We start from the raw sequence: 57671 nt of genomic DNA, 5'->3' as shown, positions 1-57671 counted from the left end.
GTCCTGGAGCGCAATGCGGCGCGCTCCGGCAACCGGCGGCTCTCCGACGAGGAGGTCGCGCGGATCCACGGGCGGATGGCGGGCTGGTACGGCTCCGGCCTGCCGATCATCGACAACTCGCACCTGGACGTGGAGGGCACCGCCCGCGCCCTCGACGAAGCCTTGGCGCGGGCGCTGGCCTAAGCCGTACGGGTGCGGCGCCGCTGCTGGGGCTCCGCCCCGGACCCCGCGCCTCAAACGCCGGCGAGGCTGAAATTGCCCTGCGGGCAATCCAGCCGCACCGAGCATGCGGCCGCAGCAAAATCCAGCCCCGCCGGCGATCGAGGCGCGGGTCCGGGGCAGGCCCCCCCAGCGGCGGGGCCGCGCATACGGACGCGCTCACCAGGCCGGAGGCGGGCGGCGCTCGTAGGCTCGGAGACATGTCAGACGTGTACGCCGCCCGCCGCGGCACGCTTCGCGAACGCTGCGCCGCCGCGGGGAACGCCGCCGCGCTGGTCACGCGTCCGGCGAACGTCCGCTACCTCTCCGGGGCGTCCCCACGGGGCGCAGTCCTGTTCGTCGGGCCCTCCGAGGACGTGCTGTTCTGCGCGGCCCCGCCCACCGGCGAGGCCGACGAGGGCCGACTCGACGAGCGGCTCAGACTCTCCGTCCTGGCGAGCCCCGGCGGGGACCCCGCCGTCGCCGCCGCCGACATGGCGGCCGCCGTCCACGCCGACTCGCTCGCGGTGGAGGAGCACCACCTCACCGTCGGCCGCCACCGCGCCCTGCGCTCCGTGGCACCCAAACTGCGTCTCGCCGACCTCGGGACCGCCGTGGAGCAGCAGCGCCTTGTCAAGGACGAGGAGGAGATCGCCTGCCTGCGCATCGCCGCGGAGATCGCCGACCAGGCCCTCGGCGAGCTGCTGGAGTCCATCCTGGTCGGCCGTACCGAACGCCACCTCGCCCTGGAGCTGGAACGGCGGCTCGTCGACCACGGCGCCGACGGCCCCGCCTTCCCCACCTCCGTCGGCACCGGCCCGCACTCGGGCCGCTCCCGGCACCGGCCCTCCGACCGCAGGGTGGAGGAGGGGGACTTCCTGTCCGTCTGCCTCGGCGCGAACTACCGCGGCTACCGGTGCGAGATCGGCCGCACCTTCGTGATCGGCACCACCCCCGCCGACTGGCAGATCGAGCTGTACGACCTCGTCTTCAGCGCCCAGCGGGCCGGGCGGGAGGCCCTGCTGCCCGGGGCCGCGTACCGCGACGTGGACCACGCGGCGCGCTCCGTACTGGACTCCGCGGGCTACGGGGAAGCCCTCGCTCCGTGGACCGGGCACGGCGTCGGCCTCGAAATCGACGAGGACCCGCAGCTTGCACCTACGGCAATGGGTAAACTGGACGCTTGCGTGCCGGTCACCGTCGAACCGGGGGTTCACCTCCCGGGCCGGGGAGGTGTCCGGATCGATGACACGCTCGTCGTACGCCCCGAGGCGGACGGCGGTCCCGAGCTACTCACCATTACGACCAAGGAGCTGCTCGCGCTCTAGCCCGCACCGCCGGGCCGTGCGCGCCTCCCTGGTCTTCCAGTGCAGGAGATTCCGCAACCGTGGCTTCCACGAACGACCTCAAGAACGGCATGGTGCTCAAGCTCGACGGTGACCAGCTCTGGTCCGTCGTCGAGTTCCAGCACGTCAAGCCCGGCAAGGGCCCGGCCTTCGTGCGCACCAAGCTCAAGCACGTGCTCTCCGGCAAGGTCGTCGACAAGACGTTCAACGCCGGCACGAAGGTCGAGACGGCCACCATCGACCGCCGCGACATGCAGTTCTCGTACATGGACGGCGACTACTTCGTCTTCATGGACATGGACACCTACGACCAGCTGATGGTCGACAAGAAGGCCGTCGGCGACGCCGCCAACTTCCTCATCGAGGGCTTCACCGCCTCCGTGGCGCAGCACGAGGGCGAGGTGCTCTACGTCGAGCTCCCGGCCGCCGTCGAGCTGACCATCCAGCACACCGACCCGGGCGTCCAGGGCGACCGCTCCACCGGTGGCACCAAGCCGGCGACGCTGGAGACCGGTCACGAGATCCAGGTCCCGCTCTTCGTCACCACGGGCGAGAAGATCAAGGTCGACACCCGCAACAGCTCCTACCTCGGCCGGGTGAACAGCTAACCGTGGCTGCCCGGAGCAACGCGCGCAAGCGTGCTTTCCAGATCCTGTTCGAGGCCGACCAGCGCGGGGTACCCGTGCGCGAGGTCCTCGCGGACTGGATCCGCCACGCGCGGTCGGACGACCGGCAGCCGCCGGTCAGCGCCTTCACGATGGATCTCGTCGAGGGTTACGCCGACAAGGTGAACCGCATCGACGACCTGATCGTCACCTACGCCGTGGACTGGGAGCTCGACCGCATGCCGGTCGCTGACCGGAACATCCTGCGGCTCGGTGCGTACGAGCTGATCTGGGTGGACGACACCCCGGACGCCGTGGCCATCGACGAGGCCGTCCAGCTGGCCAAGGAGTTCTCGACGGACGAGTCCCCCTCGTTCGTGAACGGGCTGCTGGCCCGTTTCAAGGACCTGAAGCCGAGCCTGCGCCGAGGCGAGTAGCCTCCGGCGGGCCGGTAGTCGAGCGGAGGGGCCGCAGCGCATGCTGCGGCCCCTCCGCTGTGCTGCTTTGGCCATGGGTTGGGCGGTGCAGACGCAAAACGGCGGGTGCCGGGAGTCCGATGGGACTCCCGGCACCCGCCGGTAAACGTTTCTGCTGGGACTGGCCGGGACTAGATGTCCTCGTGGGCCACCGCACGACGCGCGTCCGCGTCCAGGACGCCCCAGCTGATCAGCTGCTCGGTCAGGACCGAGGGGGACTGGTCGTAGATGACGGCCAGCGTGCGCAGGTCGTCCTGGCGGATCGACAGCACCTTGCCGTTGTAGTCGCCGCGCTGGCTCTGGATGGTCGCCGCGTAACGCTGGAGCGGGCCTGCCTTCTCGGCGGGCACGCCCGCCAGGCGCTCCAGGTCCAGACGCAGCTTCGGCGGCGGCTCGGCAGCCCCGCCGGGAGTGGTGCCGGGCAGCAGCTCCTGCACCGGAACCCCGTAGAAGTCCGCCAGCTCGGCCAGGCGCTGGACGGTCACGGCGCGGTCCCCGCGCTCGTAGGAACCGACCACCACGGCCTTCCACCGGCCCTGGGACTTCTCCTCGACACCGTGGAGGGAGAGGCCCTGCTGGGTGCGGATGGCGCGGAGCTTGGCCCCGAGCTGTTTGGCGTATTCGCTGGACATAACGCTCCCGGACGCTGTGACGCTGTGACGATATGGACAACGTGACCACGTGCGGCTCCGCAACGCGGCTGGTAACTCACTGTGAGGTTACGCAGCGTTACTTGGGTGCGTCAAGCCGAATGGTCTCCATCGCCCCCTTAAGAGGAGCCCCACGCGCCCCGTGCGCGCCCTCGCGCACCAGCCCCGTGCGGGTATCACCACCACGCTCCTGGTACCGTGTGAGACGTACATCAGACGTCCTTTAAGGTCCGTCCCGTGAGGCGGAGAAGGAGGTCCTTTTCATGGACGCTCAGAACACGCAGGCGCAGCCCGATCACAGCGCCGATGTGGTGCGCCCCGTGCTGGAGGCGCAGGACATCGCCCGGGTGCTGACCCGCATCGCCCACGAGATCGTCGAACGCGCCAAGGGCGCCGACGACGTGGTGCTCCTCGGCATCCCCACCCGCGGTGTCTTCCTCGCCCGCCGGCTGGCCGCCAAGCTCGAAGAGATCACCGGTACGAAGATCCCGGTCGGCTCCCTCGACATCACCATGTACCGCGACGACCTGCGGATGAAGCCCGCCCGCGCGATCGGCCGCACCGAGATCCCCGGCGACGACCTCGACGGCCGCCTCGTCGTCCTCGTCGACGACGTGCTCTTCTCCGGCCGCACCATCCGCGCCGCCCTCGACGCCCTCGGCGACCTCGGCCGCCCCCGCGCCGTACAGCTCGCCGTCCTCGTCGACCGCGGCCACCGCGAACTGCCGATCCGCGCCGACTACGTCGGCAAGAACCTCCCCACGTCGCTGCGGGAGATCGTCAAGGTCCAGCTCCAGGAGGAGGACGGCCGTGACGCCGTGCTGCTCGGCCAGCGGACCGCCCAGGCAGCCGGGCAGTAGCCCGTACGAACTGACGGACGAGCCCGGGTCGGCCCGGGCCCGCGGCCGCGGCCTGCCCTGCCCGAACCCAGCCTGCCCTCCCGACCTACGGAGCCATCCAAGATGAAGCGCCACCTCATCTCGGCCGCCGATCTCACGCGCGACGACGCCGTCCTGATCCTCGACACCGCCGAGGAGATGGCCCGCGTCGCGGACCGGCCGATCAAGAAGCTGCCCACCCTGCGCGGCCTCACCGTCGTCAACCTCTTCTTCGAGGACTCGACCCGCACCCGGATCTCCTTCGAGGCGGCCGCCAAGCGGCTCTCCGCCGACGTCATCAACTTCTCCGCCAAGGGTTCCTCGGTTTCCAAGGGCGAATCCCTGAAGGACACCGCGCTGACCCTGGAGGCCATGGGCGCCGACGCGGTCGTCATCCGCCACCACGCCTCCGGCGCCCCCTACCGGCTCGCGACCTCCGGCTGGATCGACTCCGCCGTGGTCAACGCCGGCGACGGCACCCACGAGCACCCCACCCAGGCCCTGCTGGACGCCTTCACCATGCGCCGCCGCCTCGTAGGCCGCGACGCCGGCCTCGGCAAGGACCTTAACGGCCGCCGCATCACCATCGTCGGCGACGTCCTGCACAGCCGGGTGGCCCGCTCCAACGTCCAGCTGCTGCACACCCTCGGCGCCGAGGTCACCGTCGTGGCCCCGCCGACCCTGGTCCCGATCGGCGTCGAGAGCTGGCCGTGCGAGGTCTCGTACAACCTCGACGAGGTGCTGCCGAAGTCCGACGCTGTGATGATGCTGCGTGTGCAGCGCGAACGCATGAACGCCGCCTTCTTCCCGACCGAGCGCGAGTACTCCCGCCGGTACGGGCTCGACGGTGACCGCATGGCGAAGATGCCCGAGCACGCCATCGTCATGCACCCCGGCCCGATGAACCGCGGCATGGAGATCACCGCCGAGGTCGCCGACTCCGACCGCTGCACGGCCGTAGAGCAGGTCGCCAACGGCGTGTCCACCCGGATGGCCGTCCTGTACCTGCTGCTCGGAGGCTCCGAGCCCGCCGTCACCACCAGCACCAACGCCGCCCGTACCGAGGAGACCAAGTAACCATGAGCAAGATCCTTATCCGTGGCGCGAAGGTACTCGGTGGCGAGGCGCAGGACGTCCTGATCGACGGCGAGACCATCGCCGAGGTCGGCACCGGCCTGTCCGCCGAGGGCGCGACCGTCATCGAGGCCGAGGGCCAGGTCCTCCTCCCCGGCCTCGTCGACCTGCACACCCACCTGCGCGAGCCCGGCCGCGAGGACTCCGAGACCGTCCTGACCGGCACCCGCGCCGCCGCCTCCGGCGGCTACACCGCCGTCTTCGCCATGGCGAACACCTTCCCGGTCGCCGACACCGCCGGTGTCGTCGAGCAGGTCTGGCGCCTGGGCAAGGAGTCCGGCTACTGCGACGTGCAGCCCATCGGCGCCGTCACCGTCGGCCTGGAGGGCAAGCAGCTCTCCGAGCTGGGCGCCATGCACGACTCCGCCGCCCGCGTCACAGTCTTCTCCGACGACGGCAAGTGCGTCGACGACGCCGTGATCATGCGCCGCGCCCTGGAGTACGTGAAGGCCTTCGGCGGCGTCGTCGCCCAGCACGCCCAGGAGCCCCGCCTGACCGAGGGCGCCCAGATGAACGAGGGCGTCGTCTCCGCCGAGCTGGGCCTGGGCGGCTGGCCGGCCGTCGCCGAGGAGTCGATCATCGCCCGCGACGTGCTGCTCGCCGAGCACGTCGGCTCCCGCGTCCACATCTGCCACCTCTCCACGGCCGGCTCCGTCGAGATCGTCCGCTGGGCCAAGTCCCGCGGCATCGACGTCACCGCCGAGGTCACCCCGCACCACCTCCTCCTCACCGACGAGCTCGTCCGCTCGTACAACGCGGTCTACAAGGTCAACCCGCCGCTGCGCACCGAGAAGGACGTGCTGGCCCTGCGCGAGGCGCTCGCCGACGGCACGATCGACATCGTCGCCACCGACCACGCCCCGCACCCGCACGAGGACAAGGACTGCGAGTGGGCCGCCGCCGCCATGGGCATGGTGGGCCTGGAGACCGCGCTCTCCGTCGTCCAGCAGACGATGGTGGAGACCGGACTGCTCGACTGGGCGGGCGTCGCCGAGCGGATGTCGTTCGCTCCGGCGCGGATCGGCGGCCTGGGGAACCACGGCCGTCCCGTCTCGGCAGGTGAACCCGCGAACCTGACCTTGGTCGATACCTCGTACCGTGGTGTCGTGGACCCCGCACACTTCGCCTCCCGCAGCCGCAACACGCCTTACGAGGGCCGTGAGCTGCCGGGGCGCGTCACTCACACCTTCCTGCGGGGCCGGGCAACGGTCGTGGACGGGACGCTGGCGTGACACCTGCAGTAATCCAACTGGCCGCCGAGGCCGCCGAACGACAGTCGGCGGAGGTGACCAGCTTCGGCGCCCGCATGGCGTGGGTCGTCGGCCTGGCCGTCTTCGTCGCGTTCGTGTACTGGCTGATGCGGCAAGGCTGGAAGTGGCGAGGCGCTCTGCAGAACGATCTGCCGGAGCTGCCCGCCACCCCCGACGGTCTCCCCGCACACCGGCTGGCCCTGACCGGCCGCTACCACGGGTCCACCACCGCCGGACAGTGGCTCGACCGGATCGTCGCCCACGGCCTGGGCGTCCGCAGCCGGGTGGAGCTCACGCTCACCGACGCGGGCCTCGACGTGGTCCGACCGGGTGCCACCGATTTCTTCGTACCGGCCGCGCAGCTGCGCGGCGCCCGCCTCGACAAGGGAATCGCGGGCAAGGTACTCACCGAGGGCGGTCTGCTCGTCGTCACATGGGCGCACGGCGACAAGCTGATCGACTCCGGATTCCGCTCCGACCGCGCGGCCGAACACGCCGCCTGGGTCGAAGCCCTCAATCACATGAACCAATCCATCACGACGGAAGGCGCCGAACGATGACGACCTCCACCAGGGGAGCAGACAAAACTCCCGCCGTACTCGTCCTGGAGGACGGTCGGATCTTCCGCGGCCGCGCCTACGGCGCCCACGGGGAGACCTTCGGTGAGGCCGTGTTCTCCACCGGCATGACCGGCTACCAGGAGACCCTCACCGACCCGTCGTACCACCGGCAGGTCGTCGTGATGACCGCCCCGCACGTGGGCAACACCGGCGTCAACGACGAGGACCCCGAGTCCTCCCGCATCTGGGTGTCCGGCTACGTCGTGCGCGACCCCGCGCGCGTCCCCTCCAACTGGCGCTCCCGGCGCTCGCTGGACGAGGAGCTGGTCCACCAGGGCGTCGTCGGCATCAGCGGCGTCGACACCCGGGCGCTGACCCGCCACCTGCGCGAGCGCGGCGCCATGCGCGTCGGCATCTTCTCCGGCAACGCGGTCGCCGACGACGGCACGCTCCTCGCGAAGGTCCGCCAGGCCCCCGAGATGGAGGGCGCGAACCTCTCCGCCGAGGTCGCCACCAAGGAGACCTACGTGGTCCCCGCCATCGGTGAGAAGAAGTTCACCGTGGCCGCCGTCGACCTGGGCATCAAGGGCATGACCCCGCACCGGATGGCCGAGCGCGGCATCGAGGTGCACGTGCTGCCCGCCACCGCCACCGTCGAGGACGTGTACGCGGTCAACCCGGACGGCGTCTTCTTCTCCAACGGCCCGGGCGACCCGGCCACCGCCGACCACGCGGTCTCCGTCATGCAGGGCGTCCTCGCCCGCAAGACGCCGCTCTTCGGCATCTGCTTCGGCAACCAGATCCTCGGGCGCGCCCTCGGCTTCGGCACCTACAAGCTGAAGTACGGCCACCGCGGCATCAACCAGCCCGTCCAGGACCGGACCACCGGCAAGGTCGAGATCACCGCGCACAACCACGGCTTCGCCGTCGACGCGCCCCTCGACAAGGTCTCCGAGACCCCCTACGGCCGCGCCGAGGTCTCTCACGTCTGCCTGAACGACAACGTCGTGGAAGGCCTCCAGCTGCTCGACCAGCCGGCCTTCTCCGTCCAGTACCACCCCGAGGCGGCTGCCGGCCCGCACGACGCCGCGTACCTCTTCGACCGTTTCACGTCTTTGATGAGCACCGCCCAGATGGAGGCCGATCGTGCCTAAGCGCTCCGATATCCAGTCCGTCCTGGTCATCGGCTCCGGCCCGATCGTCATCGGCCAGGCCGCCGAGTTCGACTACTCCGGCACCCAGGCCTGCCGCGTCCTCAAGGCCGAGGGCCTGCGCGTCATCCTGGTGAACTCCAACCCGGCGACGATCATGACCGACCCGGAGATCGCCGACGCCACGTACGTCGAGCCGATCACCCCCGAGTTCGTCGAGAAGATCATCGCGAAGGAGCGCCCCGACGCGCTGCTCCCGACCCTCGGCGGCCAGACCGCGCTCAACACCGCGATCTCCATGCACGAGCAGGGCGTGCTGGAGAAGTACGGCGTCGAGCTCATCGGCGCCAACGTCGAGGCCATCAACAAGGGCGAGGACCGCGACCTCTTCAAGGGCGTCGTCGAGGCCGTCAAGGCCAAGATCGGGTACGGCGAGTCCGCCCGCTCGGTCATCTGCCACTCCATGGACGACGTCATCGCGGGCGTGGACACGCTCGGCGGCTACCCCGTCGTCGTGCGCCCCTCCTTCACCATGGGCGGCGCCGGCTCCGGCTTCGCGCACGACGAGGAAGAACTGCGCCGCATCGCCGGCCAGGGCCTCACGCTCTCCCCGACCACCGAGGTGCTCCTGGAGGAGTCCATCCTCGGCTGGAAGGAGTACGAGCTGGAGCTGATGCGCGACACCAAGGACAACGTGGTCGTCGTCTGCTCCATCGAGAACTTCGACCCGATGGGCGTCCACACCGGTGACTCGATCACCGTCGCCCCGGCGATGACGCTGACCGACCGCGAGTACCAGCGGCTGCGCGACATCGGCATCGCGATCATCCGCGAGGTCGGCGTCGACACCGGCGGCTGCAACATCCAGTTCGCGATCGACCCGACCGACGGCCGCGTCATCGTCATCGAGATGAACCCGCGCGTCTCCCGCTCCTCGGCGCTCGCCTCGAAGGCCACCGGCTTCCCGATCGCCAAGATCGCCGCCAAGCTGGCCATCGGCTACACGCTCGACGAGGTCCCCAACGACATCACCGAGAAGACCCCGGCCTCCTTCGAGCCGACCCTCGACTACGTCGTCGTCAAGGCCCCGCGCTTCGCCTTCGAGAAGTTCCCGCTCGCCGACGCCACCCTCACCACCACCATGAAGTCGGTGGGCGAGGCCATGGCCATCGGCCGCAACTTCACCGAGGCCCTCCAGAAGGCCCTGCGCTCCCTGGAGAAGAAGGGCTCGCAGTTCACCTTCGTCGGCCCCGTCGGCGACAAGGCGGAGCTGCTCGCCACCGCGGTCCGCCCGACCGACGGCCGCATCAACACCGTCATGCAGGCCATCCGCGCCGGCGCTACCCAGGAAGAGGTCTTCGAGTCCACGAAGATCGACCCCTGGTTCGTCGACCAGCTCTTCCTCATCAAGGAGATCGCCGACGAGCTGGCCGCCGCCGAGAAGCTCGACCCCGAGCTGCTCGCCGAGGCCAAGCGCCACGGCTTCTCCGACGCCCAGATCGCCGAGATCCGCGGCCTGCGCGAGGACGTCGTCCGCGAGGTCCGCCACGCCCTCGGCGTCCGCCCGGTCTACAAGACGGTCGACACCTGCGCAGCCGAGTTCGCCGCGAAGACCCCGTACTTCTACTCGTCCTACGACGAGGAGTCCGAGGTCGCCCCGCGCGAGAAGCCCGCGGTCATCATCCTGGGCTCCGGCCCGAACCGCATCGGCCAGGGCATCGAGTTCGACTACTCCTGCGTCCACGCCTCCTTCGCGCTCAGCGACGCGGGCTACGAGACCGTGATGGTCAACTGCAACCCGGAGACCGTCTCCACGGACTACGACACCTCCGACCGCCTGTACTTCGAGCCGCTGACGCTCGAGGACGTGCTGGAGATCGTCCACGCGGAGTCCCTCGCGGGCCCGATCGCCGGTGTCATCGTCCAGCTCGGCGGCCAGACCCCCCTCGGTCTCGCCCAGGCGCTCAAGGACAACGGCGTCCCCGTCGTCGGCACCTCCCCGGAGGCCATCCACGCCGCCGAGGACCGCGGCGCCTTCGGCCAGGTCCTCGCCGACGCCGGCCTGCCCGCCCCCAAGCACGGCACCGCCACCACCTTCCCCGGCGCCAAGGCGATCGCCGACGAGATCGGCTACCCGGTCCTCGTCCGCCCGTCCTACGTGCTCGGCGGCCGTGGCATGGAGATCGTCTACGACGAGGCCCGCCTCGAGTCGTACATCGCCGAGTCCACCGAGATCAGCCCCACCCGGCCGGTCCTGGTCGACCGCTTCCTCGACGACGCCATCGAGATCGACGTCGACGCCCTCTACGACGGCCACGAGCTCTACCTCGGCGGCGTCATGGAGCACATCGAGGAAGCCGGCATCCACTCCGGCGACTCGGCCTGCGCCCTGCCCCCGATCACCCTCGGCGGCTACGACATCAAGCGCCTGCGCGCCTCCACCGAGGCCATCGCCAAGGGCGTCGGCGTGCGCGGCCTGATCAACATCCAGTTCGCGATGGCGGGTGACATCCTCTACGTCCTGGAGGCCAACCCGCGCGCCTCCCGGACCGTCCCCTTCACCTCGAAGGCGACCGCCGTCCCGCTCGCGAAGGCCGCCGCGCGCATCTCGCTCGGCACCACCATCGCCGAGCTGCGCGCCGAGGGCCTGCTGCCCAAGACCGGCGACGGCGGCACCCTGCCGATCGACGCGCCGATCTCCGTCAAGGAGGCCGTCATGCCGTGGTCGCGCTTCCGCGACATCCACGGCCGCGGCGTGGACACCGTCCTCGGCCCGGAGATGCGCTCCACCGGCGAGGTCATGGGCATCGACGCCGTCTTCGGCACGGCGTACGCGAAGTCGCAGGCGGGCGCCTACGGCCCGCTGCCCACCAAGGGCCGCGCCTTCATCTCCGTCGCCAACCGCGACAAGCGCTCGATGATCTTCCCGGCGCGCGAGCTCGTCGCCCACGGCTTCGAGCTGCTCGCCACCTCGGGCACCGCCGAGGTGCTGCGCCGCAACGGCATCAACGCCACCGTGGTGCGCAAGCTCAGCGAGGGTGAGGGCCCGAACGGCGAGAAGACCATCGTCCAGCTCATCCACGACGGCCAGGTCGACCTGATCGTCAACACCCCGTACGGCACCGGCGGCCGCCTCGACGGCTACGAGATCCGCACGGCGGCCGTGGCGCGCAGCGTCCCGTGCCTGACCACGGTCCAGGCGCTCGCCGCGGCCGTCCAGGGCATCGACGCGCTGAACCACGGCGACGTGGGCGTCCGCTCCCTCCAGGAGCACGCGGAGCACCTGACCGCGGCCCGCGACTAGCAGCCCGTACGAAAGGGGGGCACCGGCGACAACGCCCGGTGTCCCCCCTTTCTTGAGCGCACAAGGGATATTTCGGACGATGTACAAGCTGTTCTTCAACCTGGTCTTCAAGCGGATGGACCCCGAGCAGGCCCACTACATGGCCTTCCGCTGGATCCGCCTCGCCGCCCGCACCCCCGTGCTGCGCACCTTCGTCGCGGCCGCGCTCGCGCCCCGCTACAAGGAACTGCGCACCGAGGCCCTCGGCCTGCGGATGCACGGCCCCTTCGGTCTCGCGGCCGGCTTCGACAAGAACGCCGTCGCCATCGACGGCATGTCGATGCTCGGCTTCGACCACATCGAGATCGGCACCGTCACGGCCGAGGCGCAGCCGGGCAACCCCAAGAAGCGCCTCTTCCGCCTGGTCCCCGACCGCGCGCTGATCAACCGGATGGGCTTCAACAACGAGGGCTCGGCGGCCGTCGCGGAGCGCCTGGCGACCCGCAACCCCGTCTTCAACACCGTCGTCGGCGTCAACATCGGCAAGACCAAGGTCGTCCCCGAGGAGGAGGCCGTCGGCGACTACGTCACCTCCACCGAGCGCCTGGCCCGCCACGCCGACTACCTCGTCGTCAACGTCTCCTCGCCCAACACGCCCGGCCTGCGCAACCTCCAGGCCACGGAGTCGCTGCGCCCGCTGCTGACCGCCGTACGGGAAGCAGCGGACCGCGTGGTCACCGACCGGCGGGTGCCGCTCCTGGTCAAGATCGCCCCGGACCTCGCGGACGAGGACGTCGACGCCGTCGCCGACCTCGCCCTGGAGCTCGGCCTGGACGGCATCATCGCGACGAACACCACCATCGCGCGCGAGGGCCTGGGCCTGCGCTCCGACCCCTCCCTGGTCAAGGAGACCGGCGGCCTGTCCGGCGCCCCCGTCAAGGAGCGCTCCCTGGAGGTTCTGCGCCGCCTGTACGCCCGTGTGGGCGACCGGATCGTGCTGGTGGGCGTCGGGGGCATCGAGAACGCCGAGGACGCCTGGCAGCGGATCCTGGCCGGCGCCACCCTCATCCAGGGCTACAGCGCCTTCATCTACGAGGGCCCGTTCTACGCCCGCGCCATCCACAAGGGCCTGGCCGCGCGCCTGGCCACCAGCCCGTACGCGACGCTCGCCGAAGCGGTGGGCGCCGAGACCAAGGCCCGAAAGGCAGCGAAGTGAGCCCTGTCATCACCCCGTTCGGCACCCGCCTCCGCGAGGCGATGGACACCCGCGGCCCGCTCTGCGTGGGCATCGACCCGCACGCCGCGCTGCTCGCACAGTGGGGCCTGGCCGACGACATCGCGGGCCTGGAGCGCTTCTCCCGCACGGTCGTGGAGGCGCTGGCCGAAACGGTGGCGGTCTTCAAGCCGCAGGCCGCCTTCTTCGAGCGGTTCGGCTCCAAGGGCGTCGCGGTGCTGGAGCAGACCGTGGCCGACGCGCGCGCGGCGGGCGCCCTCGTGGTGATGGACGCCAAGCGGGGCGACATCGGCTCGACCATGGCGGCCTACGCCTCGGCCTTCCTGGACCCGGCCTCGCCGCTCTTCTCCGACGCGCTGACGGTCTCCCCGTACCTCGGCTACGGCTCCCTCGCCCCGGCCGTGGAGCTGGCGCGGGAGTCCGGGGCCGGCCTCTTCGTCCTGGCCCTGACCTCCAACCCGGAGGGTGCGGAGGTCCAGCGGGCGGTACGCGAGGACGGCCGCTCCATCGGCGCGACGATGCTGGCGCACCTGGCGGCGGAGAACGCGGGCGCGGTACCGATGGGCTCCTTCGGAGCGGTCGTGGGGGCCACGCTGGGGGACCTGTCCTCCTTCGACCTGGACATCAACGGGCCGCTGCTGGCGCCCGGCATCGGCGCGCAGGGCGCGACCGCGGCGGACCTTCCGGCCGTGTTCGGCAAGGCCGTGCGCAACGTCGTTCCGAACGTGTCCCGGGGCGTGCTGAAGCACGGGCCGGACGTTGCCGCGCTCCGCGCGAGCGCGGCCGCCTTTGCGGACGAGATCCGCGAGGCCGTGGCGGCGTAGCGCCTACCCCGCCGGGCGGTCCGGGTGCGGCGCCGTTGCCGGGGGCGCTGCCCCCGGACCCCCGCGCCTCAAACGCCGGCGGGGCTGGATTTCGCTCCCGTCGTTTGCCCGGCGGGCTGGGTTGCCGCGCAGCGGCCCCGCCCGGCCTGCCCGGGGGGCCACGGGGCCGGGGGATTGGGGGCGGACGGCCCCGGTGGAGGGGGCTTACGGCGGCCCGCGGACGGCGCGGCCGGCGGGAGCATGGGGGCGGAACCCAGCCCGAGCGGAGCGAAACCGTGCCCCCTGTGCAGACCACCGCCACCATCCGGCGGATCGAACCCGTCGGGGCCTACCACCGCCTCGTCCTCGACGCCCCCGGCGTGACAGGGGTGCGCCCCGGCCACTTCGGCGCGCTGGCCATCGGGGGACCGCACTCCGCGATGCTCCTGCGCCGGGCCTTCTCCATCCACCGCACCGACCCCACTGCCGGCACCGTCGAGTTCGTCTTCGCCGAAGCCGGCCGCGGCACCCGCGCCCTGGCCCGGCACCGGGCCGGGGACACCGTCGACCTGATCGCCCCCCTCGGCACCCCCTTCCCGCTCCCGGACGCACCCGTCGCCGCGGTCCTCGTCGCCGGCGGCTACGGCAGCGCGCCGCTCTTCTCCCTCGCCGAGGCGATCACCGCCCGCGGCGGCCGGGTCGCCTTCGTGCTCGGTGCCGCCACCGCGGACCGGCTGTTCGGCGTGACCCGGGCCCGCGCCCTGACCTCCCACGTGCACGTGGTCACCGACGACGGCTCCGCCGGGGAGCCCGGGCGGGTCACCGATCCGCTCCCCGCCGCCATCGCGGCCGTCGGCGCCGCCGAGGTGTACTCCTGCGGGCCGATGCCCATGCTGCGGGCCGTCACCGGCATCGCCACCGCAGCCGGAGCGGCCAGCCACACAGCCGTCGAGGAGGCCATGGCCTGCGGCATCGGGATCTGCATGACATGCGTGCTCCCCGTGACAGGCCCGGACGGGGCCACCCGGCTCCTGCGCTTCTGCACCTCCGGGCCCGTCTTCGACGGAACGACCGTCCGCTGGGACGAGACGGAAGGCAGTCACGCCGCATGAACCCGGTGAATCCCCGCGATGTCGACATGTCGGCACCCCTGGGCGCCCACGTCACCCTCCCCACCCCCCTCTCCACCGCCTCCGGCTGTGCCGGCTACGGCCGGGAGCTCGACCGGTTCACCCCGCTCGACCGGCTCGGCACCGTCACCACCAAGACGGTGATGCCGCACCCGCGCTCCGGCCGGCCCACGCCCCGCATGGCGGAGACCCCCAGCGGCATGCTGAACTCCATCGGCCTCCAGGGCTGCGGCATCGACCGCTTCGTCGAGGAGGAGCTGCCCTGGCTGGCGGAGCGGGGCGCGCGGGTCCTCGTATCGATCGCGGGGGAGCGGACGGAGGAGTTCGCCGAGGCCGCGGCCCGGCTCACCGGGCGGCCCGGCGTGGTCGGCATCGAGGCCAACATCTCCTGTCCCAACGTGGAGGACCGCGGCCTCGTCTTCGCCTGCGACCCGGACGCCTCCCACGCCGCGGTCAAGGCGGTCAAGGCCGCCGCCGACCCCGCGCTGCCCGTCTACGCCAAGCTCACCCCCGACGTGACGCGCATCACCGACAACGCGGCCGCCTGCACCGACGCCGGGGCCGACGGCCTCTCGGTGATCAACACCCTGCTGGGGATGGCCATCGACACCGAGACCATGCGCCCGGCCCTCGCGGGGGTCACCGGCGGGCTCTCGGGCCCCGCCGTCCGGCCCGTCGCCGTGCGCTGTGTGTTCCAGGTGTACGGAGCCATGCTCGGCGGCGCCGTCCGGCCGGTCCCGATCCTCGGGATGGGCGGGATCGCCTCCGGCCGGGACGCCCTGGAGTTCGTCCTCGCGGGTGCCTCCGGCATCGCCGTCGGGACCGCCCTGTTCAACGACCCCTCCGTGCCGCTGCGCATCCACGACGAGCTCCGCGCGGCCCTCGCGGAACGCGGATTCGGCGCCTTCGGAGATGCCGTCGGGCACGCCCATCGCACTTCTTGACGAAAATCGAACGGCTTTCATCGGACAAAACCGGGGTGTTATGTCCGTGATGTACGGTTCAGTGGAGGCTGACCAGGACTTTTCGTCCGTTCTCGCTGACTGGAGCGGCCTTGGCCGCTAGTCTCCGAGCAGAGTGAACGTGCAGCGAACGAGTAATACCGCTGTTCGGGAGCTCGCCTGGTGTGGTGCCCTCGGGTAGCCCACTGGTCCGTATCCGACAGTTCGACATCCGAGGTGACGTAGGCGTGGCTCTTCCGCCCCTTACCCCTGAACAGCGCGCAGCCGCGCTCGAAAAGGCCGCCGCGGCTCGCCGGGAGCGGGCCGAGGTCAAGAATCGACTCAAGCACTCCGGCGCCTCCCTCCAGGAGGTCATCAAGACGGGCCAGGAGAACGACGTCATCGGCAAGATGAAGGTCTCCGCCCTGCTGGAGTCCCTGCCTGGCGTGGGCAAGGTGCGCGCCAAGCAGATCATGGAGCGCCTCGGCATCTCCGAGTCCCGGCGTGTCCGAGGTCTCGGCTCCAACCAGATCGCTTCTCTGGAGCGTGAGTTCGGCACTCCCGCCGGCTGACGCGTCGCCTGAAGTTCTTCCGGCGTTCTCAGGCAGTCCTGGGAACCTGGATAATCGCTCTATGGCAGCAGAGGTTCGTCCGCGGCTGACCGTGCTCTCCGGCCCTTCGGGGGTCGGCAAGAGCACGGTCGTCGCGCATATGCGCAAGGTCCACCCCGAGGTCTGGCTCTCGGTGTCGGCCACCACCCGCAAGCCGCGGCCCGGTGAGCGACACGGAGTCCAGTACTTCTTCGTCAACGACGACGAGTTCGACAAGCTGATCGCCAACGGCGAGCTGCTGGAGTGGGCCGAGTTCGCGGGCAACCGCTACGGCACACCGCGCGGCGCGGTGCTGGAACGCCTCGACAACGGCGAGCCGGTACTGCTGGAGATCGACCTCCAGGGCGCCCGGCTCGTCCGCGAGTCGATGCCCGAAGCCCAACTCGTTTTCCTGGCCCCGCCGAGCTGGGACGAGCTGGTCCGCCGACTGACCGGACGGGGCACCGAATCCCCGGCGGTCATCGAGCGCCGGCTCGACACCGCCAAGATCGAACTGGCTGCCGAATCCGAGTTCGACACCACCCTGGTCAACACCTCCGTCGAGGACGTGGCGCGCGAGCTGCTAGCCTTGATGGAAGTTGTCTGATCGTTGGTCGATTATTCAAAATCGGCTAATGTTTGATCTTTCACCCATTCTTCGGAAGGTAGAGCGTGTCCTCTTCCATCACCGCGCCCGAGGGCATCATCAACCCGCCGATCGACGAGCTGCTCGAGGCCACTGACTCGAAGTACAGCCTCGTGATCTACGCGGCCAAGCGCGCGCGTCAGATCAACGCGTACTACTCGCAGCTCGGCGAGGGCCTGCTGGAGTACGTCGGCCCGCTGGTGGACACCCACGTCCACGAGAAGCCGCTGTCGATCGCGCTGCGCGAGATCAACGCGGGTCTGCTGACCTCCGAGGCCATCGAGGCCCCGGCCCAGTAAGGCACGAGAATTCCTTTCACCACAGGCCCGGCAGAACATCTGCCGGGCCTGTGGTGTGTCATGGGTGGATACGACGGTCGAAGAGGAGAGTGCGGTGGCTAAGCCGAAGGTCGTGCTGGGAGTCAGCGGCGGGATCGCCGCCTACAAGGCGTGCGAACTGCTCCGCCGGCTGACCGAGTCCGGGCACGACGTGCGCGTGGTGCCGACGGCGGCGTCCCTGAACTTCGTCGGCGAGGCCACCTGGGCCGCGCTGTCCGGGAACCCGGCCTCCAGCGAGGTGTGGGAGACCGTCCACGAGGTGCCCCACGTGCGCATCGGGCAGACCGCCGACCTCGTGGTCGTCGCCCCGGCCACCGCCGACATGCTGGCCAAGGCCGCGCACGGGCTCGCCGACGACCTGCTCACGAACACGCTGCTCACCGCCCGCTGCCCGGTGGTCTTCGCCCCCGCCATGCACACCGAGATGTGGGAGCACCCCGCCACCCAGGAGAACGTGGCCACGCTGCGGCGGCGAGGAGCCGTCGTCATCGAGCCCGCCGTCGGCCGGCTCACCGGCAAGGACACCGGCAAGGGCCGGCTGCCCGACCCCGAGGAGATCTTCGAGGTCTGCCTCAGGGTCCTGGCGCGCGGGGTCGTCGAGCCGGACCTCGTCGGACGCCACGTGCTGATCAGCGCCGGCGGCACGCGGGAGCCCCTCGACCCCGTGCGCTTCCTCGGCAACCGCTCCTCCGGCAAGCAGGGCTACGCCCTCGCCCGCACCGCCGTCGCCCGCGGGGCCCGGGTCACCCTCGTCGCCGCGAACACCGCGCTCGCCGACCCCGCCGGGGTGGACGTCGTACGCGTGGGGACGGCCGTCCAGCTGCGGGAAGCGGTGCTCAAGGCGGCCGCGGACGCCGACGCGGTGGTGATGGCCGCGGCCGTGGCCGACTTCCGGCCCGCCGAATACGCCGGCGGAAAGATCAAGAAGAAGGACGGGCAGGACCCCGCGCCCGTCGCCCTCGTCCGCAACCCCGACGTACTCGCGGAGATCTCGGCCGACCGTGCCCGGGACGGACAGGTCGTGGTGGGCTTCGCCGCCGAGACCGACGACGTCCTCGCCAACGGACGGGCCAAGCTCCGGCGCAAGGGGTGCGACCTTCTCGTCGTCAACGAGGTCGGAGAGGCCAAGACCTTCGGTTCGGAGGAGAACGAGGCGGTCGTCCTGGCCTCCGATGGCTCTGAGCTCCAGGTTCCCTATGGCCCCAAGGAGGCTTTGGCCGATGTGATTTGGGACCAGGTCGCTCGCAGACTTCCCGCCCGACGCGCTTGAGTCATTCGCTTCTCCTCGACCCGCCGGTAGGCAAGAATGGAGTGCCGCAGGTCACACGGCTCCCATAGGGCGAGACGGGTGCCCAGCCGGAGGATGACAACCGATAAACTGCATTCGGAACGTGATCGGGCGCAGCCCCTGGTGTGGTTCCGCCAAATGATCAGCCAGCAGCCGCTGCAACCCCAGGGAGCGTTGTGTCCCGTCGTCTGTTCACCTCGGAGTCTGTGACCGAGGGCCACCCCGACAAGATCGCTGACCAGATCAGCGACACGATCCTCGACGCGCTCCTCACCGAGGACCCGACCTCGCGCGTCGCCGTGGAAACCCTCATCACCACCGGTCTCGTGCACATCGCGGGCGAGGTGACGACGAAGGCCTACGCGCCGATCGCGCAGCTCGTCCGGGACAAGATCCTCGAGATCGGCTACGACTCCTCGAAGAAGGGCTTCGACGGCGCCTCCTGCGGCGTGTCGGTGTCCATCGGTGCGCAGTCCCCGGACATCGCGCAGGGTGTCGACACGGCGTACGAGACGCGTGTCGAGGGTGATGAGGACGAGCTCGACAAGCAGGGCGCCGGCGACCAGGGCCTGATGTTCGGCTACGCCTGCGACGAGACCCCCGAGCTGATGCCGCTCCCGATCCACCTGGCGCACCGGCTCTCCCGCCGGCTGTCCGAGGTCCGCAAGAACGGGACCATCCCGTACCTGCGTCCCGACGGCAAGACCCAGGTCACCATCGAGTACGACGGCGACAAGGCCGTGCGCCTGGACACCGTGGTGGTCTCCTCGCAGCACGCCTCCGACATCGACCTGGACTCGCTGCTCGCTCCCGACATCCGCGAGTTCGTCGTCGAGCACGTCCTGGCGCAGCTCATCGAGGACGGCATCAAGCTCGACACCGAGGGCTACCGCCTCCTGGTGAACCCGACCGGCCGCTTCGAGATCGGCGGCCCGATGGGCGACGCCGGCCTCACCGGCCGCAAGATCATCATCGACACGTACGGCGGCATGGCCCGCCACGGCGGCGGCGCCTTCTCCGGCAAGGACCCGTCGAAGGTCGACCGCTCGGCCGCCTACGCGATGCGCTGGGTCGCGAAGAACGTGGTCGCCGCCGGCCTCGCCTCGCGCTGCGAGGTCCAGGTCGCGTACGCGATCGGCAAGGCCGAGCCGGTGGGTCTGTTCGTGGAGACCTTCGGCACCGCCAAGGTCGACGTCCAGAAGATCGAGGACGCGATCGGCGAGGTCTTCGACCTGCGTCCGGCCGCGATCATCCGCGACCTGGACCTGCTCCGCCCGATCTACGCCCAGACCGCCGCCTACGGCCACTTCGGCCGCGAGCTGCCGGACTTCACCTGGGAGCGCACCGACCGCGTGGACGCGCTGCGCGCGGCCGCCGGCCTGTAAGCACCACCGAACGCGACGAACGGCCCCGGACCTTGAGGTCCGGGGCCGTTCGTCCATGCTGGTGCCGCTTCCCGGTGCGAAGGCTACGGATACATCTGGAGCGGGTGAGTCGTCCCCGTGTCGAAGGAAACCCCACCGTCGCCGATGGTGATCTCGGGAGCACCACCGAACCCCACCGCTGTCAGTGGGGTTTGGTAAGAATGCAGGTGTGAGCAGCTCGAACGATTCCCCGCCGGAGCAGCTCGCGCTGATCCGGGAGATGGTCGCCGAGGCGAAGGCCAAGGCGCCCAAGGCGAAACCGCGTACCTGGCGCGGCGCCGCCGTGGCCGAGGAACTGCCCGTCGCCCGGGTCCTCGTGAACAAGGGAGTGCTCCACCTCGACCGGCTCTTCGACTACGCCGTCCCCGCCGAGCTGGCCGAGGCCGCCCAGCCCGGCGTCCGCGTCCGGGTCCGTTTCGGGGCCGGCGGCCACCGCGTGCACGGCGGCCGCCGCGAGGGCGGCGGGCTCATCGACGGCTTCATCGTGGAACGGCGCGCCGAGTCCGAATACGACGGCGCCCTGGCCGCGCTCGCCCAAGTGGTCTCGCCGGAGGTCGTGCTCAGCCCGCGCATGCTCGCCCTCGCCCGGGCCGTCGCCGACCGGTACGCGGGCAGCCTGGCCGACGTACTCCAGCTCGCCCTGCCCCCGCGCAGTGCCCGCGCCGAGGCCAAGCCCTCCCCGGAACCGCTGCCCCCGCCCGCCGCGCCGGAGCCCGGGGGCTGGGCGCGCTACGGCGCCGGCCCCGGCTTCCTGCGGGCCCTGGCCGCCGGAGGCACCCCCCGCGCGGTGTGGACCGCGCTGCCCGGCCCCGGCTGGGCCGACGAGCTGGCCCGCGCCATGGCCGCCACCCTGGCCTCCGGCCGGGGGGCACTCGCGGTGGTGCCCGACGGCCGCACCGCCGCCCGGGTCGACGCGGCCCTCACCGCCCTGCTGGGCGAGGGGCGGCACGCGCTGCTGACCGCCGAGTCCGGCCCCGAGAAGCGCTACCGGCAGTGGCTCGCGGTGAGCCGGGGCTCCGTACGCGCCGTCGTCGGCACCCGGGCGGCGATGTTCGCCCCCGTACGGGACCTCGGGCTGGTGGTGATCTGGGACGACGGGGACTCCAGCCACAGCGACGACCGCGCCCCCTTCCCGCACGTGCGCGAGGTGCTGGAGCTGCGAGCGGTCACCGACGGCTGCGGGTTCCTCGCCGGGAGCACCAGCTGCACCGTGGAGGCCGCCCAGCTGGTCGAGTCCGGGTGGGCCCGGCCGCTGGTCGCGGACCGCGAGACCGTACGGGCCACCGCCCCCCGGATCCGGACCGTCGGCGACGAGCTGCTGGCCCGCGACGAGGCCGCCCGGGCCGCGCGGCTGCCGAGCCTGGCGTGGGAGACCGTGCGGGAGGGGCTCAAGACCGGGCCCGTACTCGTCCAGGTGCCCCGGCGCGGCTACGTGCCCCGGCTGGCCTGCGAGCGGTGCCGGACGCCCGCCCGCTGCACGGTCTGCGCCGGGCCGCTGGAGGCCCCCGACGAGCGGGACCTGCAGTGCGGGTGGTGCGGGCGGGCCGAGCCCTCCTGGCACTGCGAGGAGTGCGGCTCCTTCCGGCTGCGGGCCCAGGTGGTCGGTGCGCGGCGCACGGCCGAGGAGCTGGGTCGGGCGTTTCCGGCGGTTCCCGTACGGACTTCCGGGCGCGACCACGTCCTGGACGAGGTGCCGGAGCGGCCCGCGCTGGTGGTGTGCACCCCCGGGGCCGAGCCCGTCGCGGAGGGCGCCGGGTACGCGGCGGCCCTGCTGCTGGACGGCTGGGCGATGCTGACCCGGCCCGACCTGCGGGCGGGGGAGGACGCGCTGCGGCGCTGGATCGCCGCGGCCTCGCTGGTGCGGGGGGACGGGCAGGTCGTCGTGGTCGCGGAGCCGACGCTGCGGCCCGTGCAGGCGCTCGTGCGGTGGGACCCGGTGGGCCATGCGGTGCGGGAGCTCGCGGAGCGGGCGCAGCTCGGGTTCCCGCCGGTGTCCCGGATGGCGGCGGTCGCCGGGCGGGGGGAGTCGGTGGAGGCCTTCCTGGCCGGGGCCGGGCTGCCGCCGGACGCGGAGATCCTGGGTCCGGTGCCGATGCCGGGGCGGCGGGGGGAGCGGTCGCCCGGGGAGCGGGCGCTGGTCCGAGTGCCGCCGGGCAGTGGGGCGGCCCTTGCCGCCGCGTTGAAGTCGGCGCAGGCGGCGCGGATGGCTCGGGGGGTGCCGGCTGCGGATGCGGTGCGGGTGCGGATCGATCCGCCGGACATCGGCTGACGCTGCGCGGGGCCTTCCCCCACCCCGCCCCTTCCCGTAACTGGGGGCTCCGCCCCCAGACCCCCGCGCCTCAAACGCCGGCGAGGCTGGATAGTGCCGCTGCGCGGCACCTCCAGCCCGCCCGGCGTTTGAAACGGAGAAAGGGCGGGGCGGGGAGAGAGCCGCCCGCAGGGCCCCGGTGGTGGCCGTCGGGGGTCGGCGTCCCGGCGGCGGGGGTCAGCCGTTGCGGGGGCCCGGGAAGGCCGGGGAGTTTTCGCGGAGGGGCTGCGGGGGGACCGAGCGGGCGGCCGGGATCGTGGGGAGCGGGCCCATGGTCCGGGTGGTCGCGCCCTCGGCCAGCGGCTCCGCGGACTCCGCGCTCTGCGCGCGCCTGGCACCGTAGCGGCGGTGCACGGCCTGCTTGGTGACGCCGAGCGCCGAGCCGACCGCGTCCCACGAGAAACCGAGCGAGCGGTCGAAGTCCACCGCGGCGGTGACCAGCGTCTCGACGCTGTCCCGCAGCTCCTGCGCGAGGCGGACGGTGGGCGCGGGCGCCCGGCCGTAGACGACGAATCCCGTGGAGGGGCCGGAGCGGCGCGGGCGGTACACGTTGCCGAGCTGGGCGGTGAGCGTACGCAGGGCATCCACCTGCCGGCGAACCCGCTCGATGTCCCGCACCAGCAGGTGCAGGCTGGCCCGGGCTTGGGCGTCGTGGGTGGCGTGGTCGGCCATGAAGAAGCCTCTCGAACCGGTGCTGAAGGGCGGATCGGGCCGCAGACACCGTTCACGAAGCGGCCCGTTGTGGTCAATCTCCTTTGACCAACGCGCCAGCAGGCGCCCAGGTCACGCATTGGGGGCGTGTCGGCATATGCGAGAGGCGCGCGTGTGTGCGTACGCCCCCTCGACGGCACAGGTGGGCCGTGGGACCCGGGCCCCATAGACTGGTGCGCTGCTGACAGCCGAGATAGCGAGGTAGGACCCCAGTGAAGCTCGTCTTCGCAGGCACCCCCGAGGTCGCCGTGCCCGCCCTGGACGCCCTGATCGCCTCCGGGCGCCACGAGGTCGCCGCCGTCGTCACCCGGCCCGACGCCCCCGCCGGGCGCGGGCGGCGGCTCGTCGCCAGCCCGGTCGCCGAGCGCGCGGAGGAGGCCGGCATCGAGGTCCTCAAGCCCGCCCGGCCGCGCGACCCCGACTTCCAGGCCCGGCTGCGCGAGATCGCCCCGGACTGCTGTCCGGTCGTCGCCTACGGGGCCCTGATCCCCAAGAGCGCGCTGGACATCCCCAAGCACGGGTGGGTCAACCTGCACTTCTCGCTGCTGCCCGCCTGGCGCGGAGCCGCGCCCGTGCAGCACTCGATCATGGGTGGGGACCAGGTCACCGGCGCCTCCACCTTCCTGATCGAGGAGGGCCTCGACTCCGGGCCGGTCTACGGGATCCTCACCGAGGAGATCCGCCCGACCGACACCAGCGGCGACCTCCTGACCCGCCTCGCCTTCGCCGGCTCCGGGCTGCTGGCCGCCACGATGGACGGCATCGAGGACGGCACCCTGCGCGCCGTCGCCCAGCCCGCCGACGGGATCTCGCTCGCGCCGAAGATCACCGTGGAGGACGCCCGGATCGACTGGACGGCCCCCGCGATGCGCGCCGACCGCGTGGTGCGCGGCTGCACCCCGGCGCCGGGCGCGTGGACCGTTTTCCGCGGGGAGCGGCTCAAGCTGATCTCGGTCGGCCTGGTCGCCGACCGCACCGACCTGGAGCCCGGCGTGCTGGCCCCGGCCAAGAACAACGTCTACGTCGGCACCGGCTCGCACGCCGTGGAGCTGCTCTGGGTGCAGCCGCAGGGCAAGAAGCCGATGCGCGGCGCCGACTGGGCGCGCGGGGTGCGGATCGCGCCCGGCGAGCGGCTCGGCGGGGCCGACGTAGGCTGAGTTCAGCCGAAGCACGGCACGCACCGATCCACCCCGTACCGCCAGCACCTCGTAAATCCGGAGCACTTTTCACGTGAGCGAACAGCCCCGTCGTCGTCCCGCCGCAGGCGCGGGCGGCAAGCCGAACAAGCAGGCCAAGCCCTACCGGCGGCCCCAGAAGGACCCCGTGCGGATGCTGGCCTTCGAGGTGCTGCGGGCGGTGGACGAGCGGGACGCGTACGCGAACCTCGTGCTGCCGCCGCTGCTGCGCAAGGCCCGCCAGGACGAGAACTTCCAGGCGCGTGACGCGGCGCTGGCCACCGAGCTGGTGTACGGGACGCTGCGCCGGCAGGGCACCTACGACGCCGTCATCAAGGCGTGCATCGACCGACCGCTGCGCGAGGTGGACCCGCCGGTGCTGGACGTGCTGTCGCTCGGCGCGCACCAGCTGCTCGGCACCCGCATCCCCACGCACGCGGCCGTCTCGGCGAGCGTCGAGCTGGCCCGGGTGGTGCTCGGCGACGGCCGGGCGAAGTTCGTCAACGCCGTGCTGCGCAAGATCGCCGCGCACGACCTGGAGGGGTGGCTGGAGATCGTCGCCCCTCCGTACGAGGAGGATGCGGAGGAACACCTCGCGGTGTACCACTCGCACCCGCGGTGGGTCGTCAGCGCGCTGTGGGACGCGCTGGGCGGCGGGCGTGCCGGGATCGAGGACCTGCTGGAGGCCGACAACGAGCGGCCCGAGGTCACGCTGGTCGCGCGTCCTGGGCGGTCCACGCCCGAGGAGCTGCTGGAGGCGGTCGGCGAGGACTCCGCGCTGCCGGGCCGCTGGTCCCCGTACGCGGTCCGGATGGCCGAGGGCGGCGAACCGGGCGCGCTGGAGGCGGTGCGCGAGGGACGCGCGGGCGTGCAGGACGAGGGCAGCCAGCTCGTGGCGATGGCCCTCGCGGCGGTGCCGGTCGAGGGCCGCGACGAGCGCTGGCTGGACGGCTGCGCGGGCCCCGGCGGCAAGGCGGCGCTGCTGGCCGCGCTGGCGGCGCAGCGCGGGGCGTTCCTGCTGGCCTCCGAGAAGCAGCCGCACCGCGCCCGGCTGGTGGAGCGCGCGCTGGCGGGCAACCCGGGGCCGTACCAGGTGATCGCCGCCGACGGGACGCGGCCGGCGTGGCTGCCGGGCTCCTTCGACCGGGTGCTGATGGACGTGCCCTGCTCGGGCCTGGGCGCGCTGCGCCGCCGCCCGGAGGCCCGCTGGCGCCGGCGCCCGGAGGACCTGGAGGGCTTCGCGCCGCTCCAGCGTGCGCTGCTGCGGGAGGCGCTGTCGGCCGTGCGCGTCGGCGGTGTCGTGGGCTACGCGACGTGCTCCCCGCACCTGGCGGAGACCCGGATCGTCGTGGACGACGTACTGAAGGGCCGCGGCGCGGGCGCCTCGCCGGTCGCCGCCGAATTCATCGACGCGCGCCCGTTCATGGCGGGCGTCCCGGGGCTGGGCGACGGCCCGGACGTCCAGCTGTGGCCGCACCTGCACGGCACGGACGCGATGTACTTGGCGCTGCTGAGGCGGACTGCGTAGGGGCGGCGTGATGGCCGGTCGGTCTCAGTGAGGGTCGGGGGTTTCCCGTCAGTCTCATCGTCCTTCCGCGTCGGGCCGGTCCCTCAAGGGCGCTCACTTCGTTCGCGTCGCTTCGCGACGGCCTTCGGCCGCCCTTGACCGACCGTCCCGCCACGGAAAAACGAAGACTGCCGGGAACCCCCCGAAGGAACGGGCCGGTCAGAGGGAAACGGACGGGCCAGTCAGGGATGGGCATCAGCACACGTCAGACGGCCCCGCGCGGCAGATCGCTACGCGCTTCGCCCGTCGCGGCGTCCGACGCCGGTCTGTGGCTGATGGTCAGGTCGCGCTGGGGATGTAGCGCGCCGCCACGAGCTTGGCCATCGTGCGCAGCCCTGCGAAATAGGAGGCGCAGTACTCCTCGTTGATCAGTGGCACGGCCTTGTCGAGGCCGGCGATGCACGCCCAGAGGACGGCGATGTGGTGGCTGTCCAGTCCGCCTTTCAGCTCACGCTGGACGAGGCCGGCGATGTCGGCGTCCACGAGGATCAGCTCCACGCCCTCAACGTCCACGCCCCGGAAGCTTGCGGGGAACAGGGCGCGCAGATGTTCGTCCCACAGCCGCACGAGTGGGTCTTCACGCTCGGCGGCAGCCGGTGGGTGGAGGAGCAGGGAAACCGCATCGAAGACGGCGCGCACCATGCCGATCGCCAGTTCCGGTCCGACGGTGGCGCTCGTCACGGCGCCCTGCACGAGCTTGTCGCGCACCAGGCGGCTGCGGTCGAGTTCGGCCGCGAGTTCGGCCGTGATGAGTCCTGCGCCGGTGGCCCGCTCGATCAGCTCCCGGAGCGGCTCGTCGAGGGCCAGTCGCTCGACCAGGACGAGCTCCAGGGCGAACAGCGAATGTGTGACCGCGACGGTGGCGAACTCGTACCGGAAGTAGGAGTGCCGGATGAGTTCGCGGGAGGTTTCCATGGCACTCATGACGTGCATCGACGCGCCGTGGGGCAGGACCAGGTCGGCGACGAGGTCGTGCATGCCCGCGTAGTCGAGGACGAGGTGGCGGCCGCGGGGGTCCGGCAGTGGAAGCGGGGCGGGCGGCACGGTGTTCACCAGCGCAGTCTCGTCTTCCGAGCGCCGTGGATGCCAGCGGATTTGCCTGGCCGACCGCCTGGTGTGGTCGTGCCCGGCCAGGACGGGCTGATCGCCGCCGGATCGCCTCAGCTGTGTAGCGATCGTGGGCGGCCTATGTCCAGCCCCGAACCGCCCGCAGACGCCGTCTTCGAGGAGCGCGTAGCGATGTGACGCGCCTGTCGGCGGCTGGAACCGGCTTCGGGGGCCCGAGGCGGGGCCTGCCCTCTACCGGGCGGGCTCGGACATCACTGACATGCCCGTCCGTTTCCCTCTGACCGGCCCGTTCCTTCGGGGGGTTCCCGGCAGTCTTCGTTTTTCCGTGGCGGGACGGTCGGTCAAGGGCGGCCGAAGGCCGTCGCGCAGCGACGCGAACGAAGTGAGCGCCCTTGAGGGACCGGCCCGACGCGGAAGGACGATGAGACTGACGGGAAACCCCCGACCCTCACTGAGGCCGACCGACCGACCGACCGGCCGCCACGCCGCCCCGGCCCGGCCGGGCTCCATGATCACCTGGGCTCCCGCCGGAGGGCCGCTGACTTCCGGGGTCGTGGCCGGAACCGCTTGGTGGCATGGCACGCTTGGGTCATGGCCGCTCAGATTTTTCCCAGCATCCTGTCCGCCGACTTCGCCAGACTCGCCGAGGAGGCGAAGGCCGTCGAGGGGGCCGACTGGCTGCATGTCGACGTCATGGACAACCACTTCGTCCCGAACCTCACCCTCGGCGTCCCCGTCGTGGAATCCCTGAGCCGGGCCACGGACACCCCGCTCGACCTCCACCTGATGATCCAGAACCCCGACCGCTGGGCCCCGCAGTACGTGGAGGCCGGCGCGGGTTCGGTGACCTTCCACGCCGAGGCCGCGGCCGCCCCGGTGCGGCTCGCGCGGGAGATCCGCGCCAAGGGGGCCCGGGCGTCCATGGCGCTCAAGCCGGCGACGCCGATCGAGCAGTACGAGGACATCCTCCCCGAGCTCGACATGCTGCTGATCATGACGGTCGAGCCGGGCTTCGGCGGCCAGCCCTTTCTGGACATCATGCTGCCCAAGATCCGCCGCACCCGTGAGCTGATCTCCAAGCACGGCCTGGAGATCTGGCTCCAGGTGGACGGCGGGGTCTCGGCCTCCACCATCGAACGCTGCGCCGAGGCCGGCGCCGACGTCTTCGTCGCCGGCAGCGCGGTCTACGGAGCGGTCGACCCGGGCGCTGCCGTGCGCACGCTGCGTGAGCAGGCGGGTGCGGCCATCGCGGCGGCGCCGTGGGCTTGCGACCACTGAACAAAAGGGTTGGAGGACGGCTCGGTGAACGGGAGCTGTCCAGGCTGATCAGCGGCCGTCGGATCTGACAGGATGAACGGCGAGTCGAGAGTGTGAACAGCAGTGAGGAGAACGCGGTGTCTGCAATGTCGGCGGGACGGTCAGCCCTGCGGATGGGACCCGCGGAGCTGGTGCAGGCTGCGGCCATGGCGCGCCGCTTCTACCTGGAGGGCAAGTCCAAGATCCAGATCGCCGAGGAGTTCGGCGTGAGCCGCTTCAAGGTGGCCCGGGTCCTGGAGACCGCCCTCGAACGTGATCTCGTACGCATCGAGATCCGGGTGCCCGCCGAACTGGACGCGGAGCGCTCCGACGCGCTCCGCGCCCGGTACGGGCTGCGGCACGCGGTTGTCGTGGAGTCCCCGGCCGACGCGACCGAGGACGCGCCCGACCCGGAGAACCTGGGCGCCGTCGCCGCCGACCTGCTCGGCGAGCTCGTCAACGAGGGCGACGTGCTCGGCCTGGCCTGGGGGCGCTCGACCATCCACATGGCCGCCTCCCTGCACCGGCTGCCCCCGTGCACCGTGGTGCAGCTGACCGGCGTGTACGACGCGGGGACCGCCGAGCGCGGCTCCGTGGAGGCCGTGCGGCGGGCCGCGCAGGTCTCCGGCGGGGACGCGCACCCGATCTACGCGCCGATGCTGCTGCCCGACCCGGCGACCGCGGCGGCGCTGCGCAGCCAGACCGGGATCGCACGCGCCTTCGAGTACTTCGACAAGGTGACGGTCGCGGCCGTCTCCATCGGTTCGTGGGAACCGGGCATCTCGACCGTCCACGACATGCTCACCGACGAGGAGCGGGCCCACTACGCCTCGCTCGGCGTCGCGGCCGAGATGTCGGCGCACCTGTTCGACTCCGAGGGGCGGCGGGTCGGCCGGGACCTCGGCGAGCGGTGCATCACGGTGGAGGCCGACCGGCTGCGGCGGATCCCCGAGGTCGTGGCGATCGCGGGCGGACTGCGCAAGGCCTCCGCGATCGGGGCGGTGCTGAGGTCAGGGCTGGTGACCAGCCTCGTTACGGACACTGCTGTCGCGGATTACCTGCTGACCGAATCGCAGCCGGGGCTGCGGCCGGCGCTGGAGCGGGCCGACCCGGACGACTGACAGGGCCTCGGGCGGGGCTGCTGGTGCGGGCCGTGGTGCGGATGGTGCCGCAATTGAGATCCGAACGGCGGACCGCGGGGCGGGTTACTGGGCGCATACTGGTCCCGATGACTAAGTCAGCAGTACCTCGCCGCCATTTGCCGTCCAGCCCGTTCAAGGCCCCCGTGGAGCAGCCGATCCGGCAGTTCTCCGTCGGCGACCGGGTCTCTCACGACGAGCACGGCCTCGGCCGTGTCGTCGGAATCGAGGAGGGGATCGCTGTTCTCGTCGACTTCGGTTCGGTCCAGAAGCGGGTTCTGAGCCCGTACACGAAGATGTCCGCTCTCTGACGCCACCGGGCGATTCGCGAGCGAATCGGATATTTGGCACGATCGGTGCATGATCTTTCGGAACGTGCCCCGATCATTGCTGCGCGTGCTGGGGGCCGTGTTTCTCTGCGTCGCGCTGGTCGGCGGTGCGGTGGGCTGTGGCGGGCAGAAGGCCGCGCCCACCGCCGCCAGCGGCAGTGCCGGGGCGAGCATTCCGGCCACCGCACCCGTGCCCGCGCCCTCTTGGGCGAAGGGGATGGCCACCGTACGGGCCGACGGGCTGCCGCAGCAGGCCCGTGAGGTCCTTGCGCTCATCGACAAGGGCGGGCCGTACCCCTACCGGCAGGACGGCACGGTCTTCGGGAACTTCGAGAAGGCCCTGCCGAAGCAGAAGCGCGGCTATTACCACGAATTCACGGTGAAGACACCGGGGGAGCGGGACCGCGGCGCCCGGCGGATCGTGACGGGTGAGGGTGGGGAGTTCTTCTACACGGACGACCACTACGACACCTTCAAGGCGGTTCTCCGATGAGCGTCTCTGATCGGCTTAGCGATCCTGTGTCAGACGTGGTGTCTGGGATCGTTGCCCACCGTGGTGGGGTGGCGTGGGCGTGGAGGTGGAATCCGGCGCCCAGTGCTGCCCCTTGTGGCCTGTGTCGGCTGGTGGTGGGTGTGCTGATCGTGTGCGCGCCCTGGTGTCGGTGGGCTGCGCGGGGCAGCCGGGGCCGGTCCGTGTGAGCGTGTCCCTCCGGACGCTTGCCGGCACGCCTGGTGGGCCGTGCCGGGGAGGGTGCCCTGCGTCGCCTGGGCGCGGGGCGTGCGGTGTGTCGCCGGGTGGGTCCGGTCTTGGACCGGTCCCGGCTGGCCTTGGGCGTGGTCGGTGTGATGACCGCGCGGGCTTTGAGCTGGTCGATGGTTGCGCGGATGACCAAGGCGGCGGTGGTGCGGTCGGCCACGGTCTTGGCCTGGTGGGTCAGTCCGCGTGCGGCGATGCGCTTCCACGCGCCCTGGTCGCGGTCGCCCTGCCGGCCGCAGCCGGGGCACAGGGCCCATTTCCAGCCGGGGGTGGTGGGTTGGTTGGGGGTTTTGCGGTGCCTGAGCGGGGTGAGGCAGTTCGGGCATTGCTTCGAGGTGCCTCGGGCTGGGACGGTGACCACGGCGATACCGGTCTCGGCGGCGAGGTGCCGCAACCGTTCGGCGATCTGTCCGCGCACGGCCTGAGAGAGACGGGTGTTCATTGTGCGGCCCATGCCGCGGGCTTCCATCGACCGCAGGTCTTCGAGGTAGATGACGCTCGCCCCGGCGGCGATGGCCTGATCGGCGGCCCAGCGGGCGGCAGCCCAGGCGAGGGCGTCGTTGAGGTTGCTGCGGCGCTCGGACATGTGGTTGATCTCGTCGCGAACGAGCGTCTGCCTGTCCTCCAGCGGGACGCTCGGGGCCAGGCCTTTTCGTGCGCGGCCGTCGGTGAGCCGCTGGTGCTGGTCGGCTTTGGCGTGCAGGCGTTCGCCGTGACGGCGGAGCCGGTGCTGCTTGGCCATGACGCCGGCGGCCCGGAACTGGGCACCCGAGCCGAGGGCGGTGATCCGCCCGTCCTCGTGGAGTCGGACGGCTCCGGCGGACAACAGTGTGTTCAGGCCCCAGTCCACGCCGAGCGCGACCTTGTGCCCGGTACGGGAGGCCTTCGGGACGCCGTGACTGTAGGCGAGATCAGCGCGCACCCTGCCCCGGTGGACACGCAGGGTGGGCAAATGCACCACTGCCCCGGCCGGGACAGTCGGCGGCAGGGTGATGGGGCAGGCCACCCAGGTCCAGTCCCGGTAGGAGGCGGGATCGGGACGGATGGGCAGTTGCAGCCGCAGCACCACCCGGTCCGGCTCGTCCACACAGCGCTCGATGGTGGCCTGCTGCCCGTCACACGCGGCAAGCAGCAGCATCCGCGCTACAGCCGGGGCGCTCTCCAGCTCGAACACATCGGCAGGCATACGGCCGTTGGCCTTGTCGAACGAGACGATCTGCCGGGTGCGCCCCCTGATGACACTGGACGGAAGATGCTGCCCGCCGGGCACAGCGGCACGTACCTGATCCCACTCGGCCTCGGTGCGCCTGGCAGGGTCAGCAGGCCAAGACGCGAGCACACCGACAGTGAGTTCGGCCCGCCACCCCGCAGATCGAAGAGCTCGCCCGGCGTGTTCCTGCGCCATACGCACGATCCGGTCATTGACCTTGACACCCTCGAGCGCGGCGGCAGACCAGCCCAGACGCCGCAATGCCATCCACGCGTTCGACGGCAACGTACGACCACCGCAGTCCTTGCCCGAGGCCGGCATCGACACATCGGCAGCATTCCAGTGCGCGGCCGGCAACCCCGAGGCCAATGCGGACACCAGATCAGCACACCAGCTGACCCGTTCCGTCAGCACAGCCGGAGACGCCATCTCGCCGGACTTCTCATCCACACCGCCGCGCAGCACGCCACGGGCACACGCGGTGCGGGACATCTCGCCCTCGGTGAGCAGCAGCTTCCGGCTCAACGCTCATCCTCCCTGCCACCGATGCTGTCATCCGATCAACGACACCCCACGCGAAAGGTCACCCATTCGATCCGCGAACTCATATCTGGCACCCAAACAGGACGAACACCACCACCCGAACACAACAGACTCGCCACGGATATCTAAGGAACGACATGAGCCTGGACCCACAGCCGCTCGCCCCCGCCCTCGAAGCCGCGAAGGCCTCCGGCTGGACGGCCGTACTGCTGGACTTGGACGGCGTACAGACCAAGGCGGAGCTGATGCGGCGCGTGGACGCTGCGCTGCGGTTGCCGGAGTGGTTCGGGGGGAACTGGGACGCGCTCGCGGATTGCCTGCGTGACCTGTCGTGGTTGCCGGATGCGGGGCGGCTGGTCGCCGTGACCTCTTGGCGCGGCTATGCCGATGCTCGGCCCGCGGATTGGGAGACCTTCAGCGAGATCCTCGAGGAGGCCGTCGAGTTCTGGCGGGCCGAGGAGGATGCGCCGCCGTTTGCGGTGTTGCTCGCCGAGTCCGGGCCCGGCCCGGCAGCCGGGGCGCCGCCCCAGCCCCCGCGCCTCAAACGCCGGCGGGGCTGAAGTGCCCCGGCGGGGGTGAAAGACCCTGGGGCTCCGCCCCAGACCCCGCTCCTCAAACGCCGGAGGGGCTGGATCTTGCCGGCGTTGGCTGGATTGTGCGGCGATCAGGGGCGGAACCCGGGTCAGTTCGTCGGGGTCTTGGGGATCCACGGCGGGGTCTGGCCCCAGGACCAGACCGGGATCTTGGCCGCGTCCACCGGGGGTGGGTTGGGGCCCGAGTAGATCAGGGCCATGCGGGTGCCCCACTCGATGTAGTACGCGAACACCCCGCGGAACTCCGGGTCCGTCGGGAGGCCGACCTCGTCGGCCGTGTCCATCAGCAGGTCCACCCAGCGGCGGCGCTGCTTCTCGGTGATGGCGCGGCCCAGGTGCTTGGTGGCCATGTGCTGGTGGCCGCCGTGGCGGTCGGTGTACTCCGACGGGCCGCCGAAGACCTCCGACAGCCAGACCGCGACGTGCCGGGGGTGCTCGGAGTCCATGCCCTCGAAGACCGGGGCCAGGATCTCGTCCCGCAGGGCGTGTGCGTAGAAGGCGTCCGTGAGGCGGTTCATCGCCTCCGCTCCGCCCATCCACTCGTAGATGGTGGGGGTCGGGGGTGTGGTGCTCATGAGTCTTCGGCGGCCTTTCCGGTGCCCGCGACATCGGTCACCGTGTAGTGCTGCATCTCCTCGATCGCCGTCACGTACGGCCGGATCGCGCTGAAGAAGGCCGGGAAGTGCTCGCCCTTGCGGAAGCCGTTCAGGTGGGCGTCGACCGAGGTCCAGCGGATGCGGAGGATGTAGCGCTCCTTCTCCTCCTCGCAGCGGGCCAGTTCGTAGTCGATGCACTCGGGCGAGGCGGACAGGGCTTCGGCCGCCCGCGCGTACGACGCCTCGAAGGCTTGCTGGTCGTCCAATGCGATCCGGTAGCGGATGTATTCGACGGTCGTGGTCATGGTGCGGTGCCTTCCCCTCGATGTTGGTCCCGGCCAGCCTTACGCGATCATGTGCGGTTGTGGGGTGATTTCGTCATTCGGAGTCGGACTTCCTGGAGTCCGTGTCGCCGGACCCGGCGACGTCCGGGCCCTGCGCGCGGACCTGCTGGACCTTGTCGAGGGATTCGCGCAGGTCGGTGAGCCACTCGTCGGTGTTGCGCCCGACCAGGCGGACGCACCAGGCCAGGGCGTCCGCCCGGCTGCGGGCCACGCCGCCGGCGACCAGGGTGTCGAGGACCTGGCGCTCGGACTGGCGCAGCCGGGTCATGACGGGGACGGCCAGGTGCGTGAAGAGGGCCGTCTCCTCGCCCGACCGCACGCCCCAGGCCACCTTGCGGCGGTAGAGCTCCTCGGCCTCGCGCGCCACCTCGATGCGCTGCTCGCGGGTGCGCTCGCGGAACTCCCTGACCGATTCGTTCGCCGGGACGGTGCCGACGACCGTGATCTCCTCGCGGTCGACCGTGACCGACACGAGGGACTCGTACACGTCCACCGGCAGGCGCTCGGCGAACCACGTGCGGAGCTGTTCGCTCTGTTCGGCTGTAATCATGTAATCAACGTTGCGCCGGGTCCCTGCTTGATCGCAAGGGCTTAGGCGTTCGCTCTCAGCCCATCGAGCGGTAGCGGTGGATGAGGGAGACCGCCATCGCGCCCTCGCCGACGCCCGAGGCGACCCGTTTCACCGAGTGGGCGCGGACGTCGCCGGCCGCGAAGACGCCGGGGACGCTGGTTTCGAGGGGGTAGGGGGCCCGTTCCAGGCTCCACTCGGCCGGGAGCTCGCCGCCGTTCGCGATCAGGTCCGAGCCGGTGAGGACGAAGCCGTACTCGTCCCGTTCGACGACGCCCGAGAGCCACTCGGTGTGCGGGCGGGCGCCGATGAAGGTGAACATGAAGCGGGCCGGGACCTCGGTGTCCGTGCCCGACTCCCCGTCGTGGAGGGTGATGCGCTCCAGGTGTTCCTCGCCGGACAGGGAGACGACCGTGGTGCGGACCTTGACCTCGATGTTCGGGGTGCGGTCGATCTCGTCGATGAGGTAGCGGGACATGCTCGCGTCCAGCGAGCCCGCGCGTACGAGGATCGTCACGCGCGCCGCGTACTTGGCGAAGTGGACCGCGGCCTGGCCCGCCGAGTTGGCGCCGCCCACGATGAACACGTGCTGCGAGATGCACGCCGAGCTCTCGGTGGTGGCCGCGCCGTAGTAGAGCCCGGCGCCCTCGAAGCGGTCCGCGCCCGGGGCTTCCAGCCGGTTGTACGAGACCCCGGTCGCGAGCAGGACCGTCTCCGCGCTGATCTCCGTGCCGTCGGCCAGGGTGAGGATCTTCGCCGGGTCGTCGCGGGTCAGCGAGACCACCTCCACCGGGTGCAGGATCTCGGCGCCGAAGCGGGAGGCCTGGATGGTGGCGCGGCGGGTCAGGTCGCCGCCGGAGAGGCCCGAGGGGAAGCCGAGGTAGTTCTCGATCAGGCTGGAGGTGCCGGCCTGGCCGCCCGGTGCGCGGGAGTCCAGCATCAGCGTGGAGAGGCCCTCCGAGGCCGAGTAGACCCCGGCCGCCAGGCCCGCGGGTCCGGCGCCGACGATGACGCATTCGTAGTGCGGCCGGGAGGCGGTGGTCGCGAGGCCCAGGCGCTGGGCGAGCTCGGTGTCGGTGGGGGCGGAGAGCACCGATCCGTCCGGGAAGCGGACCAGGGGGAGGGCGCCGTCGGGCTGGGCGGCGATCAGGGTCAGGGCCTCGGGGTCCCGTTCGACGTTGAGGAAGCGGAACGGCTGGCCGTTGCGGGTGAAGAAGTCCCGGACGGCGTGGGTGCCCGGGGAGACCAGGTGGCCGGCGACGATGATGCCGTCGTACGCCGGGCGGTAGGTGGCCAGCCAGTCCGACAGCAGGTCGTCCAGGACCGGGAAGAGCCGCTCGTGGGGCGGGTCCCACGGCTTGAGCAGGTAGTAGTCCAGCCGGACCCGGTTGATGGCGGTGATCGCCGCGTCGGTCTCCGCGTAGGCGGTCAGCAGGACCCGGCGGGCGTCCGGGAACCGGCTGACGGCTTCTAGGAGGAACTCCACCCCGGTCACGTCGGGCATCCGCTGGTCGACGAGGAACAGGGCCGGGTCGTGGCCGCGTTCGTCGAGGGAGTCCAGGATCTTCAGGGCGTCGGCGGCCGAGGAGGCGCCGAGCACCCGGTAGCGGTCTCCGTAGGCGCTGCGCAGGTCGCGGCGGACGGCGCGGAGCACCTGCGGATCGTCGTCCACGGCCAGGATGACCGGCTTCCTGTTCTCGACGCGCTCGGCCGCGGCGGCGCCGGACGCGACGGCGCCGGACATGGCGGCGTCGGACGTGACGGCGGCCGCGCTCTCCGGGGCCGCGCTCACGCCGGGTCCAGCATGAGCTTGTCGGCGTAGCACCAGGCCCAGTCCTCGCCGGGCTCGTGCGAGGCGGCGATGGGGTGGGCGGTCGCCCGGTAGTGGCGGGTGGCGTGACGGTTCTTCGAGGAGTCGCAGCACCCGACGTGCCCGCAGCTCAGGCACATCCGCAGGTGCACCCAGGTGTCGCCGGAGACGAGGCACTCCTCGCAGCCACCGGTGCCTGGTTTCACCGGACGTATCTGATCGATGTGTGTGCACAACAGGTCCATCGTCATCGTCCCCGTCCCTCTCGTCGCGTCCTCGCGCCCGTCAATCACCGCGCGTCCAGACCATAGGGCGCGGTGCTCGCAATGGTTCAGGGATTCGGCCGAAGTCAGGTAGTCCTGAAGCTACTTCATGATGTCCGGAGGCGACTTCCTGAGGTGCCGCCACGACCTGTGCGGCTACCTCACCAAGTCGCACGCCGACGCTTTGACGCAGGCCCCGGGCGCGGCCAGTGTGGTGGACGCCAACGACAACAGGCGGCGCCTGGAGGAATACGTGAGCAGAAAGATTCTGGTCATTGTCTCCGAACACGGTTACTGGGCCGAGGAACTGATAGGCCCCGTATCGAAGTTCGACGAGCGGGGCTACGAGGTCATATTCGCCACGCCGACCGGAAAGCGTGCGCACGCTCTTCCGCCGAGCCTCGACGCGAACTACATCGACCCCCCGCTGGGACGCTCGGTCACCACCGAGGAGAACGCCCGGCTGGGCCGGGAGTTCGAGCAGTCCAGCCGGCTGGACTCCCCGCTCGACATCGAGGCATGGGTCCCCGAGCGCCCGTACACGAGCGACGAGGGCTACCTGCGGAAGCTGGAGCAGTACCACCGCGATCTGGACAAACTCGACGCCGACATCGCCGGGTACGACGCGATCCTCATCGTCGGCGGCAGCGGCCCCATCGCCGACCTCGCCAACAACGAGCGCGTGCACGCCCTGATCCTGGCCTTCGAGAAGGCCGGCAAAGTCGTCGCCGCCGAGTGCTACGGCGTCGCCTGCCTCGCCTTCGCCCGGGACTGGAGCGACCGCAAGAGCATCATCTGGGGCAAGCACGTGACCGGCCACTGCAAGGAGTACGACTACAAGGACGGCACCGGATTCCTCGGCACCGACTTCAACATGGGGCCGCCGCCGTATCCGCTGGAGTACATCCTGCGCGATGCCACCGGCCCGCGCGGCGCGTACCACGGCAATTTCGGAAAGCCGGTCTCGGTGATCGTCGACTTCCCGTTCGTCACCGGCCGCTCGACCCCCGACTCGTACCTCACGGGGCAGAAGATCGTGGAAGTCCTGGAGGACGGTCTCATCCGGTACGGCTGGTAATTTCAGGGGGAGTTCGATGAATGGCGAGGCGACTCCGGCACGTCCGGGCCGGGAAAGGCTGATCGAGCAGTTCAAGGCCGACGGCCTGAATGTGATGTTCGGAAATCCGGGGACGGTGGAACAAGGATTCCTCGACGCGGTGGACGCGGCCGAGGACTTCACCTACGTCCTCGCCCTCCAGGAGACCGTGGCCGCCGGCATCGCCGACGGGTACGCCCGGGCGACCGGCGGCGCGGCACTGCTCCAGCTGCACTCCGGGGTCGGGCTGGGCAACGGCATCGGCATGCTCTACCAGTCGCTGCGCGGCCACACCCCGCTCGTCGTGGTCGCCGGCGACGCCGGAGTCCGCTACGACGCCATGGACGCGCAGATGGCCTGCGACCTGGTGGCCATGGCGAAGCCGGTGACCAAGTACGCGACCCGGGTCACCGACCCCCGGTCCGTACTGCGCACCATCCGGCGGGCCGTGAAGATCGCGCTCACCCCGCCCCGCGGTCCCGTGTTCGTGGCGCTGCCCATGGACGTGCTGGACGAGCTCAACTCCGAGCCCGTACTGCCCGCCACGGTGCCGCTCACGGACGTGGCGCCCTCGCCCGCCTCGGTGGGGCGGGCGGCCGAGCTGCTCGCCTCCGCCGAGCGCCCGGTCCTCCTCGTCGGTGACGGGGTCTCGCTCTCCGGGGCGCAGCGGGAACTCGCCGCCGTCGCCGAGCTGCTGGGCGCCGACGTGTACGAGGTCGACTCCTCCGAGGTCAACATCGCGGCCTCGCACCCGCTGCGGCGCGGCCAGACGGGCCACATGTTCGGCCCGCACAGCAAGGAGCTGATCGGGGACGCCGACGGGGTCCTCATCGTCGGCACCTACGTCTTCCCGGAGGTGTTCCCGGAGCTGGAGAGCCCCTTCCGGGCGGGCGCGAAGATCGTCCACATCGACCTCAACGCCTACGAGATCGCCAAGAACCACCCCGTCGACCTGGGCCTGGCCGCCGACCCGCGGCAGGCGCTGCGCGCGCTGGCCGGCGTACTGGAGCGGCGGCTGGTCCCGCAGCGGCGGGCCGCCGCGGCCGCCCGGCTCGACGTACGGACCCGGGAACGGGCCCGCGAGGACCGGGAGCGGGCCGCGGCGGACGACGGCACCCCGATGGCCGTCTTCCTGCGGACCCTGGCCGAGCGCACCGGCGGGGACCTGATCGTCTTCGACGAGGCGCTGACCACCTCCCCGCTGGTCACCCGGTACCTGCCCGCGGAGCGCCCGGGCGACTACCACCTCACCCGGGGCGGCTCGCTGGGCGTGGGCTTCCCCGGGGCGGTCGGCGCCAAGCTGGCCCGGCCGGAGCGGCTCGTCGTCGGCTTCGCCGGGGACGGCGGGTCGATGTACACCTACCAGGCGCTCTGGACGGCGGTCCGGCACGGCATCGACGCCAAGTTCGTGGTCTGCAACAACCGCAAGTACCGGCTGCTCGACGACAACATCGCCCAGTACTGGCGGGAGCGCTCCATCCCCGAGCACGGCTTCCCGGGCTCCTTCGACCTCTCCCACCCCGAGATCGACTTCGCCGGGCTGGCCCGGAGCCTCGGCGCCGGCGGAATGCGGGTGGAGAAGCCCGACGAGGCGGTCGCCGCCGTGAACCGGATGCTGGCCCACCCGGGCCCGTTCCTCGTCGACATCCAGATCTGAGCCGATACAACCCACCGGACAGGAGGAGACCGCATGCCCGCCGAGCGGCAGTTGACCGAGGACGCGATCCGCAGGTTCGCCGAGGACTGGTACGTGGCACTGGACCGGCACGTCGCGCTGGACCAGGTGCTCGCCCTGATCACCGAGGACCTGGAGTTCAAGGTCCCCGAGGACACCTTCCTCGGCCACCAGGGCTTCGGCCGCTGGTACGAGGCCGTCACCAACCGGTTCTTCGACGAGGTGCACACGGTCACGAAGGTGGAGCCGGTCATCGAGGGCGACCGGGCGATCGTCCGGGTCCTCGTCAACTGGCAGGCCAAGATCTGGGACCCGCCGGCCGCCCGCAGCGAGTGGCTCGGCTTCGACGCCGACCAGACCTGGACGGTGGTGGCCGGGCCCTACGGGCCGCTGATCAAGCAGTACACCGTCAACGACCTGGCTCCGATGCCCGGTTCCGGCTCCCTCTGACCGCCGGCGAAGGAGAAGCGACGATGACCGAAGTGACGCGGGAGCGGGTCCAGGCGGCCTACGCCGCCCTCGGCTCCGGCGACCGGGCGCGCATCCTCGAGTACTACTCAGAGGACCTGCGCTGGCTCGTGCCGGGCAACCACCCGCTGGCCGGCTGGTACGAGAGCCTCGACGCCTTCCTCGAGCTGATGGGGCAGACCCACAAGCTCACGGGCGGCACCTTCCGGATGGACCTGGAAGCGGTCCTCGTCGGCGAGGACTGCAGCGCGGACGTGTGCCGCAACGTCGCCCTGCGGGACGGCGCCGACGGCGCGAGCCGGTCGCCGTACGAGCGGATGGACTACCCGGTCTTCCACTTCATGCGGTGGCGGGACGGCCGGATCGTCGAGGGCCGAGACGGCCTCTTCGGCGACACGGCCTCCGCCTTCAGCCAGTTCTGGGCGCCCTTCGCGCCGGACGGAACCCGACGGGACCGATAGGGGGAGCGACTTCATGGAACCGCGAGAGATCCTCACGAAGTACTACCAGTACGCCAACGCCGGGGACTGGGACCGCTGGTGCGACCTGTTCGCCGACGACCAGGTCATGGACGAGCAGCTCGCCGGGCACATCGAGGGCCTGGACGTGCTGCGCTCGATGATGAAGGGCATGGGCGACATGTACCGGGTCTTCCGGAACGAGCCCGTGCACTTCATCGTCGACGGCGGCGGGGAGAAGGCCGCGGCCGTCTCGCACCTGACGGCGGTCAGCGCCTCCGGCGAGGCCATCGAGGCCGAGGTCATGAACTTCTTCCGGATCGTGGACGGAAAGATCGCCTACATGGCGAACTACCACGACACGGTCCCCTTCCAGGTCCTGAGCCAGGACTGAGGGGGGACCCGTGAGCGTCGAGGAGTACGACTACATCGTCGTGGGATCCGGCACCGCCGGCAGCGTGCTGGCCAACCGGCTCTCCGAGGACCCGGACACCTCCGTCCTCGTCCTGGAGGCGGGCGGCTCCCGGATCCCGCCCGAGGTGGACGACCCGTCCTCCTGGTACAAGCTGCTCGGCGGGCCCGTCGACTGGGGCTACACCAGCACCCCGCAGCCCGGCCTGGGCGGCCGCCGCACCTACGAACCGCGCGGCAAGGCCCCCGGCGGCAGCAGCAACCTCTACATCATGATGCACATCCGGGGCCACGCCTCGGACTTCGACAACTGGGCCTACCAGGGCGCGGCCGGCTGGGCGTACGAGGACGTGCTGCCCTACTTCGCCCTGCTGGAGGACCAGGAGGACGCCACCGCCGCCACCACCGGCACCCGCGGCCCGCAGCGCATCACCAACGCCGGCCGGCACGGCCCCAACCCGGTCTCCCGCGCCTTCATCGACGCGGCCGTCGAGCTGGGCCACCAGGAGATCGCCGACTTCAACACCGACGGGCCCCGGCGCGGCCTCTTCGGCACCGGCTGGCACCACATCGACGTGGCCGACGGCAAGCGGCAGGGCGTCCTCGCCTCCTATCTGGAGCCCGCGCTCGGCCGCCCGAACCTGACCCTGCGCACCAGCGCGCAGTCCACCCGGCTGCTCTTCGACGGGGACACCTGCACGGGAGTCGAATACGTCCAGCTCCAGGCCCCCTCGGAGTTCCCGGGCCGGACGGTGGCGGACACCCACGGCAGCGCCGCCGAGCCCGGGCTGCACACCGTACGGGCCCGCCGGGAGGTGATCGTGGCCGCGGGGGCGATCGAGTCCCCGAAGCTGCTGCTGCTCTCCGGCATCGGACAGCCCGGGCAGCTGCGCGAGCACGGCATCCCGGTCACCGCGGCCCTGCCCGGCGTCGGCGAGAACTTCCACAACCACGTACTGACCGGGCTGATGGCCGAGGTCACCCAGGAACTCCCGCCGCCCGCGCAGAACCTGTCGGAGAGCGCTCTGTTCCTGTCCTCCCGGCCGGGGCTGCCCGCGCCGGACCTGCAGATCGCCTTCGTCCACGTCCCGTTCGACGTGATCGTCGGCCAGGACCACCCGAACACCGTGTCCATCCTGCCCGGCGTCGTACGCCCCGTCTCGCGCGGCTGGATCAGGCTGGCGAGCGCCGACCCGCTGGCCCACCCGCTGATCAACCCGAACTACCTGGGCGACCGGTGGGACCTGGAGCGGATGGTGCAGGGCGTCAAGACCGCCCGGGAGATCTTCGCGACCTCCGCCTTCTCGCCCTGGTACAAGCAGGAGCTCCAGCCCGGTCCGGGCTACGTGAGCGACGACGAGCTGCGCGACTTCGTCCGGCAGAAGTCGGAGAGCTACCACCACCAGGCCGGCTCCTGCCGCATGGGCATCGACGACCTCTCCGTCGTCGACCCCGAGCTGCGGGTGCACGGCGTACGGAACCTGCGCGTCGTCGACGCCAGCGTGATGCCCGCCGTCCCGTCGGGCAACTGCCACACCGCCATCGCGATGATCGCCGAGCGCGCGGCGGACTTCCTGAAGGGGGTGTCCCGTGCCTGACGCCGTCCTGCGCGAGGGCGCGCTGACCGGGACGCGGATCGCGGTCCTGGTCGAGAGCGACTTCTACGAGCCGGAGATCTTCTACTACCAGCACCGGTTCGCGGAGGAGGGCGCCGAGGTCGACTTCCTGACCCGGCTGTGGGGCAACGACTCCATCACCTTCTCCGGGCACGAGTACCGGGCGCCCTTCACCGCGAGCCAGTCCCTGGAGGGGCTGAGCGACGAGGAGCTGCGCCGGTACGCGGCGGTCATCGTGCCCTCGGGCATGGTGGCCGACCGGCTGCGCTACACCGAGGACGTGGACGTGCTCGCGCCCGCCACCGAGCTGCTGCGCCGGGCGTTCGAGGAGCCGACCGTGCTCAAGGGGATCATCTGCCACGGGATGTGGCTGGCCTCCTCGATCCCGGGCAAGATCCGCGGCCGCAAGGTCGTCTGCCACAACAACCTCATCGGCGACGTACGCAACATGGGCGCCCAGTACGTGGACGAGGACGTGGTCGTCGACGGCGACCTGGTCACCGGCCGCACCGGCGCCCACCACCACCTCTTCGCCCGCCGGATCATCGAGCTGATCGCGGCCGGGCGGGGCCGGGGCGCCGCCTGATGGCCGGGCTGCGGTGGTCGCACGTGGGACTGAACTGCCTGGACCAGAAGACCACCGAGGAGTTCTACACCCGGTACTTCGGGTTCTCCCGGGCCCGGGTGGTGAACCTGGGCGACTCCGAGATCGTGTTCCTGCGCAAGGGGGACGCGTACCTGGAGCTCTTCGCGGCCGGCACCAACGAACCGGCGCGCACCGCGCACGACGACGGGCCCCAGGCCCCCGGCCGGATGCGCCACCTGGCCTTCCAGACCGAAAGCGTCGACGCCTTCCTCGCCGAGATCGGGGACGCGGCCGACGTGACGCTCGGACCGCTGGACTTCGACGACTTCATCTGCGGCTGGCGCACCGTATGGCTCCGCGACCCCGACGGCGTGATCGTCGAGGTCAGCCAGGGATACGAGGACGACCGCTCTCACGAGGGCTCTCACGACAAGGACGGTGCATGACATGGCGGACGCCGTGAGCTTCTCCTTCTCCGACACCATCGCGGGCTACGTCGTCCGCTTCGACTCCGGATCGCGCGTCCTGCGCCTGAAGACGTCCGACGGCCGCGAGTTCGACGTCTCGCTGGCCGGCGACCCGAGCGCCGAACTGGTCCGCAACCTGGACGAGCCCTACATCGACGCCTCCGGGCACATCGACGAGATGCTCTCGCCGGGCCGGTTCCTCTTCGCCTACGGCGTCCACTACCCGGAGCACGGCGGGCGGTTCGACGCCAAGCGCCTGGTGTTCCTGGGCCGCGGCGCCGAGGACTACCGCTTCGAGGAATCCAGCTGGTGGATCAAGCAGATCGAATCGCTGGCCGACTTCTACAAGCGGGCCCAGTTCGGCGACGGGCCGGTGGACTTCACCCAGTACCGCACCGAGATCCGCCTCGGCGGCGACAAGACCGCCAGCCACGTCCAGGAGACCGACACGATCTCCCGCCTGGTCTACGGCATGGCCTCGGCCTACCTGCTGACCGGCAAGGACGAGTACCTGGAGGTCGCCGAGCGCGGCACCGAGTACCTGCGCAAGCACATGCGCGTCGTGGACGGCGAGGAGGACGTCGTCTTCTGGTACCACGGCATCAGCGTCGACGGGGACACCGAACGCAAGCTGTTCACCTCGGAGTTCTCCGACGACTACGACGCGATCCCGATGTACGAGCAGATCTACGCGCTGGCCGGCCCCATCCAGACCTACCGGGTCACCGGTGACGTCCGGATCAAGAACGACGCGGACGCCACCATCCGGCTGTTCGACAAGTTCTTCTTCGACCCGGAGCAGGGCGGCTACTACTCGCACATCGACCCGATCCTCTTCAGCGCCGACCACGAGTCCCTCGGCGAGAACGCCGAGCGCAAGAACTGGAACTCGGTCGGCGACCACGCGCCCGCGTACCTGATCAACCTGTACCTGGCGACCGGCGACCAGAAGTACGCCGACTTCCTCGAGTACACCTTCGACACCATCGCGGACCGCTTCCCGGACTACAAGAACAGCCCCTTCGTCCAGGAGCGCTTCATGCGCGACTGGTCGCACGACAAGGCGCACAGCTGGCAGCAGGACCGCGCGGTCGTCGGCCACAACCTGAAGATCGCCTGGAACCTGATGCGGATGAACTCGCTGAAGGCCAAGCCGGCGTACGAGGAGCTCGCCAAGAAGATCGGCGAGATCATGCCGGCCGTCGGCAGCGACGTGCAGCGCGGCGGCTGGTACGACGTCGTCGAGCGGCTCAAGTCCGGGGACCAGGAGACGTATCGTTTCGCCTGGCACGACCGCAAGGCCTGGTGGCAGCAGGAGCAGGCGATCCTCGCCTACCTCATCCTGAACGGCACCGTCGGCGGCGACGCGAACCTGCGCGAGGCCCGGCAGGCCCAGGCCTTCTACAACACCTTCTTCCTCGACCACGACGAGGGAGCCGTCTACTTCAACGTGCTCGCCAGCGGCACGCCGTACCTGCTCGGCACCGAGCGGCTCAAGGGCAGCCACTCGATGTCCATGTACCACTCGGCGGAGCTGTGCTACCTCGCCGCCGTCTACAACAACCTGCTCATCAACGGCCGGGAGATGGACTTCCACTTCCAGCCCGACCCGACCAACCTGCCCGACCGGATCCTGCGCGTCTCGCCCGACCTGCTCCCGGCGGGCTCGGTGCGGATCGCCTCCGTGGAGATCGACGAGAAGCCGTACGAGGAGTTCGACGCGGACGCGCTGACCGTCCACCTCCCCGACGTCCAGGGGCGGGTCAAGGTCAAGGTCCGGCTCCGGCCGGTGACCAAGTAGATCGCCAGGGGGCCACGCGCGCTCAACGGGGGCGCCCCATCCAGAGGGGAAAGCAAGCAATGAGTCTCAACGTCAAGGAACGCCGCAACAAGACGGGCACCGTGCTCGTCGCCACCGGTGAGATCAACAGCGAGACCTCCGGCTCGCTGCTCCAGGCGCTGCTGCCGCTGGTCCGCGAGGGCAGGCCGCTGCGGATCGACCTCACGGCGGTCACCTACGTCTCCAGCGCCGGCCTGCGCACCCTGCTCGTCGTGTACCGCGAGGCCCAGCACGCCGGCGTCGCCGTCACCCTCTACGGGGTGAGCGAGGAAGTCCGGTTCGTCATGTCGGCCACCGGCTTCCTCGACTTCTTCGAGACCGGCGAGGCGGCCGCCGCGGAAGCCAAGGCCAAGGCCAGGGCCGCGCGATGAGCGAGGCCCAGTCCGAGCAGGTCCTGCGCGTCGACGCGTACCCGACCCACGAAGTGGGCGGGTACCGCGTCCGCGCCGGCAAGCCGTTCCCCTTCGGGGCCAACGTGGTCCCCGGCGGGGTCAGTTTCTCCGTCTTCTCCGACCAGGCCACCTCCATGACCCTGGTCATCTACAAGCGCGGAGAGCCCGAGCCGATGGCCGAACTGGAGTTCCCCGAGGAATTCCGCACCGGCAGCGTCTTCGCCATGACGGTCTTCGGCCTCGACCACGAGAACATCGAGTACGGGTACCGGGCCGACGGCCCCTACGACCCGGTCACCGGCCACCGCTTCGACGCCCGCCAGGTCCTCTCCGACCCCTACGCCCGGCTGATCGCCGGCCGCGACGTGTGGGGCGTGGAACCGGACCGCAGCCGCGGCTACCAGTACCGCTCCCGGGTCTGCCTCCAGGACTTCGACTGGGGCGACGACACCCCGCTGGGCATCCCCGCCGAAGACCTCGTCGTCTACGAGGCCCACGTGCGCGGCTTCACCCGGCACCCCAACTCGCAGGTCACCGCGCCCGGCACCTTCGCGGGACTGCGCGAGAAGATCCCGTACCTCAAGGAACTCGGCGTGAACTGCATCGAGCTCCTGCCCGTGTTCGAGTTCGACGAGAGCGACAACCCGCGCACCAACCCGGAGACGGGCGAGCGGCTCTTCGACTACTGGGGCTACAACACCGTCTCCTTCTTCGCGCCCAAGGCCGGCTACGCGGCCACCGGACGCTACGGGATGCAGGGCGACGAGTTCCGCACCCTCATCAAGGACCTGCACGCGGCCGGCATCGAGGTCATCCTCGACGTCGTCTTCAACCACACCGCCGAGGGCAACGAGCAGGGCCCGACGATCTCCTTCAAGGGGCTCGACAACGCCACGTACTACATGCTCACGCCCGAGGGGTACTACTTCAACTTCAGCGGCACCGGCAACACCGTCAACTGCAACCACCCCGTCGTGCGCAACTACGTGCTCGACTGCCTGCGCCACTGGGTCGCCGACTACCACATCGACGGCTTCCGCTTCGACCTCGCCGCCATCCTCGGCCGGGCCCTGGACGGCACCCCGCTGCCCAACCCGCCGCTGCTGGAGCTGCTCGCCTACGACCCGGTGCTGCGGCACACCAAGCTCATCGCCGAGGCCTGGGACGCCGGCGGCCTCTACGAGGTCGGCAACTTCCCGGCGTACGGCCGCTGGGCGGAGTGGAACGGGAAGTACCGCGACACCGTGCGCAGCTTCCTCAAGGGCGACCCGGGCGTCACCGGGGAACTCGCCACCCGCCTCGCCGGCTCGCCCGACCTCTACTCCAGCCGCGGAACCGCCGCCTCGGTCAACTTCCTGACCGCGCACGACGGTTTCACCCTCGCCGACCTGGTCTCGTACAACGACAAGCACAACGAGGCCAACGGCGAAGGGAACAACGACGGCGCCAACGACAACAACAGCTGGAACTGCGGAGCCGAGGGGCCCACCGACGACCCCGGGATCAACGAGCTGCGCACCCGGCAGATGAAGAACGCCCTCGCCATCCTCTTCACCAGCCAGGGCATCCCGATGCTGCTGGCCGGGGACGAGGTCGCGCGGACCCAGCAGGGCAACAACAACACGTACTGCCAGGACAACGAACTGTCCTGGTTCGACTGGGACCAGGTCGACGACAACGCCGAACTGCTCCGCTTCACACGGGAGATGATCGCCTTCCGCAAGCACCACCGGGAACTGCGGGCGACCACGCACCCCACCGGCCGGATCCGGGACAGCCTGGGTCTGCCCGACATCAGCTGGCACGGGGAGCGGGCCTGGCAGCCCGACTGGTCGGCCGAGAGCCGGCTCCTGGCGGTGGCCCGCTGCGGCACCGGTGACGACGACGTGGTGTACGTGGCCATGAACGCGCACTGGGAAGCGCACGACCTGGAACTGCCCGCCCTTCCCGGCGGGCGCAGCTGGCACCTGTTCGCCGACACCGGGGCCGGGGCACCGCACGACATCCGCACCCCGGGCACCGAGCAGGAACTCGACAACGCCGGGAAGTACCTGATCGGGCCGCGCTCGGTCGTGATCCTGGTCGGCCGTACGAACGATCCCGAAGAGTAGAAGGAGACCTGAGATGCCCCTTTCCGTGTCCCTGAGCATCGAGGGCGACACCACCGTGATCGAGCTGACGGGCGAGCTGGACGCCAAGACCGCGCCGGACTTCCACCAGACCATCGAGAAGGCCGCCGGGCACGGCACGACCACCGTGGAGATCCGGATGGCCGGCGTCGGCTACATGGCCAGCGCCGGACTGCGCTCGCTGGTCTTCGCCCAGCAGAAGGTCGCCGACAACGTCACCATCAAGGTGGTCGGTGCCATCGAGCCCGTGTCCCGGACCATCCGGACGGCCGGCCTCGACCGGAGCATCGTCCTCGCCGACGAGTGACGACCGTGACCGACATGGTCGAACTGGCGAGGAAGCCCGCCGTACTGGAGGTGCCCGCGACGTTGGGGGCACTGGGCGAGATCGCCTCGTTCGTCCTGCGGCTGGCCGGACGGGCGGGCCTGGACAAGGGCGCCACGTACCGGATCCGGCTGGCCGTGGACGAGCTGGCCACGAACATCGTGATGCACGGGTACCGGGGCGGCGACGGGCGGATCACCGTCCGCGGCCGCTCCGGCCCGGGCGGGGTACAGATCGTCATCGAGGACACCGCACCCGCCTTCGACCCCGTCGAAGGCCGCCTGCCGCCCGCCCCCGGGGTCCGCCCCGAGGAGCGGCGGATCGGCGGCCTCGGCATCCACCTGGCGCTGACCAGCGTGGACGAGTTCAGCTACCGACACACGGACGGCCGCAACATCAGCACGCTGACCGTGAAGGCTGAGGGGACGGACCCATGCCCTCCACGACCGTGATCATCCTCGACGAGTACCCGCCGCCGACGCCCGAGCTGCTCGACGCGCTGCGGACGATGGACGCGGAACTCGTCACCCGCTCCCTCACGGAGCTCCGCGAAGGCCCGCTGGAGCAGCTGCCCGTCGCCGACGTGCTGCTCGCCCCGGCCGAGGCCGACGGGGAGTCCGTACGGATGGCCGTGCGCCGGCTGCGCCGCTGGGCCGGGGCACCCATCGTGGTCGCCTGGACCGTGACGGAGTTCGCCGCACTGGAGGAACACGTCCGGATCGGGCACGACTACCTCGTCCCGCCCTTCCTGCCCGCCCTCGTCGGAGCCCGCCTGCACAGCTGCTCGGAGCGCGCCGGACTCGGCCGCACCCTGCGCGAAGCGGACGCCCGCGCCGAGCTCATGGGCTACGAGAAGGAGCTGGAGATCGGCCGGGAGATCCAGGCGGGCTTCCTGCCCGAACGGCTGCCCGTCCCGGACGGCTGGGAGATCGACGTACGGTTCCGGCCGGCCCGCCAGGTCGCCGGGGACTTCTACGACGTCTTCGAGATCTCCCGCGGCCGCAGGCTCGCCTTCGTCGTCGCCGACGTCTGCGACAAGGGGGTCGGCGCCGCGCTCTTCATGGCCCTGATCCGCTCCCTGCTGCGGCACACCGCCGAGAACAGCGGACTGCAGCACCTCGTCGCCGGGCGCGGCGGCGGCAGCCGCCGCATCCCGGTGGTCGGCGCCACCCCGCTGCTCAACGCGGTCACCGCCACCAACGGCTACCTCACCCGCAACCACCTGCGGCAGGGCTACTTCGCCACCCTGTTCTTCGGGGTGCTGGACCCGCTCACCGGCAGCCTCGTCTACATCAACGGCGGCCACAACCCGCCCCTGATGCTGCACGCCGACGGCAGCCCGCCCCGCGCACTGGAGATCACCGGACCGGCCGTCGGGGTCCTCCCCGACTGCGTCTACACCCTCGGCTACGCCCAGCTGAACCCGGGCGACACCCTCTTCGTGTTCACCGACGGAGTACCCGAGGCCCGCTGCCCGCAAGGCCGCTTCCTCGGCGACGAACGCATGCTGGAACTGCTCGCCGGCCCCCCGGCCAGCGGCAAGGAGGTCGTCGACCGCATGGACTGGGCGGTGCGCGAACACACCGGCACCGCCGAACAGCACGACGACGTCACCATGCTGGCCCTGCACCGGCCCGATCCACGTGCGGCGCGGGGGCCGCACGCGGACGGCACCGGCTACCAGGTGGTGGCCTGATGACCCGCACCATCGTGGTGCACTCGCACCGCGGCGGCACGGGCAAGTCCTCGGTGCTCGCGAACCTCGCGCTGCTCCTGGCGGCCGAGGGGCGCCGGGTCGGAGTGGTGGACACCGACATCCAGTCACCCACCCTCGACCTGCTGTTCCGGCTCGGGCCCGGCTTCTCGCTGGCCGACTACCTGCTCGGCCGCTGCGAGATCGAGGCCGCGGCCCAGCAGGTGGCCCTGCCCGGGCTGTACGTCGTACCGGCCAGGACCGGGACGGCCGCCCTGCGGGAGATCATGACCAGCGGGTACGACGTGGGGCTGCTCCCGGAGGGCTTCGACCGGCTGGCCGGCCACCTCGCCCTCGACATGCTGCTGCTCGACACCCATGCCGGGCTCAACAACGAGTCGGTGACCGCCATGGCCAGCGCCGACGTACTGATGATCATGGCGCGGGCCGACCGGATCGATCTCTCCGGCGTCGAGGAGACCATCGCGCTGGCCGGGCGCCTGCCCTGCCGGCGGACCCTGGTGCTGAGCATGGCCCCGGCCGGCGTCGACCGGGAAGCGGCGCGACGGCGGGCCCAGGAGGTCTACGGAGCGCCCTTGGCCGGAATCCTTCCGTACTCGCCGGAAATGGCGGCTCTGTACGGGGAACGCATATTCGCAGAAGCCCATCCCGACCACCCCCTGGTCGATGAATTCCGCACCATCATCTCGGCGTTGGACGCACGTGACGAAGTATCGCGGGCCTGACGTCGCCCCCTTACGCCCCTTGCGAGGGGCGTGTTGAATCGGCAGCGAATCCAGAACAAGGAGAGAATCATGAAGATTCTCGTCGTCATGACGGCCAAGGCCACCCTCCACCTGCTGGACGGCGAACAGCACCCCTCGGGATTCTGGGCCGAGGAATTCGTCGTCCCCTTCCAGCTGTTCAAGGCCGCCGGGCACGTCGTGGACGTCGCGACGATCGGGGGCCGGGCGCCCACGGTCGACCAGACGAGCATCGACCCCCAGTTCCTGCAGTGGGTCCGCCCCCAGGGTTCGCCCGACGAGGACGCGGCCAACGCCGCCGAGTACGTCCGGGTCATCGAGAACACCCCCCAGCTGAAGACCCCGATCGCGCTGGAGTCCCTCACCGAGAAGGACATCGCCGACTACGACGGCGTGTACGTGAGCGGCGGCCACGGCGCCATCGGCGACCTGCCCAAGTCCGACGAACTCGCCCAGATCCTGCGCTGGGTCATCGCCCAGGACAAGCCGCTCGCCACCGTCTGCCACGGCCACACCTCGCTGCTCGCCCTGCGCGACGGCGAAGGCCGCTGGCCCTTCGAGGGCTACCGGATGACGGCCTTCTCGCACAGCGAGGAACTGGTCACCAACATGGCCGGCCGGCTCCCGCTGATCCTCGAGGTCGAACTCACCCGGCTCGGCGCCCGCTACGAGAAGGCCGAAGCGATCTGGGACTCGCACGTCGTCGTCGACCGCAAGCTGACGACAGGCCAGAACCCGTACTCCTCCAAGGCCCTCGCCGAGACGTTCTTAGAGCAGCTCGCGCAGGGCTGACAGCAGCCCCCCGCACACGAATCCGGAAGGCAGCCATGACACAGCGCGCGCTCAGCGACCAGCCCCTGGCCAACCCCGGGAAGTTGTTCATCGGCGGCAAATGGGTCGAGGCCCAGGACGGCCGTACCGAGCCGGACATCAGCCCCGTGGACGGCCAGGAGATCGTGCCGGTGGCCCAGGCCGCCGCCGCCGACGCGGACGCGGCGGTGGCCGCCGCCCGCAAGGCGTACGAGGAAGGTCCGTGGAGCAGACTGTCGGCCCAGGAGCGCGCGCTGCGGCTGAACCGGGTCGGCGAGCTCATCGAGCGCGACCTGGAGGAGATCGCCCTCCTGGAGACCGTGGACATGGGCAAGCCCTTCGCGTTCTCCAGCACGGTCGACGCACCCATGGCGGCCCAGCTCATGCACTACTACGCCGGCGCCGTGACCCGCGTCGACGGCTCCTCGCGGGCCCCGGCCGGCGGACAGCTCGCCTACACCCTGCGCGAACCGCTGGGCGTGGTCTGCGCCATCACCCCGTTCAACTTCCCGCTGCTGCTGTCGATGACGAAGATCGCGCCGGCCCTCGCGGCCGGCAACACGGTCGTCCACAAGCCCTCCCCGGCGACCCCGCTCACCGCCTTGAAGATCGCCGAGCTGTTCCAGGAGGCGGAAATACCGGACGGCGTGCTGAACGTCATCACCGGTCCGGGCGTGGAACTGGGTGAGACCCTCACGGACCACCCGGACATCGACAAGATCGCGTTCACCGGATCCACCGCGGTCGGCCAGTCCATCATCCGCAAGGCCGCCGGCACCCTGAAGAAGGTCACGATGGAGCTCGGCGGCAAGTCCGCCAACATCGTCTTCGCCGACGCCGACCTCGACGCCGCCGAAGAACTCGCCTTCTTCGGCATCTACTACAACAAGGGCGAGATCTGCACCGCCGGCTCCCGCCTGCTGCTCCAGCGCCCCATCCACGACGAACTCGTCGAACGCCTCGTCCGGCGGGCCGCCGCCCTCAAGCCCGGCGACCCGCGCGACCCGGCCACCCTCTTCGGGCCGCTGGCCCACCGCGGCCAGTTCGAGAAGGTCAGCTCCTACATCGAGGTGGGAGAGAAGGAAGGAGCGGTCCTGCGCACCGGCGGCACCGGCTGGACCCCGGAGGGCGCCTCCAGTCAGGGCCTGTACTTCCTGCCGACCGTGTTCACCGGCGTCGACAACGGCATGCGGATCGCCCAGGAGGAGATCTTCGGCCCGGTCCTGTCGATCATCCCCTTCGACACCGAGGAGGACGCCGTGCGCATCGCCAACGACAGCGCGTACGGCCTCGCCGCCGGCGTCCACACCAAGGACCTGCGCCGGGCCCACCGGGTCGCCTCGCAGATCAAGGCCGGCACGGTCTGGGTGAATTGCTACAACCAGTACGACCCCTCCGTGCCCTACGGCGGCTACAAGGCCTCCGGTTACGGCCGCGAGTGCGGCCCGGAATCCCTGGAGAGCTACACCCAGACCAAGTCGGTCTGGATCGGCATGGACTGAGACCGCCGTGGACTGAGTCCCCTTCCCGAGGAGCGTCATGCGGACAGGCATCATCGGCACCGGCCGGATCGGCTCGACCCTCGCCAGGATCCTCGTGGCCGCGGGCCACGAGGTCGTGGTCGCCAACGCCCGCGGCCCCCAGAGCCTCGGCCCGCTCCTCGCGGAACTGGGACCGGCGGCCTCGGCGGCGCACCCCGCCGAGGCCGCCGCCCGGGCCGACCTCCTGGTGCTGATGGTGCCCTTCGGCGGCGTACGGGGCCTGCTGCCGCCGCACGTCGTGCAGGACAAGGTGATCGTGGACGCCACCAACGCGTTCGGCGGTCCCGGCGGTGCCCCGGCCGACCTCGGCGGCCGCGGCTCCAGCGATCTCGTCGCCGAGTGGTACCCCGGGGCCCAGATCGTGAAATCCCTCAACACCATGCATTTCGAAACCCTCGCCGTCGCCGGCACCGCACCCGGAGAGCGCCTGGCGCATTTCACAGCGGGCGACGACGTGAAAGCGAAGGAAATCGTCGCGGGAATCATCTCGGACCTGGGATTCGCACCCGTCGACACCGGCCCGCTGCACTCCGGAGGAATTCTCCAACAGCCCGGCGGGCCCCTCTTCAACCGGCCGCTCACGGAAGCGCAGGCGCTGGCATGGATATCACACTGAATGTGAACGGAAGACCCGAGCAGTTCCCGGCCCAGCCGAACGAACTGCTCGTGGAACGGCTCCGCGACGGCCTCGGCCTCACCGGGACGAAGGTCGGCTGCGACACCGGCCAGTGCGGCTCCTGCGTGGTCCGGCTCGACGGCAAGTCCGTCAAGAGCTGCCTCGTCCTCACCGCCTCGGCCGCCGGCTCCGAGGTCACCACCATCGAAGGCGTCACCACCCCCGGCGGCGAACTCACCGGCCTCCAGGAGGCGCTGCGCCAGGAGCACGGCACGCAGTGCGGGTTCTGCACCCCCGGCATGGTCATGGCACTCGGCGAGCTCGTCGACTCCACCGCCGGCCGCGAGGCCCCCACGGAGCCCGAGATCCGCGAGTGGCTCACCGGCAACCTCTGCCGCTGCACCGGCTACCACAGCGTCGTCCGCGGCGTGCAGCGCGCCTGCGCCGCCGCAGCCGGTCAGGAGGTGTGAGGACATGACCGCCGTGACGGGGGAGACGCCGATGACCGGAAACGGCCCGCTCGGCAAGCCGCTGGACATCCGTGAGGATCCGCAGCTGCTGCGCGGCGAGGCGACGTACGTGGCCGACATCGATCTGCCGGGCACCGCCCACATGGCGATCCTGGGCAGCCCGGTCGCCCACGCGAAGATCCTCTCCATCGAGACCAAAGCGGCCGAGCAGCTGCCCGGCGTCCTCAAAGTGGCCACCGCCGCCGACTTCACCGACGTGATGCCGCTGCCCTGCATCTGGATCCCCGGCGGCGTGGAGAGCCACTTCCCGCCCCACCCCTACGGGCTTCCCGGCGCCCGCCCGGTCCTCACCGGCGACGCCGTGCGCCACGTCGGCGACCCCATCGCCGTGGTCGTCGCCGAGACCCCGCGCCAGGCCCACGCCGCGCTCGCCGCCATCTCCGTCGAGTACGAGCCGCTGCCCGTGGTCACCCGCGCCGACGAGGCCCTCGCCGAGGGCGCGCCGCAGCTCCACGAGGCCGTCCCGGGCAACCTGAACGCGTACTGGACCTGCGGCGACAAGGACCGCACCGACGCGGCCATCGCCGAGGCCGAGGTCACGGTAGAGCTCGACCTGGTGAACCAGCGGACCATCAACAGCCCCATCGAGCCCCGCGGCGCGGTCGGCGACTACAACGCCGCCACCGGCGAGTACACGCTGTACGCCTCCACCCAGGGCCCGCACAACCACCGGTTCCTGCTCTCCGCCCTCGTGCTCGGCATCCCCTTCAACAAACTGCGGGTGATCGCCCCGACCGTCGGCGGCAGCTTCGGCACCAAGGGCTACCTCTACCCCGACATGGCGCTGGTCCTGCTGCTCTCCAAGGCGCTGGGCCGGCCCGTGAAATGGGTCGACACCCGCACCGGGCTGATGAACTCCACCGTCCAGGGCCGCGACCACCGCCAGCACGCCACCCTCGCCGGCACCCGCGACGGCCGCATCACCGCCGTGCGCGCCACCAGCCACGCCAACCTCGGCGCGTACCCCTCCACCATCGGCCCCGGCGTCGCCACCGCCCTGATGGGGCGCTCCATCAGCGGCATGTACGACATCCCCGCCGCCTTCTGCGAGGTCTACGCCGCCTTCACCAACACCGTCCCGCTCGGCGCCCAGCGCGGCAGCGGGCGCGCCGAGGCCGCCTTCCTGATGGAGCGGCTCGTCGACCGGTACGCCTCCGAGATCGGCATGGACCCGGCGGCCGTCCGCCGCAAGAACCTCGTGCCGAAGGAGAAGTTCCCGTACGACAACGGCCTCGGCTGGACCTACGACTCCGGGAACTACCAGCTGAACTTCGACAAGGCCCTCGAACTCGCCGGCTACGCCGGCATGCCCGCCCGCAAGGCGGAGGCCCGCACCCGCGGCAAGCGCCTCGGCGTCGGCCTCGCCACCTACGTGGCCATCTGCGGGGTCGGCCCCTCCACCCGGATGTCCCAGGAGGGCATGCTCGGCGGCACCTGGGAGAGCGCGAACATCCGCGTCCACCCGACCGGCGAGGTCACCGTCACCGTCGGCTCCGCCTCCACCGGCCAGAGCCACGCCACCGTCTTCGCGCAGGTCGCCGCCGACGAACTCGGCATCGACCCGGACAGCGTCCAGGTCTTCGAGGGGGACACGCAGAAGGCCCCGTACGGGCAGGGCACCTACGGCTCCCGCTCCTACAGCATGGCCGCGCCCGCCATCGCCCTCACCGCCCGCAAGATCAAGGCCAAGCTGATCCGCGCCGCGGCCGTCTTCCTCGGCGTCCCCGAGGACAAGGTCGTGTACGAGGGCGGCAAGGTCCACGAAGAGGGCAACGAACAGAACGCCAAGACCTTCGCCGAGCTGGCGATGGCCATGTGGTACGGCTGGGGACTGCCGCCCGAGATCGAACCGGCCCTCGACGAGACCACCCACTTCGACCCGCCGGACTTCAACTACCCCTTCGGAACGCACGTCGCGGTCGTCGAGGTCGACGAACTTACGGGCGAGACCGAGGTGGTGGCCTACACCGCCGTCGACGACGCCGGACACATCGGCAACCCGAAGATCGTGCACGGCCAGATCGAGGGCAGCATCGTGCACGGCCTCGGCCAGGCCCTCATGGAAGCCGCCGAGTACGCCGAGGACGGCCGGCTGATCAGCTCCGACCTGAACCACTACGCCCTGCCGCGCGCCGCCGACGTGCCGTTCTTCGCCATCGACAAGACCGTCACGCCGAGCCCGCACAACCCGCTCGGCGCCAAGGGCGCCGGCGAGATCGCCACCGTGCCGCCCGCCGCGGCCGTCGTCAACGCCGTCGTCGACGCCCTCTCCGACCTGGGCGTCCAGCACATCGACATGCCGCTCACCCCCGAGAAGGTCTGGCGCGCCCTGAGAGGAGAAGCCCGGTGATCCTCACCGCGTTCGACTACGTCCGGCCCGTCGGCCTCGACGAGGCGCTGACCCTGCTGTCCGGGACCCGCGGCGCCCGCGTGCTCGCCGGGGGCCAGAGCCTCCTGCCCGACCTGCGCACCGGTGCCGAGCGGGCCCGGCTGCTGGTCGACGTACGGCACCTGGAGGAGCTGCGCGGCATCGGCAGCGGATCCGACGGCCGGCGGCTGCGGATCGGGGCCCTCACCACGCTCGCCGAGCTCTCCGCGCACCCGCTGGTACTCGCCGGGGCGCCCGAACTGGCCGCCGCGGCCCGCGCCAACGGCGACCCCCAGGTCCGCAACCTCGGCACCGTCGGCGGCAACCTCGCCGCCGCCGGGCGCCCCACCGACCTGCCCGTCGCCGCCATCGCCGCCGACGCGTCCGTCGAACTCGCCGGGCGCGGCGGACGCCGGACGGTGACCGCCGAGGAGTTCGCCGCCACCGGGGCGCCCGCCGCCACCGTCGTCACCGCCCTGCTGGTGCCCGCCACCGGCCCGGCCGCGGCCTTCGAGAAGACCGCCGACCGCGCCACCCGCTACCCGCTCGCCGCCACCGCCGTACGGATCACCCCCGACGGGCCGCGCATCGCGGTCACCGGGGCCACCCCGCGCGCACTGCGGCTGCGGCGCGTCGAAGACCGGCTGCGCGGCGGCCCGTACACCACGGACGCCGTGCTCGCGGCCTTCCGTGCCGAGCCCCGGGAGCTCTTCGTCCCCGGGCGCGGCACCTCGGCCGAGTACCTCGGCCATCTCGCGGGGGTCCTGACGGCCCGCGCCTTGCAGAGGGCGGAACAGGCCCTGGCCTGACCGCCCGTCACGGGGGAGTTGAGTAGTGGAACCGTCCAAGACGACCACGGGGACCGCCGCGGGCACCACCGCGCACCCGGCCGGCCGGCCGACCGCGCCCGCGGCCGGCACGTCCAGAGGCTCCGGCTTCTGGGTGGTGGGCGCGGTCCTCGTCCTGCTGATGCTCTCCTCCTCCGTGCCCTCCGCCCTGTACGTGCTCTACCAGGAGAAATGGGGGCTGTCCTCCGGCACGATCACGGTGGTCTTCGCCCTGTACGCCGTCACCGTGCTCGCCGGACTCCTGCTGTTCGGCTCCCTGTCCGACACCCTCGGCCGGCGCCCCGTGCTGGGCGCCGGCCTGCTCCTGGCGATCGTCTCGATGGGCCTGTTCGCCGGGGCCCAGGGGCTCGGCCTGCTGCTCGCCGCCCGCGCCGTGCAGGGGCTCGCCGTGGGCCTCGCCACCGGCGCGATGGGCGCGGCCCTGCTGGAACTCAGCCCGCGCACCCGGCCCGCGCTCGGCGCCCAGGTCAACAGCGCCGGGCCGACCGTGGGCATCGGACTCGGCGGGATCGGGGCCGGACTGCTCGTCCAGTACGCCCCCGCGCCCACGGTCCTGAGCTACCTGCTGCTCGTCGGGGCCTTCGCCGTCACGCTGGTGGGCGTGGTCCGCATGCGGGAGAGCGCTCCCGGCGCGGGCGGCCGCTTCCGGGTGGTCCCGCACCGGATCCGCGTGCCGGCCGGCGCCCGCCGCCGCTTCGGCATCCTGATCCTGACCATCGTCGCGGTCTGGTCCGTGGGCGGCTTCTACCTCTCGCTCGGCCCGCACCTGGCCCTGTCCCTGCTCCGCTCCACCAACTACCTCGTCGGCGGCGCCACGGTCGCGCTGCTCGCGGGCG

General features: G+C 71.1%; 58 protein-coding genes (2 of these 58 running past the window's edge). 49 read left to right on the top strand and 9 right to left on the bottom strand.

The window, feature by feature from the left end:
- From AB0O21_RS21065 to nusB, 4 genes are all read left to right on the top strand, one after another.
- Positions 1-183 carry the 3' portion of an AAA family ATPase gene (locus AB0O21_RS21065; protein ID WP_365172659.1) on the top strand. Its footprint begins 576 nt before the window's first position, so only the last 183 of its 759 coding nucleotides appear in the window; its start codon lies beyond the left edge, outside the window; its stop codon occupies positions 181-183.
- A gap of 236 nt (positions 184-419) precedes the next feature.
- Entirely contained in the window at positions 420-1526 is a 1107-nt protein-coding gene (locus AB0O21_RS21060; RefSeq protein WP_365172658.1) for an aminopeptidase P family protein, read from the top strand.
- Positions 1527-1585: 59 nt separating this feature from the next.
- Positions 1586-2152, top strand: coding sequence for an elongation factor P (efp, locus tag AB0O21_RS21055; RefSeq protein ID WP_365172657.1), 567 nt, complete (start codon positions 1586-1588; stop codon positions 2150-2152).
- 2 nt (positions 2153-2154) lie between these two features.
- Positions 2155-2586 (top strand): transcription antitermination factor NusB, encoded by a 432-nt coding sequence (nusB, locus tag AB0O21_RS21050; RefSeq protein ID WP_030157452.1) that lies wholly within the window; start codon positions 2155-2157, stop codon positions 2584-2586.
- A 170-nt stretch (positions 2587-2756) separates the two neighbouring features.
- On the opposite strand, the gene bldD is transcribed toward nusB, so the two are convergent.
- Complete coding sequence (gene bldD / locus AB0O21_RS21045) at positions 2757-3257, bottom strand: transcriptional regulator BldD (RefSeq protein WP_007263032.1); 501 nt, start codon at positions 3255-3257, stop codon at positions 2757-2759.
- A gap of 281 nt (positions 3258-3538) precedes the next feature.
- Here bldD and pyrR point away from each other — a divergent pair, with 281 nt between their 5' ends.
- From pyrR to AB0O21_RS20965, 16 genes are all read left to right on the top strand, one after another.
- Positions 3539-4135: a bifunctional pyr operon transcriptional regulator/uracil phosphoribosyltransferase PyrR gene (gene pyrR, locus AB0O21_RS21040; RefSeq protein WP_365172656.1), complete on the top strand. Its 597-nt coding sequence runs from the start codon at positions 3539-3541 to the stop codon at positions 4133-4135.
- 102 nt (positions 4136-4237) lie between these two features.
- Positions 4238-5230, top strand: coding sequence for an aspartate carbamoyltransferase catalytic subunit (locus tag AB0O21_RS21035; protein ID WP_365172655.1), 993 nt, complete (start codon positions 4238-4240; stop codon positions 5228-5230).
- Positions 5231-5232: 2 nt separating this feature from the next.
- Positions 5233-6519, top strand: a complete 1287-nt coding sequence (locus AB0O21_RS21030) for a dihydroorotase (protein ID WP_365172654.1) — start codon at positions 5233-5235, stop codon at positions 6517-6519.
- Positions 6516-7097 carry a hypothetical protein gene (locus tag AB0O21_RS21025; protein WP_365172653.1) on the top strand — a complete coding sequence of 194 codons (582 nt, stop codon included), beginning with the start codon at positions 6516-6518 and terminating at the stop codon, positions 7095-7097. The genes AB0O21_RS21030 and AB0O21_RS21025 overlap by 4 nt, the downstream gene beginning before the upstream one ends.
- Positions 7094-8251: a glutamine-hydrolyzing carbamoyl-phosphate synthase small subunit gene (gene carA, locus AB0O21_RS21020; RefSeq protein WP_365172652.1), complete on the top strand. Its 1158-nt coding sequence runs from the start codon at positions 7094-7096 to the stop codon at positions 8249-8251. The genes AB0O21_RS21025 and carA overlap by 4 nt, the downstream gene beginning before the upstream one ends.
- The gene (gene carB, locus AB0O21_RS21015; protein ID WP_365172651.1) at positions 8244-11552 is read left to right on the top strand and encodes a carbamoyl-phosphate synthase large subunit; all 3309 of its coding nucleotides are present in this window, start codon (positions 8244-8246) and stop codon (positions 11550-11552) included. The genes carA and carB overlap by 8 nt, the downstream gene beginning before the upstream one ends.
- Positions 11553-11631: 79 nt before the next feature.
- Entirely contained in the window at positions 11632-12747 is a 1116-nt protein-coding gene (locus tag AB0O21_RS21010; RefSeq protein WP_365172650.1) for a quinone-dependent dihydroorotate dehydrogenase, read from the top strand.
- A complete protein-coding gene (gene pyrF / locus AB0O21_RS21005) occupies positions 12744-13589 on the top strand; it encodes an orotidine-5'-phosphate decarboxylase (protein WP_365172649.1) in 846 nt (281 codons plus the stop codon). Before AB0O21_RS21010 ends, pyrF begins: the two co-directional genes overlap by 4 nt.
- 275 nt (positions 13590-13864) lie before the next feature.
- On the top strand, positions 13865-14680 hold the full coding sequence (locus AB0O21_RS21000; protein ID WP_365172648.1) for a dihydroorotate dehydrogenase electron transfer subunit: 816 nt from the start codon (positions 13865-13867) through the stop codon (positions 14678-14680).
- A gap of 26 nt (positions 14681-14706) precedes the next feature.
- A complete protein-coding gene (locus tag AB0O21_RS20995; protein ID WP_365172647.1) occupies positions 14707-15642 on the top strand; it encodes a dihydroorotate dehydrogenase in 936 nt (311 codons plus the stop codon).
- 245 nt (positions 15643-15887) lie between these two features.
- Positions 15888-16211, top strand: coding sequence for an integration host factor (locus tag AB0O21_RS20990; RefSeq protein WP_008740406.1), 324 nt, complete (start codon positions 15888-15890; stop codon positions 16209-16211).
- Between the two features lie 61 nt (positions 16212-16272).
- Positions 16273-16836 (top strand): guanylate kinase, encoded by a 564-nt coding sequence (gmk, locus tag AB0O21_RS20985; RefSeq protein ID WP_365172646.1) that lies wholly within the window; start codon positions 16273-16275, stop codon positions 16834-16836.
- Between the two features lie 65 nt (positions 16837-16901).
- Complete coding sequence (gene rpoZ, locus AB0O21_RS20980; protein WP_004948662.1) at positions 16902-17174, top strand: DNA-directed RNA polymerase subunit omega; 273 nt, start codon at positions 16902-16904, stop codon at positions 17172-17174.
- Between the two features lie 94 nt (positions 17175-17268).
- Positions 17269-18483 carry a bifunctional phosphopantothenoylcysteine decarboxylase/phosphopantothenate--cysteine ligase CoaBC gene (gene coaBC / locus AB0O21_RS20975; protein ID WP_365172645.1) on the top strand — a complete coding sequence of 405 codons (1215 nt, stop codon included), beginning with the start codon at positions 17269-17271 and terminating at the stop codon, positions 18481-18483.
- 194 nt (positions 18484-18677) lie between these two features.
- Positions 18678-19886 carry a methionine adenosyltransferase gene (gene metK, locus AB0O21_RS20970; protein WP_365172644.1) on the top strand — a complete coding sequence of 403 codons (1209 nt, stop codon included), beginning with the start codon at positions 18678-18680 and terminating at the stop codon, positions 19884-19886.
- 208 nt (positions 19887-20094) lie between these two features.
- Positions 20095-22194, top strand: a complete 2100-nt coding sequence (locus AB0O21_RS20965) for a primosomal protein N' (RefSeq protein ID WP_365172643.1) — start codon at positions 20095-20097, stop codon at positions 22192-22194.
- A gap of 216 nt (positions 22195-22410) precedes the next feature.
- On the opposite strand, the gene AB0O21_RS20960 is transcribed toward AB0O21_RS20965, so the two are convergent.
- Positions 22411-22905, bottom strand: coding sequence for a hypothetical protein (locus AB0O21_RS20960; RefSeq protein ID WP_365172642.1), 495 nt, complete (start codon positions 22903-22905; stop codon positions 22411-22413).
- Positions 22906-23156: 251 nt separating this feature from the next.
- On the opposite strand from AB0O21_RS20960, the gene fmt reads away from it, so the two are divergent.
- On the top strand, positions 23157-24101 hold the full coding sequence (fmt, locus tag AB0O21_RS20955; RefSeq protein WP_365172641.1) for a methionyl-tRNA formyltransferase: 945 nt from the start codon (positions 23157-23159) through the stop codon (positions 24099-24101).
- A gap of 73 nt (positions 24102-24174) precedes the next feature.
- A complete protein-coding gene (locus AB0O21_RS20950) occupies positions 24175-25647 on the top strand; it encodes a transcription antitermination factor NusB (RefSeq protein WP_365172640.1) in 1473 nt (490 codons plus the stop codon).
- Positions 25648-25965: 318 nt separating this feature from the next.
- Here AB0O21_RS20950 and AB0O21_RS20945 read toward each other — a convergent pair whose 3' ends face one another.
- Positions 25966-26739: a hypothetical protein gene (locus AB0O21_RS20945; RefSeq protein ID WP_365172639.1), complete on the bottom strand. Its 774-nt coding sequence runs from the start codon at positions 26737-26739 to the stop codon at positions 25966-25968.
- Positions 26740-27345: 606 nt separating this feature from the next.
- Here AB0O21_RS20945 and rpe point away from each other — a divergent pair.
- The 4 genes from rpe (at position 27346) to AB0O21_RS20925 (ending at position 30011) form a co-directional block, all read left to right on the top strand.
- Entirely contained in the window at positions 27346-28032 is a 687-nt protein-coding gene (gene rpe, locus AB0O21_RS20940; protein ID WP_365172638.1) for a ribulose-phosphate 3-epimerase, read from the top strand.
- A 125-nt stretch (positions 28033-28157) separates the two neighbouring features.
- Positions 28158-29171, top strand: coding sequence for a sugar-binding domain-containing protein (locus AB0O21_RS20935; RefSeq protein ID WP_365172697.1), 1014 nt, complete (start codon positions 28158-28160; stop codon positions 29169-29171).
- Positions 29172-29278: 107 nt separating this feature from the next.
- Positions 29279-29500 (top strand): CarD family transcriptional regulator, encoded by a 222-nt coding sequence (locus AB0O21_RS20930; protein ID WP_329387870.1) that lies wholly within the window; start codon positions 29279-29281, stop codon positions 29498-29500.
- Positions 29501-29549: 49 nt separating this feature from the next.
- On the top strand, positions 29550-30011 hold the full coding sequence (locus tag AB0O21_RS20925) for a ribonuclease domain-containing protein (protein WP_365172637.1): 462 nt from the start codon (positions 29550-29552) through the stop codon (positions 30009-30011).
- On the opposite strand, the gene AB0O21_RS20920 is transcribed toward AB0O21_RS20925, so the two are convergent.
- Positions 29992-32010 (bottom strand): zinc ribbon domain-containing protein, encoded by a 2019-nt coding sequence (locus tag AB0O21_RS20920; RefSeq protein WP_365172636.1) that lies wholly within the window; start codon positions 32008-32010, stop codon positions 29992-29994. The genes AB0O21_RS20925 and AB0O21_RS20920 overlap by 20 nt on opposite strands.
- Before the next feature lie 155 nt (positions 32011-32165).
- On the opposite strand from AB0O21_RS20920, the gene AB0O21_RS20915 reads away from it, so the two are divergent.
- Positions 32166-32588, top strand: coding sequence for a barstar family protein (locus AB0O21_RS20915; RefSeq protein ID WP_365172635.1), 423 nt, complete (start codon positions 32166-32168; stop codon positions 32586-32588).
- Positions 32589-32710: 122 nt separating this feature from the next.
- On the opposite strand, the gene AB0O21_RS20910 is transcribed toward AB0O21_RS20915, so the two are convergent.
- The 5 genes from AB0O21_RS20910 to AB0O21_RS20890 form a co-directional block, all read right to left on the bottom strand.
- Positions 32711-33196: a group II truncated hemoglobin gene (locus tag AB0O21_RS20910; RefSeq protein ID WP_365172634.1), complete on the bottom strand. Its 486-nt coding sequence runs from the start codon at positions 33194-33196 to the stop codon at positions 32711-32713.
- Positions 33193-33522 carry an antibiotic biosynthesis monooxygenase family protein gene (locus AB0O21_RS20905; RefSeq protein ID WP_365172633.1) on the bottom strand — a complete coding sequence of 110 codons (330 nt, stop codon included), beginning with the start codon at positions 33520-33522 and terminating at the stop codon, positions 33193-33195. The genes AB0O21_RS20910 and AB0O21_RS20905 overlap by 4 nt, the downstream gene beginning before the upstream one ends.
- Before the next feature lie 73 nt (positions 33523-33595).
- Positions 33596-34111 (bottom strand): hypothetical protein, encoded by a 516-nt coding sequence (locus AB0O21_RS20900; RefSeq protein ID WP_365172632.1) that lies wholly within the window; start codon positions 34109-34111, stop codon positions 33596-33598.
- A 55-nt stretch (positions 34112-34166) separates the two neighbouring features.
- Entirely contained in the window at positions 34167-35873 is a 1707-nt protein-coding gene (locus tag AB0O21_RS20895; RefSeq protein WP_365172695.1) for an FAD-dependent oxidoreductase, read from the bottom strand.
- Between the two features lie 44 nt (positions 35874-35917).
- Positions 35918-36190 (bottom strand): UBP-type zinc finger domain-containing protein, encoded by a 273-nt coding sequence (locus AB0O21_RS20890; protein ID WP_365172631.1) that lies wholly within the window; start codon positions 36188-36190, stop codon positions 35918-35920.
- Between the two features lie 265 nt (positions 36191-36455).
- On the opposite strand from AB0O21_RS20890, the gene AB0O21_RS20885 reads away from it, so the two are divergent.
- The 22 genes from AB0O21_RS20885 to AB0O21_RS20780 form a co-directional block, all read left to right on the top strand.
- On the top strand, positions 36456-37280 hold the full coding sequence (locus AB0O21_RS20885; protein WP_365172693.1) for a type 1 glutamine amidotransferase domain-containing protein: 825 nt from the start codon (positions 36456-36458) through the stop codon (positions 37278-37280).
- Between the two features lie 16 nt (positions 37281-37296).
- Positions 37297-38955 carry a thiamine pyrophosphate-binding protein gene (locus AB0O21_RS20880; RefSeq protein WP_365172630.1) on the top strand — a complete coding sequence of 553 codons (1659 nt, stop codon included), beginning with the start codon at positions 37297-37299 and terminating at the stop codon, positions 38953-38955.
- A 33-nt stretch (positions 38956-38988) separates the two neighbouring features.
- Complete coding sequence (locus AB0O21_RS20875; protein WP_365172629.1) at positions 38989-39423, top strand: nuclear transport factor 2 family protein; 435 nt, start codon at positions 38989-38991, stop codon at positions 39421-39423.
- A gap of 23 nt (positions 39424-39446) precedes the next feature.
- Positions 39447-39902 carry a nuclear transport factor 2 family protein gene (locus AB0O21_RS20870; RefSeq protein WP_365172628.1) on the top strand — a complete coding sequence of 152 codons (456 nt, stop codon included), beginning with the start codon at positions 39447-39449 and terminating at the stop codon, positions 39900-39902.
- Between the two features lie 13 nt (positions 39903-39915).
- Entirely contained in the window at positions 39916-40293 is a 378-nt protein-coding gene (locus AB0O21_RS20865; protein WP_365172627.1) for a nuclear transport factor 2 family protein, read from the top strand.
- A 10-nt stretch (positions 40294-40303) separates the two neighbouring features.
- Positions 40304-41908: a GMC oxidoreductase gene (locus tag AB0O21_RS20860; RefSeq protein WP_365172626.1), complete on the top strand. Its 1605-nt coding sequence runs from the start codon at positions 40304-40306 to the stop codon at positions 41906-41908.
- Positions 41901-42512 carry a DJ-1/PfpI family protein gene (locus tag AB0O21_RS20855; RefSeq protein ID WP_365172625.1) on the top strand — a complete coding sequence of 204 codons (612 nt, stop codon included), beginning with the start codon at positions 41901-41903 and terminating at the stop codon, positions 42510-42512. Before AB0O21_RS20860 ends, AB0O21_RS20855 begins: the two co-directional genes overlap by 8 nt.
- A gap of 23 nt (positions 42513-42535) precedes the next feature.
- Positions 42536-42958, top strand: a complete 423-nt coding sequence (locus AB0O21_RS20850) for a VOC family protein (RefSeq protein WP_365172624.1) — start codon at positions 42536-42538, stop codon at positions 42956-42958.
- A 1-nt stretch (position 42959) separates the two neighbouring features.
- On the top strand, positions 42960-44780 hold the full coding sequence (locus AB0O21_RS20845) for an AGE family epimerase/isomerase (RefSeq protein ID WP_365172623.1): 1821 nt from the start codon (positions 42960-42962) through the stop codon (positions 44778-44780).
- 59 nt (positions 44781-44839) lie between these two features.
- Entirely contained in the window at positions 44840-45190 is a 351-nt protein-coding gene (locus tag AB0O21_RS20840; RefSeq protein ID WP_365172622.1) for an STAS domain-containing protein, read from the top strand.
- Entirely contained in the window at positions 45187-47322 is a 2136-nt protein-coding gene (glgX, locus tag AB0O21_RS20835) for a glycogen debranching protein GlgX (protein WP_365172621.1), read from the top strand. Before AB0O21_RS20840 ends, glgX begins: the two co-directional genes overlap by 4 nt.
- A 13-nt stretch (positions 47323-47335) precedes the next feature.
- Entirely contained in the window at positions 47336-47647 is a 312-nt protein-coding gene (locus AB0O21_RS20830) for an STAS domain-containing protein (RefSeq protein WP_365172620.1), read from the top strand.
- Positions 47648-47661: 14 nt separating this feature from the next.
- Positions 47662-48117, top strand: coding sequence for an ATP-binding protein (locus AB0O21_RS20825; protein WP_365172692.1), 456 nt, complete (start codon positions 47662-47664; stop codon positions 48115-48117).
- The gene (locus tag AB0O21_RS20820; protein WP_365172619.1) at positions 48099-49361 is read left to right on the top strand and encodes a PP2C family protein-serine/threonine phosphatase; all 1263 of its coding nucleotides are present in this window, start codon (positions 48099-48101) and stop codon (positions 49359-49361) included. Before AB0O21_RS20825 ends, AB0O21_RS20820 begins: the two co-directional genes overlap by 19 nt.
- On the top strand, positions 49361-50104 hold the full coding sequence (locus AB0O21_RS20815; RefSeq protein WP_365172618.1) for a MinD/ParA family protein: 744 nt from the start codon (positions 49361-49363) through the stop codon (positions 50102-50104). The genes AB0O21_RS20820 and AB0O21_RS20815 overlap by 1 nt, the downstream gene beginning before the upstream one ends.
- A 69-nt stretch (positions 50105-50173) precedes the next feature.
- On the top strand, positions 50174-50914 hold the full coding sequence (locus tag AB0O21_RS20810) for a type 1 glutamine amidotransferase domain-containing protein (RefSeq protein ID WP_365172617.1): 741 nt from the start codon (positions 50174-50176) through the stop codon (positions 50912-50914).
- Positions 50915-50949: 35 nt separating this feature from the next.
- Positions 50950-52434 carry an aldehyde dehydrogenase family protein gene (locus AB0O21_RS20805; RefSeq protein WP_365172616.1) on the top strand — a complete coding sequence of 495 codons (1485 nt, stop codon included), beginning with the start codon at positions 50950-50952 and terminating at the stop codon, positions 52432-52434.
- A gap of 37 nt (positions 52435-52471) precedes the next feature.
- Positions 52472-53089: an NAD(P)-binding domain-containing protein gene (locus tag AB0O21_RS20800; protein ID WP_365172615.1), complete on the top strand. Its 618-nt coding sequence runs from the start codon at positions 52472-52474 to the stop codon at positions 53087-53089.
- A complete protein-coding gene (locus AB0O21_RS20795) occupies positions 53086-53559 on the top strand; it encodes a (2Fe-2S)-binding protein (protein WP_365172690.1) in 474 nt (157 codons plus the stop codon). The genes AB0O21_RS20800 and AB0O21_RS20795 overlap by 4 nt, the downstream gene beginning before the upstream one ends.
- 4 nt (positions 53560-53563) lie before the next feature.
- The gene (locus AB0O21_RS20790) at positions 53564-55969 is read left to right on the top strand and encodes a xanthine dehydrogenase family protein molybdopterin-binding subunit (protein ID WP_365172614.1); all 2406 of its coding nucleotides are present in this window, start codon (positions 53564-53566) and stop codon (positions 55967-55969) included.
- Entirely contained in the window at positions 55966-56796 is an 831-nt protein-coding gene (locus tag AB0O21_RS20785) for an FAD binding domain-containing protein (protein ID WP_365172613.1), read from the top strand. Before AB0O21_RS20790 ends, AB0O21_RS20785 begins: the two co-directional genes overlap by 4 nt.
- Positions 56797-56821: 25 nt before the next feature.
- A protein-coding gene (locus tag AB0O21_RS20780; RefSeq protein ID WP_365172612.1) for an MFS transporter crosses the window boundary here: on the top strand, positions 56822-57671 show its 5' portion. It continues 428 nt past the right edge of the window; 850 of the gene's 1278 nt are visible here — the first part of the coding sequence; it begins with the start codon at positions 56822-56824; its stop codon lies off the right edge, out of view.

This window comes from Streptomyces sp. NPDC091371, assembly GCF_040684275.1.
Lineage (GTDB): Bacteria > Actinomycetota > Actinomycetes > Streptomycetales > Streptomycetaceae > Streptomyces.
This window is presented reverse-complemented; position numbering and strand designations above follow the sequence as displayed.

Coding starts and splice junctions, on each gene's coding strand:
- AB0O21_RS20820 (WP_365172619.1), top strand. CDS start 48,099: ATGCCCTCCACGACCGTGATCATCCTCGACGAGTACCCGCCGCCGACG.
- glgX (WP_365172621.1), top strand. CDS start 45,187: ATGAGCGAGGCCCAGTCCGAGCAGGTCCTGCGCGTCGACGCGTACCCG.
- AB0O21_RS20870 (WP_365172628.1), top strand. CDS start 39,447: ATGACCGAAGTGACGCGGGAGCGGGTCCAGGCGGCCTACGCCGCCCTC.
- AB0O21_RS20815 (WP_365172618.1), top strand. CDS start 49,361: ATGACCCGCACCATCGTGGTGCACTCGCACCGCGGCGGCACGGGCAAG.
- AB0O21_RS20840 (WP_365172622.1), top strand. CDS start 44,840: ATGAGTCTCAACGTCAAGGAACGCCGCAACAAGACGGGCACCGTGCTC.
- AB0O21_RS20865 (WP_365172627.1), top strand. CDS start 39,916: ATGGAACCGCGAGAGATCCTCACGAAGTACTACCAGTACGCCAACGCC.
- AB0O21_RS20810 (WP_365172617.1), top strand. CDS start 50,174: ATGAAGATTCTCGTCGTCATGACGGCCAAGGCCACCCTCCACCTGCTG.
- AB0O21_RS20825 (WP_365172692.1), top strand. CDS start 47,662: ATGGTCGAACTGGCGAGGAAGCCCGCCGTACTGGAGGTGCCCGCGACG.
- AB0O21_RS20910 (WP_365172634.1), bottom strand. CDS start 33,196: ATGAGCACCACACCCCCGACCCCCACCATCTACGAGTGGATGGGCGGA.
- AB0O21_RS20915 (WP_365172635.1), top strand. CDS start 32,166: ATGAGCCTGGACCCACAGCCGCTCGCCCCCGCCCTCGAAGCCGCGAAG.
- gmk (WP_365172646.1), top strand. CDS start 16,273: ATGGCAGCAGAGGTTCGTCCGCGGCTGACCGTGCTCTCCGGCCCTTCG.
- AB0O21_RS20880 (WP_365172630.1), top strand. CDS start 37,297: ATGAATGGCGAGGCGACTCCGGCACGTCCGGGCCGGGAAAGGCTGATC.
- bldD (WP_007263032.1), bottom strand. CDS start 3,257: ATGTCCAGCGAATACGCCAAACAGCTCGGGGCCAAGCTCCGCGCCATC.
- pyrR (WP_365172656.1), top strand. CDS start 3,539: ATGGACGCTCAGAACACGCAGGCGCAGCCCGATCACAGCGCCGATGTG.
- rpe (WP_365172638.1), top strand. CDS start 27,346: ATGGCCGCTCAGATTTTTCCCAGCATCCTGTCCGCCGACTTCGCCAGA.
- AB0O21_RS20890 (WP_365172631.1), bottom strand. CDS start 36,190: ATGACGATGGACCTGTTGTGCACACACATCGATCAGATACGTCCGGTG.
- AB0O21_RS20900 (WP_365172632.1), bottom strand. CDS start 34,111: ATGATTACAGCCGAACAGAGCGAACAGCTCCGCACGTGGTTCGCCGAG.
- carA (WP_365172652.1), top strand. CDS start 7,094: ATGACGACCTCCACCAGGGGAGCAGACAAAACTCCCGCCGTACTCGTC.
- AB0O21_RS20930 (WP_329387870.1), top strand. CDS start 29,279: ATGACTAAGTCAGCAGTACCTCGCCGCCATTTGCCGTCCAGCCCGTTC.
- AB0O21_RS20805 (WP_365172616.1), top strand. CDS start 50,950: ATGACACAGCGCGCGCTCAGCGACCAGCCCCTGGCCAACCCCGGGAAG.
- AB0O21_RS20960 (WP_365172642.1), bottom strand. CDS start 22,905: ATGGCCGACCACGCCACCCACGACGCCCAAGCCCGGGCCAGCCTGCAC.
- AB0O21_RS20800 (WP_365172615.1), top strand. CDS start 52,472: ATGCGGACAGGCATCATCGGCACCGGCCGGATCGGCTCGACCCTCGCC.
- AB0O21_RS21060 (WP_365172658.1), top strand. CDS start 420: ATGTCAGACGTGTACGCCGCCCGCCGCGGCACGCTTCGCGAACGCTGC.
- AB0O21_RS20895 (WP_365172695.1), bottom strand. CDS start 35,873: ATGTCCGGCGCCGTCGCGTCCGGCGCCGCCGCGGCCGAGCGCGTCGAG.
- AB0O21_RS21010 (WP_365172650.1), top strand. CDS start 11,632: ATGTACAAGCTGTTCTTCAACCTGGTCTTCAAGCGGATGGACCCCGAG.
- AB0O21_RS20790 (WP_365172614.1), top strand. CDS start 53,564: ATGACCGCCGTGACGGGGGAGACGCCGATGACCGGAAACGGCCCGCTC.
- AB0O21_RS21030 (WP_365172654.1), top strand. CDS start 5,233: ATGAGCAAGATCCTTATCCGTGGCGCGAAGGTACTCGGTGGCGAGGCG.
- AB0O21_RS20830 (WP_365172620.1), top strand. CDS start 47,336: ATGCCCCTTTCCGTGTCCCTGAGCATCGAGGGCGACACCACCGTGATC.
- AB0O21_RS21035 (WP_365172655.1), top strand. CDS start 4,238: ATGAAGCGCCACCTCATCTCGGCCGCCGATCTCACGCGCGACGACGCC.
- AB0O21_RS20925 (WP_365172637.1), top strand. CDS start 29,550: ATGATCTTTCGGAACGTGCCCCGATCATTGCTGCGCGTGCTGGGGGCC.
- AB0O21_RS20995 (WP_365172647.1), top strand. CDS start 14,707: ATGTCGGCACCCCTGGGCGCCCACGTCACCCTCCCCACCCCCCTCTCC.
- AB0O21_RS20875 (WP_365172629.1), top strand. CDS start 38,989: ATGCCCGCCGAGCGGCAGTTGACCGAGGACGCGATCCGCAGGTTCGCC.
- AB0O21_RS20935 (WP_365172697.1), top strand. CDS start 28,158: ATGTCGGCGGGACGGTCAGCCCTGCGGATGGGACCCGCGGAGCTGGTG.
- AB0O21_RS20845 (WP_365172623.1), top strand. CDS start 42,960: ATGGCGGACGCCGTGAGCTTCTCCTTCTCCGACACCATCGCGGGCTAC.
- AB0O21_RS20905 (WP_365172633.1), bottom strand. CDS start 33,522: ATGACCACGACCGTCGAATACATCCGCTACCGGATCGCATTGGACGAC.